Source organism: Streptomyces sp. NPDC053755, from assembly GCF_040677675.1.
Taxonomy (GTDB): Bacteria; Actinomycetota; Actinomycetes; order Streptomycetales; family Streptomycetaceae; genus Streptomyces.
The window spans coordinates 111,025-152,953 of the sequence record NZ_JBFASK010000002.1; the positions used below are offsets into that span (position 1 = coordinate 111,025).

The following is a 41,929-nucleotide window of genomic DNA, read 5'->3' on the forward strand; positions in this document are numbered from 1 at the left end:
GCTCGTCGACCGTCGGCGGCTCGTGTCCGGGATCGTCCCGCGCCCGCTGGGCCACGCTCGCGGGAGCGCCGGGGCACGGGGCGGTTCGGCCCGTCCGCGGGCCGCCCGCCCTGAGCGGGCCGGGTCCGTTCCCCGCGGGCTCTCGGAGCCGCTCGGCCTGCCCGGGTGATCGGCGGCATGGCCGCAGGCCCAGGCCGTACGGCGGCGGGAGGCTGCCTATTCTGGGAGCTTCGTCGCGCGTCGAGCAACAGGAGGGTTTCGCCTTGAGTACGCAGCAGATCCCGGTCGTCGTCCTCTCCGGATTCCTGGGGTCGGGCAAGACCACGCTGCTCAACCATCTGCTGCGCAGCGCCCGGGGCACCCGGATCGGTGTCATGGTCAACGACTTCGGGGACATCGGTATCGACGCCATGACCGTCGCCGGGCAGGTCGGGTCCACCGTCTCCCTCGGCAACGGCTGCCTGTGCTGCGCCGTCGACGTGAGCGAGCTGGACGAGTACCTGGAGGTCCTCACCCGGCCCTCCGCCCGCCTGGACGTGATCGTCATCGAGGCGAGCGGCCTCGCGGAGCCGCAGGAGCTGGTCCGGATGGTGCTCGCCAGCGAGAACGAGCGGACGGTGTACGGCGGGCTCGTGCAGGTCGTCGACGCGGCCGAGTTCTCCGCCACGCGCGAGCGGCACCCCGAGACCGACCGGCATCTCGCCCTCGCCGATCTGGTGGTCGTCAACAAATCCGACCGGGTGGGGAAGCGCGAGCTGGACGCCGTCCACGCCACCGTCACCGGGCTCGCCGGACGAGCCGCGGTGATCCGGACCGCGCACGGGCGGATCGACCCCGAGGTCCTCTTCGACCGGGTCGTGCCCGAGGGCGAGATCGAGGGGCAGATGTCCATCGAGGACCTGCTGTACGCCGACGAGGACGCGGCCGCCCATCCGCACGCCGCCTACGAGACCCTCTCGCTCGCCACCGGGACCGCGCTGCACCCGCGCCGGCTCATGGAGTTCCTCGACTCCCGGCCGCAGGGCCTCTACCGCCTCAAGGGCTTCGTCGACTTCGGTGCGGCCGACCCGGTCAACCGCTACGGCGTCCATGCCGTCGGCCGGTTCCTGCGCTTCTACCCCGAGCCGTGGCCGGAGGGCCAGGAGCGCCTGTCCCAGCTCGTCCTCATCGGCTCCGGCATCGACGCCGAAGCCCTGCGCAAGGAACTCGCCGGCTGTGAGGTGACCGGCCCGCAGGACGCCCCCGACGAGCGCGCCCTCTGGGGAGTCCTGCGCTATGTCCGGCGGAACGAGGCCGAGGAGGACTCGGGCGCGGAGGGTCTCTTCGCCGCGTCCGACCCGGCCTGACGGCATTCCGGCCGGGCCAGGCCAGAGGCGGCCCGGTCAGGCCCGACCCGGTCCGTCCCGTCCCGGCCCGGCCCGGTACCGGCCGATCCGATCGGATCCACCGATGCCGGGCCGCCGGGCTCAGCTCGCCGGGCCCGCCAGCACCGCGACCGGCTTCGCCAGGGGCGTGCCCGAGCCGTCGCGGCGCGGGTCGATCTTGGGGAGGTCGACCGGGGTGCCGTTCTGCTGGGCCGCGCGCGCCGGGGCCCCTCCGGCCCAGCCGAGAAGCAGCACGTCCTCGCCCTTCAGGAACCGCTGGCAGCGCACACCACCGGTCGCGCGGCCCTTGCGCGGATACTGGTCGAACGGCGTCAGCTTCGCCGACGTGGCCGCCGAGCCGTCCAGCGTGCCCGTCGAGCCCGCGATCGTGAACACCACCGCGTCCGCCGCCGGATCCACGGCCGTGAAGGAGATCACCTCGGCGCCGGCCGTGAGCTTGACGCCCGCCATGCCGCCCGCCGGCCGCCCCTGGGGCCGCACCTGCGCGGCCTGGAAGCGCAGCAGCTGGGCGTCGGAGGTGATGAAGACCAGGTCCTCCTCGCCCGTCCGCAGCTCGGTCGCGCCGACGATCCGGTCACCCTCCTTGAGGGTGATGACCTCCAGCTCGTCCTTGTTCGCCGGATAGTCCGGCACCACGCGCTTCACCACGCCCTGCAGCGTGCCGATCGCCAGGCCCGGCGAGGACTCGTCGAGCGTGGTCAGGCAGACCACCGACTCGTCGTTCTCCAAGGTCAGGAACTCCGCCAGCGGTGCCCCGCCGGCCAGGTTCGGCGCGGCGTGGGTGTCCGGCAGCTGGGGCAGGTCGATCACCGCGAGCCGCAGCAGCCGCCCGGTCGAGGTCACCACGCCGACGTCGCCGCGCTGGGTCGCCGGCACGGCCGAGACGATCACGTCGTGCTTCGCGCGCCTGCCGTCCTCGGCGGCCGGCAGCTCCGCCGTCGCCGTACGGGCCAGCAGCCCCGTCGAGGAGAGCAGCACCCGGCACGGGTCGTCCGCGACTTCCAGCGAGGCGGCGGCCACCGGGGCGCCCGCCGACTCCAGCAGGACCGTGCGCCGGTCGGTGCCGAACTTCTTCGCCACGGCGGCCAGTTCGCCCGAGACCAGCTTGCGCAGCTCGGCGTCGGAGTCGAGGATCCCGGTCAGCTCGTCGATCTCGCCGTTGAGCCGGTCCCGCTCGCTCTCCAGCTCGATCCGGTCGAACCTGGTGAGCCGGCGCAGCGGGGTGTCCAGGATGTACTGCGTCTGGATCTCGCTCAGGGAGAAGTGCTCGATCAGGCGCTGCTTGGCCTCCGCCGAGTTCTCGCTGGAGCGGATGAGGCGGATGACCTCGTCGATGTCGAGGAGCGCGACGAGCAGGCCCTCGACCAGGTGCAGCCGGTCCCGCTTCTTGGTCCGGCGGAACTCGGAGCGGCGGCGCACCACGGTGAACCGGTGGTCGAGATAGACCTCCAGCAGCTCCTTCAGGCCCAGCGTCAGCGGCTGGCCGTCGACCAGCGCCACGTTGTTGATGCCGAAGGACTCCTCCATCGGCGTCAGCTTGTAGAGCTGCTCCAGGACCGCCTCCGGCACGAAGCCGTTCTTGACCTCGATGACCAGACGCAGGCCGTGGCTGCGGTCGGTGAGGTCCTTGACGTCGGCGATGCCCTGGAGCTTCTTGGAGCCGACCAGGTCCTTGATCTTGGAGATGACCTTCTCGGGACCCACCGTGAAGGGCAGTTCGGTGACGACGATGCCCTTGCGGCGGGCCGTCACGTTCTCCACGGTCGCGGTGGCGCGGATCTTGAACGTCCCGCGGCCGTTCTCGTACGCGTCCTTGATGCCGGAGAGGCCGACGATCCGGCCGCCGGTCGGCAGGTCGGGGCCGGGCACGAACCGCATGAGCGCCTCGAGATCGGCGTTCGGGTACCGGATGAGGTGCCGGGCGGCCGCGATCACCTCGCCGAGGTTGTGCGGCGGCATGTTGGTCGCCATGCCGACCGCGATGCCCGAGGCGCCGTTGACCAGCAGGTTCGGGTACGCCGCCGGGAGCGTGACCGGCTCCTGCTCCTGGCCGTCGTAGTTCGGGGAGAAGTCGACGGTGTCCTCGTCGATGGACTCCGTCATCAGCAGCGCGGCCGACGCCATCCGGGACTCGGTGTACCGCATGGCGGCAGGCGGGTCGTCGTTGCCCAGTGAACCGAAGTTGCCGTGGCCGTCCACGAGGGGGAGCCGCATGGAGAACGGCTGCGCCATGCGCACCATCGCGTCGTAGATCGACGCGTCGCCGTGGGGGTGCAGCTTGCCCATGACCTCGCCGACGACACGGGCGCACTTCACATAGCCGCGGTCGGGCCGCAGCCCCATCTCGTTCATCTGGTAGACGATGCGGCGCTGCACCGGCTTCATGCCGTCGCGGGCGTCCGGCAGCGCGCGGGAGTAGATCACCGAGTACGCGTACTCGAGGAAGGAGCCCTGCATCTCGTCGACGACGTCGATGTCGAGGATTCGCTCCTCGAACGCGTCGTCCGGCGGCGGTGTCTTCGTGCTGCGGCGGGCCATCGCGGCTGCGGCTCCTTCACCAACAAGGTTGATCTGACGCGGACCATTGTGGACCGTCCCACCGACAACGCCGACCGCGACCCGGGAATGGGCGGTTCCGCCGCGCCTCCGGCCGCCCCTGGGCCGGACGCGACGCGTCCGCGACCCGGAAGAGGGAAGCCTCGAACCTGCGGGAACTTCGCGAGGTGTCGGTGCGCTTGCATACAGTGGCAGGACTTTTCCGTATCGCGATCGAAGGGACGTACATGCCCATGGGTCACACGGCCACGGCCGAGGCCGGCTCCGGCGGCCTGACAGCGACCGAGCACCGGCTGGCCAACGGCCTGCGCGTGGTGCTCTCCGAGGACCACCTGACCCCGGTCGCCGCGGTCTGCCTCTGGTACGACGTCGGCTCGCGTCACGAGGTCGCGGGCCGCACGGGTCTCGCCCACCTCTTCGAGCACCTGATGTTCCAGGGGTCGAAGCAGGTCCACGGAAACGGTCATTTCGAGCTGGTCCAGGGAGCGGGGGGTTCGCTCAACGGCACGACGAGTTTCGAGCGCACCAACTACTTCGAGACGATGCCGACCCATCAGCTGGAGCTGGCCCTCTGGCTGGAGGCGGACCGCATGGGCTCGCTGCTGGCCGCACTGGACGACGAGTCCATGGAGAACCAGCGCGACGTCGTCAAGAACGAGCGCCGCCAGCGGTACGACAACGTGCCCTACGGCACCGCCTTCGAGAAGCTGACCGCCCTCGCCTATCCCGAGGGGCACCCGTACCACCACACGCCGATCGGCTCCATGGCCGACCTGGACGCGGCCACCCTGGAGGACGCGCGGAGCTTCTTCCGTACGTACTACGCGCCGAACAACGCGGTGCTCTCGGTCGTCGGCGACATCGACCCGGAGCAGACCCTCGCCTGGATCGAGAAGTACTTCGGATCCATCCCGTCCCACGACGGCAAGCGGCCGCCGCGCGACGGCACGCTGCCCGACGTCATCGGCGAGCAGCTCCGCGAGGTCGTCGAGGAGGAGGTGCCGGCCCGCGCGCTGATGGCCGCCTACCGCCTCCCGCACGACGGCACCCGCGAGTGCGACGCCGCCGACCTGGCCCTCACCGTCCTCGGCGGCGGCGAGTCCTCCCGGCTCCACAACCGCCTGGTCCGCCGCGACCGCACGGCCGTCGCGGCCGGCTTCGGCCTGCTGCGCCTCGCCGGAGCGCCCTCGCTCGGCTGGCTCGACGTGAAGACCTCCGGTGGAGTGGAGGTGCCCGAGATCGAGACCGCCGTCGACGAGGAGCTGGCCCGCTTCGCCGCCGAGGGCCCCACGCCCGAGGAGATGGAGCGGGCCCAGGCGCAGTTGGAGCGCGAGTGGCTCGACCGGCTCGGCACGGTCGCCGGCCGCGCCGACGAACTGTGCCGGTTCGCCGTGCTGTTCGGCGACCCGCAGCTCGCCCTGACCGCCGTCAACCGTGTCCTGGACGTCACCGCCGACGAGGTGCGGGCGGTCGCCGCCGCCCGGCTGCGTCCCGACAACCGCGCGGTGCTGGTGTACGAACCGGTCACTGCCGAGCACGGCGACAGCGTCAGCGAGAACGACGAGGAAGAGGGAGCGGACCAGTGAGCGACGCTGCCGCGGCTTTGACGAGCATGGAGTTCCACCCGCAGCCCCAGCCGGGCACCGCACGTCCCTGGGCCTTCCCGGCCCCGGAGCGGGGTGCGCTGGACAACGGCCTGACCGTGCTGCGCTGCCACCGTCCGGGCCAGCAGGTGGTGGCCGTCGAGATCTTCTTCGACGCCCCCCTGGAAGCCGAACCCGCGGGCCTCGACGGCGTCGCCACGATCATGGCGAGGGCCCTCTCCGAGGGCACCGACAAGCACACGGCGGAGGAGTTCGCCGCCGAGCTGGAGCGCTGCGGCGCCACACTCGACGCCCACGCCGACCACCCGGGCGTACGCGTCTCCCTCGAGGTCCCCGTCTCCCGGCTGCCCAAGGCGCTGGGCCTGCTCTCCGAGGCCCTGATCGCCCCGGCCTTCGACGACAGCGAGATCGAGCGCCTGGTGCGCAACCGCCTCGACGAGATCCCGCACGAGACGGCCAACCCGGCCCGCAGGGCGGCCAAGCAGCTCTCCAAGGAGCTGTTCCCGGCCGGCTCGCGCATGTCCCGGCCGCGCCAGGGCACCGAGGAGACCGTCGCCGCGATCGACGCCACGGCCGTCCGCGCCTTCTTCACGGCGCACATCCGGCCCGCCACGGCCACCGCCGTGGTCGTGGGCGACCTGACCGACGTCGACCTGGACGAGGTCCTCGCCGAGACGCTCGGCGCGTGGACCGGCGACACCGCCGAGCCGCGCCCCGTCCCGCCGATCACGGCCGACGACACCGGCCGTGTGGTCATCGTGGACCGCCCCGGCGCGGTCCAGACGCAGCTGCTGATCGGCCGCGTCGGCGCCGACCGGCACGACCGCGTCTGGCCCGCCCAGGTCCTCGGCACGTACTGCCTCGGCGGCACCCTCACCTCCCGCCTGGACCGGGTCCTGCGCGAGGAGAAGGGCTACACCTACGGCGTCCGGTCCTTCGGACAGGTGCTCCGTTCCGACGCCGAGGGCAACGGCGCCGCGATGCTCGCCATCAGCGGTTCGGTCGACACCCCCAACACCGGCCCGGCACTTGACGACCTGTGGAAGGTGCTGCGCACGCTCGCCGCGGAGGGACTGACCGACGCGGAGCGGGATGTGGCGGTGCAGAACCTGGTGGGTGTGGCGCCGCTCAAGTACGAGACCGCCGCCTCCGTCGCGGGGACGCTCGCCGACCAGGTCGAGCAGCACCTTCCGGACGACTTCCAGGCGCAGTTGTACGCGCGTCTGGCGGAGACGGGCACGGTGGAGGCGACGGCCGCGGTCGTCAACGCCTTCCCGGTGGACCGTCTGGTCACCGTGCTCGTGGGTGACGCGGCGCAGATCGAGGAGCCCGTGCGGGCGCTCGGCATCGGCGAAGTCACCGTCGTCACCGGCTGATCGAGGCGGAACAGACGCCACGGCGAGGACCCCGACGTCACCATACGTCGGGGTCCTCGCCTTTGTTGATCTTTTGTCCGTATTGAGGCGGAGGGTGGGTGTCTGCCCTGTGGCATGTCTTACAAACAGCCGAGTCCGTTTGCCGATTGAAAGACGGTCCGTTTAGCGTCAATCCGGCTGTTCGCCAGTTGCACCCGCCGCACCCGCGGCATCGGACAGTCATCGCCGAGTCCCCGTCAGGCGCGAGCCTGGGGAGCCGGGGACCCACACGAAGTCCCTGGGGTGAATCGGACGCCTTCGCACCCGTGCGGAGGGGCCCGTAGGAGACCTTCCTGCTCCGAACCCGTCAGCTAACCCGGTAGGCGAGAAGGAAGGAAAGGATCAGCCACTACATGGCGTTCACCCGTGCCACCGGGAAGCATCGTGGTCCGAGCCGTCTGGCGCGCCGCAGCGCGGGCATCGCCGGCGTCGCGACCCTCGCCACCACCGGCGTCATCGGAACCCTCGCTTCCCCGGCGCTCGCCGCTGACACGGACACCCGCTCGCTCGAGGACACCGGCATGAACCAGGCCGTCGTCTCCGAGTCGCTGGCGGACCGGATCGACGTGCAGGCGGCCGCGCAGGAGCGGGAGGCCGTCGAGGCCATCGCGAAGGCGAAGGCCGAGGCCCGTGCCAAGGCGGAGGCGAAGCGCAAGGCCGAGGCCCGCGCCAAGGAGATCCGCGAAGCCAAGGAGCGCGCCGCCCGGGAGGCCGAGCGCAAGCGCCTGAACTCCTTCCAGCTCCCCGTCGCCGGCTCGTACGTCACCACCGGGTACCAGACCGGCGGCTCCCTGTGGTCCTCCGGCAGCCACTCCGGCGTCGACTTCCACGCCTCCTACGGCAGCGAGGTCGTCTCCGTCGGCTCCGGCACCGTGGTCGAGGCCGGCTGGGGCGGCGCGTACGGCAACAACATCGTCATCCGGATGAACGACGGCACGTACACCCAGTACGGGCACCTTTCGGCCATCAGTGTCTCGGTCGGCGAGACCGTCACCCCGGGCGAGCGGATCGGCATCTCCGGCTCGACCGGCAACTCCACCGGCCCGCACCTGCACTTCGAGGCCCGCACGAGCGCCGAGTACGGCTCCGACATCAACCCGGTCGCGTACCTGCGCGCCCGCGGCGTGAACGTCTGACCCGACCGCGTCCGGCGAACGCCACCGGGCCGCCCAAGGCCCGACGAAAAAGCCCCGGCTCGTACCGAGCCGGGGCTTTTTCGTCGGCCAAAAGATATCCATGGATCTCCCGTAGCCATCGGAAATACCGCCCCGCTGCAATAGAGTCACCGAAGAGTCGACGAACAGACGTCCATCGGATGGGTTTCGCGCGGAAAAGGCGGAGGTCGAACATGCGCATCCCGGCGCATTCGGTATGCACGGCGATTCGGGACGACATCGTCTCCGGTCTCTTCGAGCGCGGCAGCCGGCTGACCGAGGAGCAGCTGGCGCGCCGTTACGGAGTCTCCCGCGTGCCGGTCCGCGAGGCGCTGCGCACCCTGGAGTCGGAGGGCTTCGTGGTCACCCGTCGGCACGCGGGCGCCCACGTCGCCGAGCCAACCGAGCAGGAGGCGGCGGACCTGCTGGACGTCCGGGCGCTCCTGGAGCCGCTGGGGGCCGCCCGCGCCGCCCAGCGGCGTACGGACGCGCACCTCAAGGTGTTGCGCGGCCTGGTCAGGCTGGGTCAGGAGCGTGCCCGCCGCGGCCAGGGCGACGACCTGCGCTCCCTGGGCGGCTGGTTCCACGAGACCCTCGCGCAGGCGTCCGGCAGTCCGGCGCTCACGGCGCTGCTCACGCAGCTGCGGCACAAGATCGCCTGGATGTACGCGATCGAGCCGACGGCGCAGCCGGTCGAGGCCTGGGCCGAGCACGGGGCGATCGTCGACGCGGTGGCCCGCGGAGACGCCGAGCGGGCCCGCGCCCTCACCGCCCTGCACGCCGAACGTTCGCTGGTCCTGTACCGGCCGAAGCGGCCCGAGCGCGGCCGTGTGAGGGCTTCGCAACATGTCGTAAACACCGCGAGCATCCGGAATTAACGACCGGGCCGTATACAAAGAGAAGTAATGGGGCGGTGGAATTCTGCTGCCCGGAAATGCGGGGCCCTTAAAGGCCCCTCGATCGATTTCGTCGACAGGGCATCGCGTCGGCGGGCTCGCGAATTCGGGCTGTCCGGAATCCTTTCCCCTGGAGTCCTCGCGGCCCGGGCCCCGGCCTTCCCGTGGCCTCGCCGCAGGACGCGCGAGACGGCCGGACGCGCGAGCCGGCAGGACGCGGGGACCGGCAGGACGCGTGAGGCGTCCCGGCCGTGCGCCCTGCCGTGCCGGTCTGTCCGGTGCCGGCCTGTGGCCCGGCAGACGCGAAGGAGCCGCGTCCGCCGGGGGGCGGGACGCGGCTCCTTCGCGAGGTGACGTCAGACGGTCTCGGGAAGCTCTTCGAGACCCTCGGCAACCAGCTTGGCGAGACGGTCCAGCGCGGCTTCGGCGCCCTCGGCGTCCGAAGCGAGCACGATCTCCTCGCCGCCCTGTGCGCCCAGACCGAGCACCGCGAGCATCGACGCGGCGTTCACCGGGTTGCCATCGGCCTTGGCGATCGTCACGGGGACGCCGGAGGCCGTGGTGGCACGGACGAAGATGGAGGCGGGGCGGGCGTGCAGGCCCTCGGCCCAGCCGACGTTGACGCGGCGCTCAGCCATGGTGTTGCCCTTCAAGTCTTAGCGGGTTGTCTAGACCAGTCTCTCATGTGCGGCGATGTGCTCGTGCCTGCCCGCGGCCCGGCGGAACCGCCCTCCGGCCCTCCCACCTTGCACGGACCGTGCGGGGCACGCACGCCGTGCGCGGCCGGTGCCGCTGTCGTACCCCCGCCGTACGCTTGCCCCATGCAGAGCGCGTCGGAACAGCCGGACCCGGCCCAGCCGGAACACGCCTACCCGGACCACTGGGAAGCGGACGTGGTCCTCCGCGACGGCGGCACCGCACGCATCCGGCCCATCACCGTCGACGACGCCGACAGACTGGTCAGCTTCTACGAACAGGTCTCGGACGAGTCGAAGTACTACCGGTTCTTCGCGCCCTACCCGCGCCTGTCCGCCAAGGACGTCCACCGTTTCACCCATCACGACTACGTGGACCGGGTCGGACTCGCCGCGACCGTCGGCGGCGAGTTCATCGCCACCGTGCGGTACGACCGCATCGACGCCCGCGGCCTGCCCGCCTCGGCCCCCGCCGACGAGGCCGAGGTCGCCTTCCTCGTCCAGGACGCGCACCAGGGCAGGGGCGTCGCCTCCGCCCTGCTCGAACACATCGCCGCGGTGGCGCGGGAGCGGGACATCCGACGGTTCGCCGCCGAGGTGCTCCCCGCCAACAACAAGATGATCAAGGTGTTCACGGACGCCGGGTACACCCAGAAGCGCAGCTTCGAGGACGGCGCCGTGCGCCTCCATCTCGACCTGGAGCCCACCGACCGCTCGCTCGCCGTCCAGCTCGCCCGTGAGCAGCGCGCCGAGGCCCGCTCCGTGCAGCGGCTGCTCAGCCCCGGCTCGGTCGCCGTCGTCGGCGCCGGCCGCACCCCGGGCGGCGTCGGCCGGACCGTGCTGCGCAACCTCCTCGACGCCGGCTACACCGGGCGGACGTACGCCGTGAACCGGGCTCTCGACCAGGAGGCGACCGCGCTCGACGGCGTGCCGGCCTTCCGCTCCGTCGCGGACATCGGGGAGCCGGTCGACCTGGCCGTCCTGGCCGTCCCCGCCGAACGGGTGCCTGAGGCGGTCGCCGACTGCGGTGAGCACGGGGTGCGCGGCCTGGTCGTCCTCAGCGCGGGATACGCCGAGACCGGGACGGAGGCGGGACGGGACCGCCAGCGCGCACTGGTCCGGCAGGCCCGCTCGTACGGCATGCGGATCATCGGGCCCAACGCCTTCGGGATCATCAACACCTCGGACGGCGCCCGGCTGAACGCCTCGCTCGCGCCCCAGATGCCGGCGGCCGGGCGGATCGGGCTGTTCACCCAGTCAGGGGCCATCGGCATCGCCCTCCTCGCCGGCCTCCACCGCCGGGGCGCCGGTCTGTCCTCCTTCATCTCGGCGGGCAACCGGGCCGACGTCTCCGGCAACGACCTCCTCCAGCACTGGTACGACGACCCGGCGACGGACGTCGTCCTGCTGTACCTGGAGTCGATCGGCAACCCCCGCAAGTTCACCCGGCTCGCGCGGCGCACCGCGGCGGTCAAGCCGGTCGTCGTGGTCAAGGGCGCCCGGCACAGCGGCAGCGCGCCGCCCGGCCACCGTGTGCCGGTCACCCGGATCCCGTACGCCACCGTCTCCGCGCTGCTCCGGCAGGCCGGGGTCATCCGCGTCGACACCGTCACCGAACTCGTCGACGCGGGCCTGCTCCTCGCCGGCCAGCCCCTGCCGACCGGACCGCGCGTGGCGATCCTCGGCAACTCCGAGTCCCTCGGGCTGCTGACGTATGACGCCTGTCTCACCGAGGGCCTGCGGCCGCTGCGCCCCCTCGACCTCACGACGGCGGCGAGCCCGGCGGACTTCCGCGAGGCGCTCGCGGCGGCGCTCGTCGACGAGACCAGCGACGCGGTCGTCGTGACGGCGATCCCCTGGGTCGGCGAGACCGGAGCCGTCGAGTCCGGTGACGGGGAGGTCCTCGCGGCCTACCTCCGGGAGGCCGTCGCCTCCGCTCCCGCCCCGGCGAAGCCCGTGGTCGTGGTGCACGTCGAGATGGGCGGCCTGGCGGAGGCCCTCTCGGCGGCGACGAGCACCCGCCCGGCGACGCCGACGCGGAGCGCCGGCCCGTCAGCGACCCCGGCCGGCCCGCCCCCGCCCGCCGGCCCGCCCGCCCCTTCCGGCGGCCCGTCCCCCGCCGCGTCCGCCGGCCGCTCCACGCCCCCGGGCACCACTCCCACGGCTCCGACCGGCCCGCCCGCCACCGCGCCCGTCCCTCCCCTGCCTCCGATGCCCCCGGTGCCTCCCACGGCACCCGGCGCCGCCGCACCCGGCCTTCGCGGGACACCCCGGGGAAGCGGCTCGGGCGGAAACGCCACGCCCGCGGCCCCCGGCCCCTTCGACGCGGCGGCGGGCCGGAACGCCCCGGTGACGCCCGGCGGTGACGCCGGCAGGACGCCGCCTCCGCCCACCCGGCTCGGTGCCACCACGGGCGGTCAGCCCTCGGGCGCCGACCGGGTCGGCGGGGCAGAGGCCGGCGAGCCCGCCGCGCCGCCCCGGGTCAGCGGGCACATCCCCGCCTACCCCGCCGCCGAGCGGGCCGTGCGCGCCCTGGCCGAGGCCGTGCGCTACGGACAGTGGCGACGCCAGTCCGCCGAGCCCGGCCGGGTGCCGGAGTACGAGGATATCGACGAGGCGGGGGCCGCCGCCCGCATCGAGCGGTCGCTCGGGGAGGACGCGGACACCCGAGGCGTCACCCTCGGCAGCGACGAGGCCGGCGAACTGCTCGCGCGGTACGGCATCACCGTGCTGCCGACCCTGCCCGCCCCCACTCCCGACGTCGCCGTCGCGGCCGCCGGCCGCCTCGGCTACCCCGTCGCCCTCAAGACGACCGCGCCCCACCTGCGCCACCGCCCCGATCTCGGCGGCGTACGGCTCGACCTCGCCACCGAGGAACAACTCCGTGCCGCCTACGGCGAGGTGACCGACACCCTCGGCAAGCCGGAGGAGCTTCATCCGGTCGTCCAGGCGATGGTTCCGCGTGGAGTCGACACCGTCGTCCGGGCCGCCATCGACCCGGCCGTCGGCGCCGTCCTCTCCTTCGGACTCGCCGGAGCCGCCTCGGAGCTGCTCGGCGACATGTCCCACCGGCTCGTACCCGCCACCGACCGGGACGCCGCCGAGCTCGTACGGTCCATCCGCACCGCGCCCCTCCTCTTCGGCTGGCGCGGCTCGGACCCCGTCGACACTCCCGCCCTGGAGGAGCTGCTGCTGCGGGTCTCGCGGCTCGTGGACGACCACCCCGAGGTCGTCGCGATCACCCTGGAGCCCGTCGTCGTGGCCTCGCGCGGCCTGTCCGTCCTCGGCGCCACGGTCCGCCTCGCACCGCCCCCGCCCCGCACCGACCTCGGACCGCGGCGCCTGCCGAGCTACTGAACCCGCCCCGCGCCCCGGCCCCGGCGGCCGACGCGTCCCGGAGCGCCCCTTCCGACGGATTAGGATGGAGTCCATGGCGAAGACCGGTACGACGACCCAGGGGCTGCGCGCGGCGATCGAGCGCAGCGGCTATTACCCGGCCCTCGTGGCCGAGGCGGTGGAGGCCGCCGTCGGTGGCGAGGCGATCGCGTCGTACGTGGTGCACCAGGAGACCACGTTCGACACCAGCGAGGTCCGCCGCCATGTCACGGTGCTCGTCCTGACGGCCACGCGTTTCGTCGTCAGCCACACCGACGAGCAGGCCGCCGACACCAGCTCCCCGACGCCGTACGCCACCACCTCCACGGAATCGGTCAAGCTCGACCGGATCTCCTCCGTGGTCGTCAGCCGCGTCGTCGCCAACCCGGAGTCGTACACGCCCGGCACGCTGCCCCGCGAGGTCGTGCTCACCATCGGCTGGGGCGCCGTCTCCCGGATCGACCTGGAGCCCGCCGCCTGCGGCGACCCCAACTGCGACGCCGACCACGGCTACACCGGCAACGCCACCGCCGACGACCTCAGCCTCCGCGTCAGCGACGCCGGCGACGGCCCGGACACGGTTCGCCAGACCCTCGCGTTCGCGCAGTCGCTCTCCGAAGCCACCGCGGCGACCCGCTGATGGTCCAGCCCTCCACGGTCACCTCGGGCTGGCCCGACGAACCGGTGGGACTCGCGCCGGAATCCGCGCCCGTCCCGGAGTACGGCTTCGGCTCGCTCGCCGACCTTCTGCCGACCCTCGTCGCCGGACAGGGAGCCCCCGGCTTCGACGCCCGGATCGCCGAACTCTCCCCGGCCGACCGGAACTGCGTCTTCCTGATCGACGGGCTCGGGTGGGAGCAGATCAGGTCGCACCCCGACGAGGCCCCGTACCTCACCTCGCTGCTCGCCTCCTCGCGCGGCGGCACCGGACGACCGATCACCGCGGGCTTCCCCGCCACCACCGCGACCTCGCTCGCCTCGGTCGGCACCGGGCGGGTTCCCGGCGCGCACGGCCTGCCGGGCTACACCGTCCGCGACCCCGACACCGGCGAGCTGATGAACCAGCTGCGGTGGAAGCCGTGGACGCCGCCCCATGTCTGGCAGCCGTACCCCACGATCTTCCAGCTCGCCCACGAGGCCGGGATCCACACCGCCCAGGTCTCGTCGCCGATCTTCCAGGACACCCCGCTCACCAAGATCGCTCTGAGCGGTGGAGCGTTCCACGGCCGGCTCACCGGCGAGGAACGCGTGGACTTCGCCGCCGAGCAGCTCGCCGCCGGAGACCGCTCGCTGGTCTACACGTACTACAGCGAGCTCGACGGCGCCGGACACCGCTTCGGCGTCGACTCCGACGCCTGGCGCGGCCAGCTGATGTTCGTCGACCGGCTCGTCCAGCGCCTCGCCGAACAGCTGCCGTCCCACTCCGCGCTGTACGTCACGGCGGACCACGGCATGGTCGACATCCCGTTCGACGAGCAGTCCCGGATCGACTTCGACGAGGACTGGGAGCTGAGCGCCGGCGTCGCCCTGCTCGGCGGCGAGGGCCGCGCCCGTCACGTCTACGCCGTGCCGGGCGCCGAGACCGACGTCCTGACCTGCTGGCGCGAGGTGCTCGGCGAGCAGTTCTGGGTGGCGAGCAGGGACGAGGCCATCGCGCTGGGCTGGTTCGGCGACACGGTCGACGAGCGGGTGTACGGCAGGATCGGCGATGTGGTCGCCGCGGCCCATGACGACGTCGTCATCACCGCCTCCGTCAAGGAACCGCACGAGTCGGCGATGGTCGGCGTGCACGGGTCCATGACGCCCGCGGAGCAGTTCGTCCCGCTCCTCGAAGTCCGTTCCTGAACTCCCGGTACCCCCGTTCCTGCCCGAAAGGCCTCAACCTCCCATGCCCGAGCTGGTGTTCTTCTCCGGAACCATGGACTGCGGAAAGAGCACGCTGGCGCTCCAGATCGGGCACAACCGCTCCGCCCGCGGGCTCCAGGGCGTGATCTTCACCCGCGACGACCGCGCGGGCGAGGGCAAGCTCTCCTCACGGCTGGGCCTCGTGACGGAGGCGGTCGAGGCGGGCGAGGGCATGGACCTGTACGCGTACCTCGTGGAGCAGATGTCCAAGGGCGGCAAGGCGGACTACGTGATCGTGGACGAGGCCCAGTTCCTCGCCCCGGACCAGATCGACCAGCTGGCCCGCATCGTCGACGACCTCGGCATGGACGTCTTCGCCTTCGGCATCACGACGGACTTCCGGACGAAGCTGTTCCCGGGCTCGCAGCGGCTGATCGAACTCGCCGACCGGATCGAGCAGCTGCAGGTGGAGGCCCTGTGCTGGTGCGGGGCGCGGGCCACGCACAACGCCCGTACGATCGGCGGGGAGATGGTCGTGGAAGGCGAGCAGGTCGTCGTCGGGGACGTCAACCGTCCGGCCGAGGAGATCGGCTATGAGGTCCTGTGCCGTCGCCACCACCGCCGTCACATGACCAGCGCGTCGGCCAGGGCGGGCGCCCTGTCCCCGGACGTCCTCCCCGTCAACCACTCCTGACGGCATACGCCGGCTCCTCGCCCCGTGCGGGGGAGGAGCCGAGGCCCGGCCGCGAGGCGTTCCTTCCGCGCGGTCCGCTGCCGCCAGGGCCGCGTCCGCCGGGTTCTGCCTCCGCAAGGCCGGATTCCGCTAGGCCTGCTTCTGCTCGGCCTGCTTCTCCTTGAGGCGCACGGTCTCCTTGCGGACCTCGGCCTGGGTGGCGCGCTCCTTCTGCAGCCAGTCGGGGTTCTCCGTCTTCAGCTCCTCGATCTGCTCCGTGGTGAGGGGCTCGGTCACCCCGCCGCGCGCGAGACCCGAGATGGAGACGCCGAGCTTCGCCGCGACCACCGGCCGGGGGTGCGGACCGCTGCGGCGCAGCTCCCGCAGCCACTCGGGCGGATCGGTCTGCAGCGCACTCAGCTCGGCGCGGGAGACGACGCCCTCCTGGAACTCGGCGGGGGTGGCCTCGAGGTACACACCCAGCTTCTTGGCCGCCGTGGCGGGCTTCATCGTCTGGGCGCTCTGGTGCGACTTCATGAGGTCAAGGGTATCGAGCATGTGCGCTACCTCCGACCACGACCGGTAACCTGGCGGGGTGACAGGCTCGGAAGAATCCCCCTCGTTCCGGCTCGCGTACGTTCCCGGGGTGACGCCCGGCAAGTGGGTGCGGATCTGGAACGAGCGCCTGCCCGACGTCCCGCTCGATTTGGTGCCCGTGTCCGCCGCCGAAGCCCCCGCCGTGCTGCGGGAAGCCGGGGCCGACGCCGGTTTCGTCCGGCTGCCGATCGACCGGACCGACCTCAGCGCGATCCCGCTCTACACCGAGACGACCGTGGTCGTGGTGCCCAAGGACCACCTCGTGGCCGCGGCGGAGGAGGTGACGGTCGAGGACCTGGCCGACGACGTCGTGCTGCATCCCCTCGACGACACCCTGGACTGGGATGCCCTGCCGGGGCGCCCGGCGATCGAGCGCCCCGCCACCACGGCCGACGCCGTCGAGCTGGTGGCGGCGGGAATCGGGGTCCTCGTCGTGCCCCAGTCGCTCGCCCGCCTGCACCATCGCAAGGACCTCACCTACCGGACGGTGACGGGCGCCCCCGCATCACGCGTCGCGCTGTCGTGGCGGGAGGAGGCCACCACCGACCTGGTGGAGGACTTCATCGGGATCGTCCGGGGCCGGACCGTCAACAGCACGCGCGGTCGCGCCGGGGCTCCGGCGGACGCCAAGGCGAAGGACAAGCGTCCGGAGAAGGGCGGCGGCGCACGCCAGAAGCCCGCCGGAGCCAAGACGGCCGGCAAGACGTCGGGCAAGACCACCCGAAGCCGTTCCGGCGGCGCCGCCGGAACGGCCAAGCGCGGAAAGCCCCGCCGCCGGTCGTAGCCTCCGCCCGCCCGCCACAGGGCCACGACGGCACCCCGGCACCGGGACCTCGGCCCCGGCATCCCGGCACCACCCCGGCCCCCGTACGCACGCGCGGGAAGTACGCGGCCCGGGGCCGGCCTCGCAGATGCCCCGCGAGCCCTGACGAGGGAAGCGGCGGCACGCGGCACCTGGCATTCACCTCGGGTGTACCCGGGCCTCGTCTGCCGATCGGATGCGGGTCGCCCGGCTCGGCGGTAATGGCTGTCGGCCCGTGACGGGAACTCCGGGCCCGCGCATCCGCGCGCCGCGTGACACACCCGGAGGACGCGTGCCCCCTGCTGCCGAGACCGTGCCCGTCCCGAGCCGGGGCACGCGGACCGTGGGCGACCCGCCCGGCAGGGCGTCCGGCGAGCCGCCCGGTGGCCCACGGTCCCGGACGGCCCGAGCCCGCCGCAGCGTCCGTCTGCGAGCGGCCGCCCTCGCGGCCCTGCTCACCTGCCTCGTCTTCTGCCTCGGCGGGGCCCTGGCCGGCAGCCTTCCCTTCGGGGCCACCACCCGCAACACCGTCGACCTCGGCCAGCAGTACCTCCCGTTCCACGCCTACTGGCGCAGGCTCCTGCTCGGCGAGGCCGAGGGCGATCTGTTCCTGAACTGGAGCTCCGGCTTCGGCTCGAACTTCCTCGGCGACTACGGCACCTATCTCTCCAGCCCGTTCGACCTGATGGTCGTCCTGTTCCCGGCGGCCCGGATCGAACTGGCCCTCTACGTCATCACCGCCGCCAAGATCACCGCCGCGGGTGCGGCGATGGCGGTCCTGCTGCTGCGGCTGCGCCGCGGCCCCTGGCCGGTGGCCGCCGTGCTGGGAACGGCGTACGCCCTCTGCGGCTGGACGCTGAACTTCGCCGCCACCGTGCCGATGTGGCTGGACGGACTTCTGGCCTTCCCCCTGCTGTGCCTGGTGGGCGAATGGGCCCGCGCCGGGCGGCGCCCGGTCCTCGGCCCGCTCGTCGTGGCCCTCGCGTGGTACGCCAACTTCTACACCGCCTACATGGCGACCGTCGGCGCGGCCGTCGTCCTCGCCGTCCGGCTGCTCACCGCCGACGACACCGGGCGCCGGCGCCTCGCCGGACTGCTGCGCGCCGCCCGCGGGGTGCTGGTGGGCATGGGCCTCGCGACCCCGCTCGTCCTGGTGATCTTCATGGCCACCCGGGTCGCCGACCCGACGCCGGAGGTGACCTTCACCCCCGTCACCTGGACGGAGGTGTTCGCCCGGCTGCTGCCGGCGACGGCCAGCGTCGCGTCCCCGGCCCTCTTCATCGGCACCCCGGCCCTCGCGCTGGCCCTGACGCTGCCCTTCAACCGCGTCCTCGCCCCTCGGGTCCGCATCGCCTGGACGGCCGCGATCTGCCTGGTGGCCCTGTCGATGCAGTGGGGCCCCACCCACCTCCTGTGGCACGCCGGCGCCTCCCCCAACGGAATTCCCTACCGTCAGTCCTTCGTCCTCTGCGGCCTTCTGCTGATCGCGGCCTGGCTCTCCACGGCCCGGGGCCTGCCCCGCCCGCCCGCCTTGCTCGGCGCCGGAACCCTGCTCGCCGCGGCGGCCTTCGCGGCCCGGGGGAGCGTGGTCATCGACCGGTGGACCTATCCGGTGTTCGGCGCCGCCCTGGCAGCCGCCGCGCTCGCCGCCGCGGCCGTGCTCGCCGCCCGGCGGTACGGCGTCGGCGCTCGCGTCCTGCCGGCCCTGGCCGTCGGCCTGCTCGTCCTCGCCCAGGCCGGCGAGACCGCGATCACCGGCGGCAGGGTCGAGCGGCAGCAGCTGCGCAAGGTCTCCTGGGCGCCACCCCTCGGCCCCTGGCACACGGACATGGCACGGGCGACGGAGGCGGCGAACGCCTGGCCGCGGTACCGCACGGATCCCGGTGAGGTGCCGGGCGGCAATGACGTCCTCCTCGTCGGAGGGCAGGGCGCCGATTACTACAGCAGCCTGACGGCGGACGTCTCCTCCCGGACGCTCGCCTCCCTCGGCTTCGGCTCCTACGCCAAGGGGCGCCACCCGGTCAGCCTGGACAACCCGGTGACCGACGCGATCTTCTCGATCGGCACCCGGATGCGCTCGGCACCCACCGGGCCCGTCCGGACCGACAGGCCGCCCCGGGCCGCGATCAGCAGCACCGACACGCCCGTACCGCCCCTGGTCACCGTCCACGACGACGAAGGGCCCGCGCCGTCCGGACCGGACCGCGCCTCCTCCTCCCGCACCGACCCCACCGGCGGCGACGCGTCCGCCGACGGCGTCTCGGCCTTCGCCCGCCAGGAGTCGCTGCTGGGCGCCGACGTGTACGACGAGCCGGCCGCTGTCCGGCGGGCGGGCCCGAGCGGTACGGAGGAGGGCCGGCTCACCCTCACGGCCACCTGCCCCGCCGGCTCGCAGCTCTGGTTCTGGGCGCCTCGTCACCGGGGCACGGCGGCCCTCGCCGGGCATCCGCCCGTGGCCTTCGCCGGCAAGCTCCCGTCCGTCCTCGCCCCCGTGCGGCCGCTCGGCACCGTCCCCCCGTCCGGTGCGGTGCGGATCGAGGTGCGGGCCGCTCCCGGGACGCCGGCACTGCCGTCGCGGCCGGTCGGCTGTCTCGTCCCGGACCGGCTGGCCACCGCCGTTCGGCACCTGACCGCGACCGGTGCGACCGCGGTGCGGGCCACCGGCCACTCGCTCACCGCCGAACTGCCTGCCGGAAGCACCGGGACCGCCGTCGTCGCCGTGCCGCGCATCTCCGGCTGGCGGTGCGCGGCGGGCGACGCGGAGCTCGCGCCCGCCCGCAGCCGCGGGGGCCTGATCGCCGTACCGCTCGACGGCACGGCCACCTCGATCCACTGCTCCTTCCGGCCACCGGGGCTGCGTGGCGGCGGCGCGATCGGTGCCGTCGCCCTCGTGTGCCTGCTGGCGATCGGATTCCGGCACCGGTTTCTCGGCAGGACGAGAAGAGTTCATCCGGAATGCACATCGGCCTCGTCCGACCGGAATTGAGCGTCGCTACGCTGCCGCCTGATCGTCCCCTCCCACGAGGCGACGGTGTTCCGCCCGCAGTCACCGTGCGGGACACCGTCCTGCGAACGCCGGGAGGGGACGCCGAATCGTCGCCCTGTGTGAGTGTTGGGATCCCGAGTGCCGAAACTGTCCGTCATCGTGCCGCTCCACAACGTCGGGATCTACGCCCCCGACACCATGCGCAGCCTCGCAGCCAACGCGGACCCGGAATTCGAGTTCCTGCTGATCGACGACTGTTCGACGGACGACACGCCGTATGTTCTCGACCGCTGGAAGAGCCGGATTCCGCATACCACCGTCATTCGCCACGAGACCAATCTCGGCGTGGCGCAGGCACGCAACACCGGCCTGGACGCGGCGACCGGCGACTACGTGACCTTCCTCGACGGCGACGACTGGTACGCCCCCGGACACCTGCGCGCCATGGTCGACGGCATCGAGGCGCTGGGCTGCGACTTCGCCCGTACCGACCACGTCCAGTCGACCGGCACGTCCCGCAGCGTCCGCTACGCGCCGGCCAAGCGGCGGGACACGGTGATGGACCCGCGCGACGGCATCGCCCCGGCGAACATGGTGACGATGGTGGACTATCCCTTCGTCCCGTTCGGTATTTACGCCGGACATCTCTTCGCTGACGGCGCCTCACGTTTCGAGACGACCCTGCGCACCGCCGAGGACCGGTTGTGGATCTGGCGGCTCCACCTGAAAGCGACGTCCTACGCCGCGCTCAGCACGCACGGAGTCTTCTACCGCCGGGGAGTCACCACCTCTCTGACGCAGATCACCGACAACCGGCAGCTCGACTTCATCCCCTCCTACGATCTGCTGCTCGAGGAAGTCTCCCGGGACGCCGAGGCGGACCGCTTTCTCCCGAAAGCGGTCCGCACTTACTGCGCCATGATCGCCTTTCATATGGGAAAGGCCGACCAGTACGAATCCGCGGTCACCAGACGACTCAAGCGGAACGTGACGGACGCTCTGCGCCGCATGCCCCAGCAGGTGCTCGACGAGACCCTGGCGACGATGGACACCGCGCGCAGCACCCTGCTCCGCGGACTGCGCGCCACCGGAAGGACCGCCTGACCATGCAGACGCGCACACCCGGGACGCCCGGCGCCGACCGGCCCGTCCAGATCTTCCAGGTGTCGACGCTGTACGGCGCCGCCACCGTCGCCGCCGCTCTCGACGCCGGGCGCTTCGGCGCCCCCGACGACGCCCGGCGGCTCCTGCTCGTGTCGAACAACGCGGAGATCCCGGAGACCGCCCTTCGGCTGGAGGAGATGACCGGCTACGACCGGATCGCCGCCCGCTTCGACGGCACGATCGACTGGAACGAAGCGATCCGCCCCCACCACCCCGGCACCTGGGCGCCCCGTCCCGAAGAGGTCCCCTTGTGGCAGCGGGTGTTCCGTACCGCCTGGGGGCTCGGCGGCGTCCCGGTCCACCTCGTCGTCGAGTCCATCCAGGTCAATCCGGCCAAGGCGCTCGCCGCCGTCTTCGCCGAGAGCGGTGTGGACGTCTACGCGGACGGTCTGATGAGCTACGGACCCACCCGCGACGAACTCCCGCAGTCGATCGGCTGCCGTGTCCGGCGACTGCTCCACCTCGACCTCGTGCCGGGCCTGCGCCCCCTGCTGCTCGCCGAGACCGGAGTCGAGCCCGAGCTGGTGCCCGACGACGCCTTCCGCGCGGTGCTCGCGGAGATCGCCGCGGCGGCCGACGGCGACCGGCTGGTGGCCGCGGCGGCCGAGGCCGCGCCGACCGCCGTGCTGCTCGGCCAGTACCTCGCAGCCCTCGGCATCCTCACCCCGGACGAGGAGGAGGACCTGCACGTCCGCATGGTCCGGGGCGCCGCGGCCGCCGGGCACCGGTCGATCGTCTTCAAACCGCACCCGACGGCCCCCGCCCGCTACTCCCTGGCCCTGCGCCAGGCCGCCGAGCACGCCGGCGTGCGGCTCACCGTCCTGGACGGTCCGCTGCTCGCCGAGACCTTCTACGAGCGCTGCCGGCCCCGCCTCGTCGTGGGCTGCTTCTCCACGGCGATGCTCACCGCCGCCGTCTACTTCGACGTCCCCCTCGCCCGGGTCGGTACGGGCACGGTCCTGGAGAGGCTCACCCCGTACGAGAACAGCAACCGCGTGCCGCTGACCGTCGTGGACCACGTCGTGCCCGACCTGGAGACCGGCGCCGCCCCCGCCGTGCCCGGCCCGGCGCCGGACACCCTGGGACCGCTCGTCAGGGCCGTCGGATACTGCATGCAGCCGCGGCTGCACCCCGGGCTGCGCGACGAGACAGCGGCGCTGCTCACGGACGGCGGGCTCACCGAGCGGTACGTCCGGCGGGAGCGGCTGACCGAGCTGGGCCTGCCGGGCGGCGACCCGCGGCGGCACGCGTCGCGGCTGCGGCGCTGACCGGTCCGCGGCGGAATCTGAGCCGCGGGCCCACCTCCCGTGGGGTCAGCCACCCGTCGAGTGGACGATCGTGAAGACGGCGCCCTCCGGGTCCGCCACCTCGGCGAGGCGCCCGGCCGCCCCGTCGCCCGGCGGCCGCAGGACACGACCGCCCAGCTCCGAGACCAGCGCGGCGGCGGCGTCGGTGTCGGCCACCTCGAAGTACGTCATCCAGTGCGCGCCCCGGTCCCGGGGCAGTCCGCCGCCGAGCCCGTGCACGGCCGCGACCGGGCGGCCCTGCCGACGGAGGGTCAGGGAGTCGGGTTCGTCGGAGACGGACGGCTCGATGTCGTAGCCGAAGACCGTGCGGTAGAACTTCCCCACCGTGGACGTCTCGTAGGTCAACAGCTCGTTCCAGACCGGGGTGCCGGGCCGGCCGGCGGTCGTCGTGCCGGTGTGCAGTCCGGCCTGCCATACCCCGAAGACCGCGCCGGCCGGGTCCGAGCAGATCACCAGACGACCGGCCTCGCCCGCGTCGAGCGGGCCGACCGCGACCGTCCCGCCGCAGCAGCGGATGGACTCCGCCGTCTCGTCGGCGTCGTCCGACGCCAGATAGGTGGTCCAGGCGACCGGCAGGTGCCGGTCGGGAGGCAGCTGGCCGATACCCGCCACCTCCCTGCCGTCGAGCAGCGCACGCACGTACGGGCCGAGCTGCTGCGGGCCGGGGACGAACTCCCAGCCGAAGAGGGCGTTGTAGAACTCCTGTGTCGCGTCAAGCCCGTGCACCATCAAGCTCACCCAACAGGGTGTACCGGGTGTGTGCCGGGTCGCCTCGGTCATCGTCACTCTCTCCTCGGACCATCGTCGTGGCCGTGCGGGGGGACAAGGTGTCCGGGCGAGCTCGTACGGGGCCGCAGGGCCCCGGGCACGGGGTCCGTAGCGGTTCCGTGCCTGCCGGCCGCCTGCCGTCTTCGCGCCTCGCTCGCGCGCCCCGTGCAGATGCTCGCACCACCGGGCGCGGCCCGCGCCCCGGCCGCGCCGGGTTTGGCGCGATCCCGCAGGAGGATGCCTGGTTCGTCGTTTCCGCTTCGTGTGCCGTCCCTGGGCCATCCGTGTCGCCGTCACGGTTGCGCGAGGATGGCACCCATGAAGCCCATCATCTCCGCAAGCGAACTCGTGAGCGAGTCGGTCGGGGCCCGGCCCCCCGTCCTGTTGGACGTCCGCTGGCAGCTGGGCGGGCCGCCCGGACTGCCCGCGTACGAGGCCGGCCATCTCCCGGGAGCGGTCTACGTCGACCTGGACGCCGACCTGGCGGGACCGCCCGGGACCGGCGGCCGGCATCCGTTGCCGGACCTGGAGGCCTTCGGCGCGGCCATGCGCCGGGCGGGCGTCTCGGCGGACACCCCGGTGGTGGTCTACGACGGCGGCCTCGGGTGGGGCGCGGCCCGTGCGTGGTGGCTGCTGCGCTGGACCGGCCACCCGGACGTGCGGGTGCTGGACGGCGGGCTCGCGGCGTGGACGGGGGAGCTGTCCCGCCGGACACCGGCGCCGGAGCCGGGGGACTTCGTGCCGGTCCCGGGCGCGGATGGTCTGCTCGACGCGGACGGCGCGGCGGCGCTGGCCCGTTCGGGGCTGCTGCTCGACGCGCGGGCGGCGGAGCGCTACCGCGGGGAGGTGGAGCCGATCGACCCCGTCGGCGGGCACATCCCCGGCGCGGTCTCGGCTCCGACGACCGAGAACGTGGCCGAGGACGGGCGCTTCCTGCCGGCGAAGGAGCTGGCCGCCCGCTTCTCGGCCCTCGGCGCGACGGACGGCACCCCCGTCGGCGTCTACTGCGGCTCGGGCGTCTCCGGCGCCCACGAGGTCCTGGCCCTGGAGATCGCGGGCCTCCAGGCGGCCCTCTATGCCGGCTCCTGGTCGGAGTGGTCCGCCGACCCCACCCGCCCGGTCGCCAAGGGCCCGGACCCGCAGTAGGGTCCCGCGGGGCCGGGACGGCGGTGCCGTGGGCGAGGCGGGGCCGGTGGCAGGGTGTCCGGGGCCGCCTTCCGTGGGCCGGCCCGCGGCGGCCTTCGGGCCCGCGGTGCCTCCGCCGGGGCCGGGACGGCGGTGCCGTGGGCGAGGCGGGGGCGGTGTTCTCCCGCGGTACCTCCCGGGAAGCGGGGCCTGCGGTTCCTCCCGCGAGGCCGGGACCGCGGTGCCTTGGGCGGGGCGAGAGCGCGGCGCCCTCCCGCGGTGTCCCGCGAGGCCGGGTCAGCGGTGCGGTGGGCGAGGCTGCCCTTCCGCGAGGCCGGGCCCCGCCGTCGGCGGGACCGCCGAGGGGCGGCATGCGAGCGGCCCCCACCGCTGGTGGGGCCCGCTCGCATGGCCGTCAGTCCTGCTTCTTCCTCCGCGTGCCGAAGACGATCTCGTCCCAGCTCGGCACCGCCGCCCTTCGGCCCGGGCGGACGCCGTCCGCTTCGGCCTGGCGGTCGGTCGTGCCCGTCAGGCGGTCGCGGTGACCCGAGACCGCGCGCGGCATCAGCACGTCGGCGTAGGCCGAGCCCGCGCCGGCGGACGCGGCGGGGGCCGGAGGCTCCTCCGCGTCGGGCTCCTCGGCGATCTCGGTGTCCGCCGGTTCCGGCACGATCATGTCGCCCCGGAAGCTGGGCACCGCCTCCAGCAGGCTCGTCAGGGAGTCCCGCTCCTCTTCCGGCTCCGCAGCGGGAAGCGCGGCGGTGGGGCGTTCCAGCTGACGGTCCAGGGCACGGTCCAGCGGCCTGTCGCGGGGCAGCCGGGCGATCCTCGGTACGAACGGGAAGCTCGGCTCCGGAGCCGCGGCGATCGTGTCGTCCGTCTCACCGATGAGCGCGCGCGCCTCGTCGTCCACGGCCTGCACGAGCCGCCTGGGCGGGTCGTACGTCCAGCTCGCGGTGTGCACCTCGCCCGCCACGCGGTAGACGAGCAGGACCTCCCACGTGCCGTCGTCACGGCGCCAGGAGTCCCACTGCACGGTGTCCTTCTCGGCGCCACGCAGCAGCAGCCGCTCCTGCACCGCCTCGCCGAGCTGCGGGCCGGTGTTCTCACCGGGCCGGCGTACGGGAGTCTTGCGGGCCCGCTCGGCCATGAACGCGCGCTCCGCGAGCACCGGGCCCTCGAAGCGCCGTACGCGGTCGACCGGAATCCCGGCGAGCTGGGCGACTTCCTCCGCCGACGCGCCGGCACGTATGCGCGCCTGGATGTCACGGGGCCGGAGGTGGCTCTCCACCTCGATCTCGATCTGGCCGAGCCGCGCGCGGTCGTTGCGCACGGCGGCGCGCAGCCGCTCGTCGATCGGAAGCGTGTACTCCGTGCTGTCAGCAGCCTTCAGCACCAGTCGTGTGCCGTCGTTGGAGACGGCCACGACACGCAGTTCGGGCATGGGGACCTCCCGGGTGGTGCCTGCCGACGTCACGTGCGTCGCTGCTTCCGCTAGTCGAGTGTGGCCTGCCCGGGTGCAGCCTGCCACAACCTTGCCGAGTTGCCCGGCGTGTCGGGCATGGACCCTGGAACGCCGTTATGGCACGGTTACCCGTTTGCAACGCAGGGTGACCGGTGGTCACTCTGTGCATCGGGCGTCCGTGCGGTGCCACGGCGCCGCCGGTTCGAGTGCCGCCGTCGGCTCCCTCCCGTCGACCCGAGCGCCCACGTGGGAGCCCGGACCCAGGGCTCGCCACAGTACTCCATTCGGGCCACCTGGGTGGACCGGCACGCCGCCCAACTTCTCAGGAGGTACGGGAGTTGAGTCTCCGCGCTCACGGCGTTCACGTGGCGCTCTTCACAGAAAACCCAGAAACGGAACTATTCACTTCGCCCATTTGTCCTTTCTGGGTGCATCGTTGAACAGCCGAGCAGGCAAGGGCGGGTATGGATCAGGAGAAGAAGAGGCTCGACCTGAGCGTGGCTCAGGTCTCGGGCAGCGCGATCGCCGCCGTCGTGGCGGCCAAACTCGCCTCCACCCTCGGTGTGTACGGGACGATCCTGGGCGCCGGTGTGATCAGCGTCATCGCGACCTGCGGCGGTTCCCTCTTCCAGCACCTCTTCAAGCGGACGGGCGAACAGATACGGGTGGCGACCGTCCAGGCCGACCGCGGCCACCTCCCCGCCACCGTCGTCACGCCCGAGCCGCCGGACGAGACCGGTGCGCACCCCCGCGGCGGGTTCCGCGAGGAGTTCGGCGAGGCGACGACCCACGGCACCCGTGTCCGCGGGTGGAAGCGCTCCGCCATCGCTGCGGCCCTGGTCTTCCTCGTCTCCATGGGAGGCATCACCGCCTACGAACTGATCTCCGATCAGGACTTCGGCGGCACCCAGGGAAGAACCACCTTCGGCTCGGTCGTGCGGGGCGGCCAGGACTCGGTCCCGTCGGGTCCGTCCACCGACGCTCCCTCCACCTCCCGGCCCGGGACCGGACAGGAGCGGGACCACCGGCGGAGCCAGGACCCGAGTCCGGACCCCGGCAAGGGCCAGGGCCGAGGGGAGAGCGGCGGAGGCGGCGCGTCCCCGAACGCCGGGGCGAGCACCCCCGGTCCGGATCCGACCCCCTCGCCCTCGACCGGCGGTGACCCGGCGCCCACCCCGGCACCCTCCACGGACACGCCCGCCCCGGACCCGACGGGAAGCCCGTCCCCCGGCTCCCCGCCGGCCGGGTGACCTCAGTCGCCCAGGACCCGCCGCAGGTAGTCGTTGGCGAAGAGCCGGTCCGGGTCCAGCCGGTCGCGCAGCGCCGTGAACTCCGCGAAGCGCGGGTAGGCATCGGCGAGGTAGGCGGCGTCCCGGGTGTGCACCTTGCCCCAGTGCGGCCGCCCGCCGTGCGCCGTCATGATGCGCTCCACCGCGGTGAAGTAACCGCGGTGGGGCGTCCCCTTGTAGAGGTGGGCCGCGATGTAGACCGTCTCCCGGCCCGAGGCTGTGGAGAGCGTGATGTCGTCGGCGGGAGCCGTCCGGACCTCCACCGGGAAGCTCACCTTCAGCGGTGAGCGTTCGACCATCGCCTTCAGCTCGCGCAGCGCGGCGACCCCCGCCTCGCGCGGCAGGGCGTACTCCATCTCCAGGAAGCGCACCCGGCGCGGGGAGGTGAAGACCTTGTACGGGATGTCGGTGTACGTACGGGCCGACAGCGCACGGCTGGAGACCTTGGCCAGCGACGGGATGACCGGGGGCACCGCGCGGCCCAGGGAGCACGCCAGTTGGAAGACGCCGTTGGACAGCAGCTCGTCCTCGACCCAGCCGCCGATCCTCCCGGGCGGGGCGGCGGGGCCGGCACTGCGGTTGTTGCGCTTGGTGTTGCAGTTCTCGGTGTGCGGGAACCAGTAGAACTCGAAGTGCTCGTTCTCGGCGTGCAGCGCGTCGAACTCCGAGGTGACCCGGTCGAAGCTCATCGGCTCCTCGCGCGCGGTGAGCAGGAAGACCGGCTCCACCGCGAAGGTGATCGCCGTGATCACGCCGAGCGCGCCGAGCCCGAGCCGGGCGGCCGCGAAGACCTCGGGGTTCTCCTTCTCGGAGCAGGTCATCAGCCGCCCGTCGGCGGTGACCAGTTCCAGCTCCCGGATCTGCGCGGCGATGGAGGCCGAGTCGCGGCCGGTGCCGTGCGTACCGGTGGAGGTCGCCCCGGCGACCGTCTGCTCCATGATGTCGCCCATGTTCGTGAGCGACAGACCCTCGCGGGCCAGGGCGACGTTGAGCCGCTTGAGCGGAGTGCCCGACTCCACGGTGACGGTCATCGCCTCGCGGTCGATCCGCCGGATGCCGGCCAGGAGATGGGGCCGCACCAGCAGGCCGTCGGTCGCCGCGATCGCGGTGAAGGAGTGCCCGGTGCCGACCGTCTTCACCCGCAGCCCGTCGGCGGCCGCCTTCCGGACGGCGTCGGCGAGCTCCTCGGCCGAGGCGGGGCTCACCTCCCGTACGGGCCGGGAGGTGACGTTCCCCGCCCAGTTACGCCACGGACCGCTCGCCGTCCCGGTGATCGCCGTCCTGGTGCTCGCCCTCATCGTCCCGCTCACGCTGCCCCTCCCCAGTCGGCACCGGCCTGCGCAGCCGGCGGTACCCCAGGAGACCCACCACGACCGCGAGCGCGCCCGAGACCACGGGCACCACGTACGCCGCCTCCGCCCCCGACACGTCGACCACCCAGCCGGCGGCCGAGGAGCCGAGCGCCACACCGATCGCGAGCCCGGTCCCTGTCCAGGTCATGCCCTCGGTCAGTTTGGTGCGCGGTACGTGCGCTTCGACGAGGGCCATGGTGGTCACCATCGTCGGTGCGATGGACAGGCCCGCGACAAAGAGCGCCACGGCCAGCAACGGCAGGTTCCCGGCCAGTAGGAGGGGGATCATACTCACGGCCATCGCGCAGACGCCCAGCAGCCATCTGCGGGACGGCTCGCCCTTGAGGTGGAGCAGTCCGAAGACCGCGCCCGCCAGGCACGAACCGAGGGCGTACACGGCGAGGACGAGGCTGGCGGCGGCCTTGTGGCCCTGCTCCTCGGCGAAGGCCACCGTCACCACGTCGACGGAACCGAAGATCGCGCCGGTGGCGACGAAGGCGAGCGCCAGGATCTGCAGACCGGGGGAGCGCAGGGCGGAGCCGCTGCCGTGCTCCTCGCGAGGGTGCGGCCGGGGCTCGGTGGCGTGCTGCGCGGTCAGCCAGAAGACGCCGACCGCGAGGAAGGCGGCGGCGAACAGCGGACCGGCCTCGGGGAACCAGATGGTCGACAGGCCGATGGAGATGATCGGGCCGAAGATGAAGCACACCTCGTCGACGATCGACTCCCAGGAGTACGCGGTGTGCAGCTCCCGGGCCGAGCCGCGGTAGATCTCCGCCCACCGGGCCCGGGTCATGGCGCCGACGCTGGGCACGCAGCCGACGAGCGCGGTGAAGGCGAAGAGCGTCCAGTCCGGGGCCTGCTGCTGGACGCAGAGCAGGAGGCCGGCGCAGGCTGCCAGCGACAGGAGGGTCGCCGGGCGCAGGACCCGGCGCTGGCCGTGCCGGTCCACCAGCCGCGAGACCTGCGGGCCCATCACCGCGGCGGACATCGCGAGCGTCGCCGAGAGCGCGCCGGCCAGGCCGTACCTCCCGGTGACCTGGGAGATCATGGTGACCACGCCGATACCCATCATGGACAGCGGCATCCGGCCGAGGAAACCGGCGACCGAGAACGCCTTGGTGCCGGGTGCCGCGAAGATCGCGCGATAGGGACTGGGCAAGGGGATCTCCGGCATCGGCTCGGTACGCGTCGTCCAACACGTGTAATTAATAGCTAAAGCCTACGGTGTTGAACTGGTTCGGGCAGCCATCTTTTTCGGCCGGGCCGCGCCGCCTGCTGTCAGCGGCGGATGGGAGGATCGGTGCCATGTCCGATCAGCACGATCCCGCCCCGTACGACGCCCTGCTGCTGCTCTCCTTCGGCGGCCCCGAGGGGCCGGACGACGTGGTCCCCTTCCTGGAGAACGTGACCCGCGGCCGAGGCATCCCGAAGGAACGGCTGAAGGAGGTGGGGCAGCACTACTTCCTCTTCGGCGGCGTCAGCCCGATCAACGACCAGAACCGCGCCCTGCTCGACGCCCTGCGGACCGACTTCGGCCGCGCCGGCCTCGACCTGCCGGTCTACTGGGGCAACCGGAACTGGGCGCCGTACCTCACCGACACCCTGCGGGAGATGATCACCGACGGCCGGCGCCACATCGCCGTCCTCGCCACCAGTGCTTACGCCTCCTACTCCGGCTGCCGGCAGTACCGCGAGAACCTCGCCGACGCGCTCGCCACGCTGGAGGCGGAAGGACTGCCGCTGCCCCGCGTCGACAAGCTCCGGCACTACTTCAACCATCCCGGCTTCATCGGCCCGATGGTCGAGGGCGTGCTCGCCTCCCTGGGCGAGCTCGACGAGTCCGTACGCGCCGGCGCGCACCTCGCCTTCACCACGCACTCCATCCCGGAGTCGGCCGCGGACACCTCCGGTCCGGCCGGCGAGCACGGCGAGGGCGGGGCCTATGTGCGCCAGCACCTCGACGTGGCCCGGGTGATCGTCGAGGCCGTCCGGGAGGAGACCGGCGTCGCGTACCCCTGGCGGCTCGTCTACCAGTCCCGCAGCGGCGCCCCGCACATCCCCTGGCTGGAGCCCGACATCTGCGACCACCTGGAGGAACTGCACGGCTTCGGTGTCCCGGCGGCCGTGATGGTCCCGATCGGCTTCGTCTCGGACCACATGGAAGTCCTGTACGACCTCGACACCGAGGCCACCGCCAAGGCCGCCGAGCTGGGGCTCCCGGTGCGGCGCTCCGCGACCGTCGGGGCGGACCCCCGGTTCGCCGCGGCCGTCCGCGACCTCGTCCTGGAGCGCGCGGCGCGCGAGCGCGGTGTCCGGGCCGAGCGCTGTGCCCTGGGGGCCCTCGGCCCGTCCCACGACCTCTGCCCGATCGGCTGCTGCCCCGCGCGCGCGGAGCGGCCGGCGGCGGCCGGTGCCGACAGCCCGTACGCGTAAGGAGTTCTTGTGACCCAGCCTGTGACCGACCCCCTGCGGACCGAACTGCTCGACCTCGCCCTGGAGGCGGCGCGGCGGGCCGGCGCGCTGCTGCGGGACGGCCGGCCGGACGACCTGGCCGTGGCCAGGACCAAGTCCAGCCCGATCGACGTGGTCACCGAGATGGACATCGCCGCCGAGAAGCTGATCACCGGCTTCCTGGCCGAGCACCGCCCGGGCGACGGCTTCCTCGGCGAGGAGGGCGCCGCGAGCCCGGGCTCCAGCGGCGTCCGCTGGGTGATCGACCCGCTGGACGGCACCGTGAACTATCTCTACGGCCTGCCGACCTGGTCCGTCTCCATCGCCGCCGAGCGGGACGGCGAGACCGTCGTCGGCGTCGTCGCGGCCCCGATGCGCCGCGAGACGTACCGGGCGGTCCTCGGCGGCGGCGCCCACGTCACGGGTCCGGACGTCGGCGAGCGCCGGCTCTCCTGCCGCCCCGCCGCCCCGCTGGACCAGGCCCTGGTGTCCACCGGCTTCGCCTACGTCCAGGCGGTCCGCTCGCACCAGGCCGACGTCGCCCAGCGCCTCATCCCGCGCGTGCGCGACATCCGCCGGGGCGGCTCCGCCGCGATCGACCTCTGCGACGTGGCCGCGGGCCGCCTCGACGCCTACTACGAGCGCGGGCTGAACCCGTGGGACCTCGCGGCGGGGGACCTCATCGCCCGGGAAGCGGGCGCGGTGACCGGTGGACGCCCCGGTGAGGCCGCGTCGGGCGCTCTGGCGATCGCGGCCTCACCCGGTGTCTTCCAGCCCCTCCAGGGGCTTCTGGAGGAGTTCGGGGCCTGGCACGACTGAACCCGGACGGTGCCACACGCGAAGGGGCCCCGGTGTCGGCGACACCGGGGCCCCTTCGCGCCCTGGGGTTCAGGCCACTGCCGGGGTCAGACGCTGGCGGCGCCGACCTCCACGCCGTGTTCGGCGGCCAGACGGTGCAGGTCTTCGAGCTCAGCCTGCTCGACGTCCGCGAGGAAGTCGTCGCCCGTCTCGCGAGCCCGTGTGAGGTCGGTCTGCGCCGTCCTGATGCGCTGCAGCAGTCCTGCGGTGAAAGCGTCCATCGTGCGCCCCCTCGTCATGGGTCGGTGGCACGGGGGTGTGCCGAGGGTGGGTCGATCACACGCTGCCACCTCTGGGGGACAGAGCGGCCTGTGGCGTGCCACATACAGGGCGTGATCGCGGGGTGTGCAGACGTCCTCCCCACGCCGGTCCTCACAGAAACCTCAACTGGCCCGTGATTCAGGTGAATTCTCGGCGCGCCTCGCGCCCGCCCTCTCCGCGCCCCCGCGTGCCCGCCCCCTCCGCGCCTCGCACCCCTCCGCGCCACGCGGGCCGGCCTTCACCCGCCGCCGGGCGCCGCCCGGCCCCCGCCCAGGCGTCGCCGGATCCCGGCCGTACGCCGCCTTACAGCCGGTTTACGCGCGTCCGGGGCAGGATGGACACCCACAGCCCACGCTCATGAACCGCTCTGCCCGCGTCGCGGACCAGGGCCGGCAGGAAGGAATGCGACGTGCGCGTACTCGTCGTCGAGGACGAGCAGCTGCTCGCCGATGCGGTGGCCACCGGACTGCGCCGGGAGGCCATGGCCGTCGACGTCGTGTACGACGGCGCCGCCGCCCTGGAGCGCGTCGGGGTGAACGACTACGACGTGGTCGTCCTCGACCGCGACCTCCCGCTCGTCCACGGGGACGACGTCTGCCGGAAGATCGTCGAGCTCGGCATGCCCACCCGGGTCCTGATGCTCACCGCCTCCGGCGACGTCAGCGACCGTGTCGAGGGCCTGGAGCTGGGGGCCGACGACTACCTCCCCAAGCCCTTCGCCTTCACCGAGCTGACCGCGCGGGTCCGGGCCCTCGGCCGGCGCACGACCGTCCCGCTCCCGCCCGTCCTGGAGCGCGCGGGCATCAAGCTCGACCCGAACCGCCGCGAGGTCTTCCGCGACGGCAAGGAGGTCCAGCTCGCACCCAAGGAGTTCGCCGTCCTGGAGGTCCTCATGCGCAGCGAGGGCGCGGTCGTCTCGGCCGAGCAGCTCCTGGAGAAGGCGTGGGACGAGAACACCGACCCGTTCACCAACGTCGTACGGGTGACGGTGATGACCCTGCGCCGCAAGCTCGGCGAACCGCCGGTCATCGTCACGGTCCCCGGCTCCGGATACCGGATCTGACCCCGTGGCCGCGACCCCGGCGCCGCCTCAGGCGCCCCCGAAGCCGACCTGGGACCCCCGGGACCCCGTCAGGCCCCTGCTGCGTCCGACCATCCGGATAAGGCTCACGCTGCTGTACGGCGGGATGTTCCTGATCGCCGGCATCCTGCTGCTGTCGATCATCTACCTCCTTGCCGCGCAGGCGCTGCACATCGGCAGCGAGCTGCCGTTCAAGATCGTGCAGGGCAAGGTCACCAGCGAGGTCTGCAACTTCCCGAACGACGCCCCGGCCACCGAGTTCAACGCGGCGATGAACTCCTGCGTCAACGAACAGCGCCAGCACGCCCTGGACGACCTCCTGCGCCGCTCTCTCTTCGCCCTCCTCGGCCTGAGCATCATCGCCTTCGCCTTCGGCTACGCCATGGCGGGCCGCGTCCTGTCGCCGCTCGGCCGGATCACCCGGACGGCCCGCCAGGTCGCCGGATCGGACCTGGCCCGGCGGATCGAGCTGGACGGTCCCGACGACGAGCTGAAGGAGCTGGCCGACACCTTCGACGAGATGCTGGAACGCCTGGAGCGGGCCTTCACCGCCCAGCAGCGGTTCGTGGCGAACGCCTCGCACGAGCTGCGCACGCCGCTGGCGATCAACCGCACCCTCCTGGAGGTCCACCTCTCAGACCCCGGTGCCCCTGTGGAGCTCCAGCAGCTCGGCAAGACCCTGCTCGCCACCAACGAGCGCAGCGAGCAGCTGGTCGAGGGCCTGCTGCTGCTCGCCCGCAGCGACAACCAGATCATCGAGCGCAAGCCCGTCGACCTGGCCGAGGTCGCGTCGCGCGCCGTCGACCAGGTGCACGCGGAGGCCGAGGCCAAGGGCGTGGAGTTCCGCGGCGAGCGTGCGGCGGCCGTCGTGCAGGGCAACGGCGTCCTGCTGGAGCGGATCGCGCTGAACCTCGTCCAGAACGCCGTCCGGTACAACGTGCCACAGGACGGCTGGGTGGAGGTCACCACCGAGACCCAGCACGGTCAGGCGGTCCTGGTGGTCTCGAACACGGGGCCGGTCGTTCCCGCGTACGAGATCGACAATCTTTTCGAGCCCTTCCGGCGCCTCCGGCAGGAGCGGACGGGAAGCGACAAGGGAGTCGGCCTCGGCCTGTCGATCGCCCGGTCGGTCGCGCGGGCCCACGGCGGCCGTATCATCGCGGAGCCTCGTGAAGGCGGTGGTCTCGTGATGCGCGTCACTCTCCCGATCTGACACACTTCGTGTACCCGCCGCTTCGTTCGCTGTGCGCGGAATTCTCGGAGCCCGGCCGTGAGACGCCCCTGTGTGATCGATCACAGGAACGTACAGCCGTCCCTCCACTCTCCGTGATCGGGAATTCCCTCGGAAAACCGGGAAAAGTCCGGGTTTCCGGGGTCATCGATGACGGGAAGTACACGGGGTGGCGCCCGTGAAGGACGGCAGGTGGACCGTGTACGGTCCCGTTCGCCACCCAAACCCGATCACTCGTGAGAGAGCGGATTGGGTGTCGATTGAGTAACAGACCTTGATGTGAGGCAAAATCTCCGCCTCGGGTCGGGCACAAGTCCGGCCTCTCACGCGTTACGTGCGCTGGAGACACCGCAACCACCCAGAGGGGGAGAGCGACATGGCAACGGATTACGACACCCCACGCAAGACCGACGACGACGTCGATTCGGACAGCCTTGAGGAACTGAAGGCCCGCCGGAACGACAAGTCGACCTCGACGGTCGACGTCGACGAGTTCGAGGCCGCCGAAGGCCTGGAACTGCCCGGCGCGGACCTCTCGAACGAGGAGCTCGCCGTCCGGGTCCTGCCCAAGCAGGCCGACGAGTTCACCTGCATGAGCTGCTTCCTCGTGCACCACCGCAGCCAGCTGGCTCGAGAGAAGAACGGCCAGCCGATCTGCCGCGACTGCGACTGAGATCGGCCGGCCGTGGCAGGCGACACACCGTCCCGGAAGCGACGCTTCCGGCTTCATGGGAAGCCGGAGGCGGATCAGGGCGGCTCACGCCGGGCGGAGGGTGCCCAGCACGCACCCGACGCCGAGAACACCGCCCTCCTGCCCTCCCTCGGCGCACGTGACGACGAGCGAGGCCCCCAGGCCTCGCTCGAAGCTGCCCCGGTGCCGGTGGAGCGGGAGGAGCCGCGCCGAAGGCGTCTCGACGCCGTCAAACGCGTGGCCAATCCGGCGCGCGTCCAGCTGGACCGCATCAAACTCGACCGCGCGCGGATCGACGCCGTCAAACGCGGCGTGAAGCGCGGCGGCGAGAGCGCCAGGACCGGGATCGGCTACCTCGCCGACCGGGTCATCGACATCGCTCCACGCGTACCCGTACGGGACCTGGCGACCCTGCGCCGCCACTTCCCGGGGCTCGGCCCCGAACAGATCGCCGACAAGCTCGTCGCGGGCGCGGCCAACGCCAGCTCGACCGTCGGCGCGGGCATCGGCGCCGCCGCCATGCTTCCCGTACCCCCCGCGATGCCGGCGGAGCTGGCCGCGGAGATCACCGGAGTCGCGGCGATCGAGCTGAAGCTCATCGCGGAGCTTCACGAGGTGTACGGGCTGCGACCGCCCGGCACCCTCACGCAGCGGTCGACCGCCTATCTGACCTCCTGGGCGGAGGAACGCGGCATCGACCCCACCAAGCCCACCACCGTCAACGCCGCGCTCGGCGGTCAGCTCAAGCGCGAACTCCGCCAGCAGATCACCAAGCGCATGGTGCGCAATCTGCCCAACCTGGCTCCGTTCATGGTGGGCGCGGCCGTCGGCGCGGTGATGAACCGGCGCGACACCAAGAAGCTCGCCGCACACGTCCGCAAGGACCTCCAGCGCCGCCAGGTCCCCTGGGACGCCCTGGGCGCGCTGCCCCCGCTGGAGCAGCCCGAGAATCCCGAGGAGATCGGCTTCTAGGCCTCCGTGCCCCGCGCCGCCCCGGCCGGCGCGTCCTCGCCGCCCGCCGCCTCCGCGCCCTGCTGCCGGCCGATCCGCTCGCGTACCGCCTCCAGGGCGGCGACCAGGCCCTGCGGGTCACGGGTGGAGACGTAGACGTACGGCGTCGGGTCCGCCGGGTCGGTGACCTCGACGCGGACCGCGCCCGGGACGTAGCTGCGCAGCAGCATGAAGGCCCGGGGGTCGGCCTTGAACGTCCGCCACGCGCGCGCCTCCTCGGCGTCCAGCGCCTCGGGCGTGCCCAGCGCCGACACCGGGATGCGGGCGTCGCCCGCGACCAGCGAATCGGCCACGACCCGGATGCGGGCGGAGCCGTACGAGGAGACCGTCACGGCGGCCAGCGCCGCCGCCGCGATCAGCCCGACGAGCGTCGCGACCGTGCCGAGGGGGAAGGTCACCAGACCGCCGGAGAGACCCAGCAGGGCCACGATCACCCACCAGGAGCGGGGAGCGGTCAGACGTTCGTCGAAACCCGGCGCGGAGGACGGTGCGGAAGGCTGCATACGTCCTAGCTTGGCACGGCGCGACCCGCCCCCATCCGCGCGGGTAAGGTCTGCGGCTGTGACTGCAACATCTGCCGCCCTCACCCCGCCGGCCGACGCCATACCGCCGGTACGCCACCCCGACGCGCCCGCCCCCGGCGAGCTGCTCGGCGCGCACTACGAGCACTGCTTCGGGTGCGGCGGCGGGCAGCCCCACGGCCTCCACCTCGCGGCCAGGGCCGGCGACGGCGTGACCGTCACCGCGGAGTTCACCGTGACCCCCGACCACCAGGGCGCCCCCGGCCTGGCGCACGGCGGCGTCCTCGCCACCGCGCTCGACGAGACCCTGGGCTCCCTGAACTGGCTGCTCCGGGTCATCGCCGTCACCGGCCGGCTGGAGACCGACTTCGCGCGGCCCGTCCCGGTCGGCACGGTGCTGCACCTGGAGGCCGAGGTCACCGCCGTGCACGGGCGCAAGATCTACTCGACCGCCACCGGCCGGATCGGCGGGCCCGACGGCCCCGTCGCGGTCCGCGCCGACGCCCTCTTCATAGAGGTCAAGGTCGACCACTTCATCGACAACGGACGCCCGGAGGAGATCCGGGCGGCCATGTCCGACCCCGACCAGGTCCGGCGCGCCCGCGCCTTCGAGGTGAACCCCTGATGCGTAACCCTGTCGACGTACTCATCCGGCGCGTGGACCCGGACGTGCCGATCCCGGCCTACGGCCACCCCGGCGACGCCGGAGTGGATCTCGTGACCACCGAGGCGGCCGTCCTGCCCCCCGGGGAGCGGGTCGTGCTCCCCACCGGGATCTCCATCGCGCTGCCCGACGGCTACGCCGCCTTCGTGCACCCGCGCTCCGGTCTGGCCGCACGGCTGGGTATCGCCCTGGTGAATGCCCCGGGGACGGTGGATGCCGGGTACCGTGGAGAGATCAAGGTGATCGTGGTCAATCTGGACCCGCGTGAGAGCGTGCGGTTCGAGCGGCTCGACCGGATTGCCCAACTTGTCGTCCAGCAGGTCGAGAAGGTGCGCTTCCACGAGGTCGCGGAGCTTCCCGGCTCTGCGCGGGCCGAGGGGGGCTTCGGGTCCACCGGCGGTCATGCCGCCGTGGACGGCACAACGGGTGGGAATCGATACGCTTCGGTCGTATCCGACCGGGAAGGACAGTGACGTGTTCGGACGTCGCAAGAAGAGCGGTTCCGCTGAGGACGCAGCGGGCGAGGCCGAGCAGGTCGTCGACGAGGTCGAAACCCGTGACGGCACGGACGCGGCCGGGCGGCCGCGTCGCATGAATCTTCCGCCGGCTCCCCGGCCCGACGGGCCGTGGGACATCTCCGAGGTCTCCAAGCCGGAGGACGGCCGGGTGGACCTCGGGGGCATCTTCGTGCCCGGAGTCGAGGGCATGGAGCTGCGTGTGGAGGTGGCGGGCGACGCGATCGTCGCGGCCACCGTCGTCCTGCGTGACAGCGCCGTGCAGCTGCAGGCGTTCGCCGCGCCGAAGAAGGAAGGCATCTGGGGCGAGGTCCGCGAGGAGATCGCCTCCGGCATCACCCAGCAGGGCGGTGTCATCGACGAGGTCGAGGGCCCCCTCGGCTGGGAGCTGCGAGCCCAGGTCCCGGTGCAGCTGCCGGACGGCACCGGCGGCGTGCAGCTGGTGCGCTTCGTGGGCGTCGACGGCCCCCGCTGGTTCCTGCGCGGAGTGATCTCCGGGCAGGGCGCCGTGCAGCCCGAGGCGGCCGGCCTCCTGGAGCAGATCGTCCGGGACACCGTCGTCGTCCGCGGCGACGGGCCGATGGCTCCGCGCGACCCGATCGTGCTGAAGCTGCCGAACGACGCGCAGATGGTGCCCGAGGGCGTCCAGACGGACGACCAGGAGGGCTCGCGCTTCTCCGGTGGCATGGGCCAGCTCCAGCGCGGACCGGAGATCACCGAGGTCCGCTGACGACAGCCGTCGGCTCTCGTGGCCGACGACACCCCGCGAGCCCCGTCCGCAGGACGGTGCTCGCGGTGCTGGCCGGTGGGCCGTGCCCCGTACACGACGTACGGGGCACGGCCCACCGGCCGTTCGCGTAGCGGGGGGTGCCGGCGGTGGTGTGGCGTTTCCTTCGCAGGGGGCCGGGCGCGCGCGGATGTCGCGTACGCCGCCGGTCCTCGTGCCCGCCCCTCGACAGCCGCCCGGGCGAGCGGTGCCCCGCCCGGCCGCACGGAGATCCGCCGTACCCGGTCAACCCTGGTCCGGCGGCCCCGGGGCGGCCCATACTGACGGGCGCACACGTTCGACGACGCGGGGGAGCCCAGGCATGAGTGAGAGCAGCGCGCGGTCCGGCACGGCGGTGGCCGAGGACCCGGCCGACGGCCCGATGGTCAGCGTCCGGGACCTGCGCCGCTCGTACGGTACCGGCGCGGCGGCCGTCCACGCCCTGCGCGGGGTCTCCTTCGACATCCCGCGCGGCGAGCTCGTCGCCCTCAAGGGGCGCTCGGGCTCGGGCAAGACCACCCTGCTCAATCTGGTCGGCGGTCTGGACACCCCGGACGGCGGGCGGATCACGGTCGGCGGCACCGATCTCGCCGACCTCGGCGAGAGCGGGCTCCTGGAGCTGCGCCGGGACCGCATCGGCTTCATCTTCCAGTCCTTCGGGCTCATCCCGATCCTCACCGCCGCCGAGAACGTCGGCGTGCCCATGCGGCTGCGCAAGGCCGACCCCGTGGAGCGCGAGGAGCGGGTCGCCCTCCTCCTCGCCCTGGTCGGCCTCGCCGACCACGCCGCCCAGCGCCCCGGGGAGCTCTCCGGCGGTCAGCAGCAGCGCGTCGCCATCGCCCGCGCCCTCGCCAACCGGCCCGCCCTGCTGATCGCCGACGAGCCGACCGGCCAGCTCGACGCGGAGACGGGCCTCGCGGTGATGGAGCTGCTGCGGGCGGTGGTGCGGAGCGAGGGCGTCACGGCGCTGGTGGCGACCCACGACACCCAGCTGCTCGGACTCGCCGACCACGTCCTCGAACTGAGCGACGGCGAGATCACCGAGCACTGAGCCCGTCTGCCGGGCACGGCCGACGAGGGCATCAGAATCCCGTCAATACGGCACGGGGGCCCTGACACCCGTACGGAATGTCCGTTTGGCTGGACGTATGGTCGTGCCATGGCGGGACGCGGCAAGCTACGGATCTATCTCGGTGCGGCACCGGGCGTCGGCAAGACGTACGCCATGCTGTCCGAGGCGCACCGGCGCGTCGAGCGCGGCACGGACTGTGTCGTCGCCTTCGTCGAGCACCACGGACGGCCGCGTACGGAGGCGTTGCTGCACGGCCTGGAACACGTACCGCGCCGGTCCCTCGCCCACCGGGACACGACCTTCACCGAGATGGACGTCGACGCGGTCCTGGCCAGGCGACCCGTCGTCGCTCTGGTCGACGAGCTCGCCCACACCAACGTCCCCGGCTCCCGCAACGGCAAGCGGTGGCAGGACGTCGAGGAGCTGCTCGCCGCGGGCATCGACGTCGTCTCGACGGTCAACATCCAGCACCTGGAGTCGCTGGGGGACGTCGTGGAGTCGATCACCGGCGTCCGGCAACGGGAGACCGTCCCCGACGAGGTGGTCCGGCGCGCCGACCAGATCGAACTGGTCGACATGTCGCCCGAGGCGCTGCGCCGGCGCATGGCGCACGGCAACATCTACCAACCCGACAAGATCGACGCCTCGCTGTCCCACTACTTCCGCCCCGGCAATCTGACCGCGCTGCGGGAGCTGGCCCTGCTGTGGACCGCCGACCGGGTCGACGAGTACCTCCGGCGGTACCGCGGCGAGCACAACATCCGCTCCACCTGGCAGGCCCGCGAACGGATCGTCGTCGGCCTCACCGGCGGCCCCGAGGGCCGCACGCTCATCCGGCGCGCCACCCGGCTCGCCGAGAAGGGCGCCGGCGGCCAGGTCCTCGCCGTCTACATCGCCCGCAGCGACGGACTCACCGCCGCCTCGCCGAAGGAGCTGGCGCTCCAGCGGACCCTGGTCGAGGACCTCGGCGGAACGTTCCATCACGTCATAGGCGACGACATACCCTCCGCGCTCCTCGAGTTCGCGCGGGGTGTCAACGCCACCCAGATCGTCCTCGGCTCCAGCCGGCGCAAGACCTGGCAGTACGTCTTCGGGCCCGGCGTCGGCCAGACCGTCGCGCGCGAGTCGGGGCCGGACCTCGACGTCCACATCGTCACCCACGAAGAGGTCGCCAAGGGCCGCGGCCTGCCCGACGCCCGCAGCGCCCGCCTCGGCCGCTCCCGGATCATCTGGGGCTGGATCGTCGGCGTCGCCGGGCCCGTCCTGCTCGCCCTGCTGCTGACCCATGTCGACGCCGATCTCGGTCTCGCCAACGACATGCTGCTCTTCCTCGCCCTCACCGTCGCCTCCGCCCTGCTCGGCGGTCTGGTGCCCTCGCTGGTGTCGGCCGCGGCCGGCTCCTTCCTGCTGAACTGGTTCTTCACCCCGCCCCTGCACCGGGTGACCATCGCCGACCCCAAGAACATCGTCGCCATCGCGGTGTTCTTCGGCGTGGCCATGGCGGTCGCGTCGGTGGTCGACCTCGCCGCGCGGCGCACCCACCAGGCCGCCCGGCTGCGCGCGGAGTCCGAGGTGCTGTCCTATCTCGCGGGAAGCGTGCTGCGCGGGGAGTCCAGCCTGGACGCCCTCCTGGAACGGGTCAGGGAGACCTTCTCCATGGAGTCCGTGGCCCTCCTGGAACGCGACAGCGACGTGGAGCCGTGGCGGCCCGCGGGCAGCGTGGGCACGCGTCCGGCGGCCCGGCCGGAAGAGGCCGACGTGGACATGCCCGTCGGGGAGCACCTCGCGCTCGCCCTCAACGGCCGCGCGCTGCCCGCCGAGGACCGGCGCGTGCTCGGCGCCTTCGCCGCGCAGGCCGCGGTGGTACGGGACCGGCAGCGGCTCGTCGGAGAGGCCGAGGAGGCCCGCAAACTCGCCGAGGGCAACAAGATCCGGACGTCTCTGCTCGCCGCGGTCAGCCACGACCTGCGTACCCCGCTCGCCGGCATCAAGGCGGCGGTCTCCTCCCTGCGCTCCGACGACGTCGAGTGGTCCGAGGCGGACCGGGCGGAACTGCTCGCCGGCATCGAGGAGGGGTCGGACCGCCTGGACCACCTGGTGGGCAACCTCCTCGACATGTCACGCCTGCAGACCGGGACCGTCACCCCACTCATCCGCGCCATCGACCTGGACGAGGTGGTGCCGATGGCCCTCGGCGGTGTCCCGGACGGCAGCGCCGAGCTGGACATCCCGGAGAGCCTGCCGATGGTCGAGGTCGACAAAGGGCTCCTGGAGCGGGCCGTGGCCAACATCGTCGAGAACGCGGTGAAGTACAGCCCGCCCGACGTGCCGGTGACCGTCGCCGCCAGCGCGCT

35 protein-coding genes and 1 riboswitch are annotated in these 41,929 nt (G+C 72.7%); of the genes, 26 read left to right on the forward strand and 9 right to left on the reverse strand.

The annotated features are described in order from the left end of the window. Positions 1 to 263: 263 nt before the first annotated feature. Positions 264 to 1,346 (forward strand): CobW family GTP-binding protein, encoded by a 1,083-nt coding sequence (locus tag AB0K65_RS03325; RefSeq protein ID WP_365713828.1) that lies wholly within the window; start codon positions 264 to 266, stop codon positions 1,344 to 1,346. 120 nt (positions 1,347 to 1,466) lie between these two features. Here the strand turns inward: AB0K65_RS03325 and AB0K65_RS03330 are convergent, their stop codons facing one another. Continuing rightward, the gene (locus tag AB0K65_RS03330; protein WP_365713830.1) at positions 1,467 to 3,923 is read right to left on the reverse strand and encodes a DNA topoisomerase IV subunit A; all 2,457 of its coding nucleotides are present in this window, start codon (positions 3,921 to 3,923) and stop codon (positions 1,467 to 1,469) included. 245 nt (positions 3,924 to 4,168) lie between these two features. Between AB0K65_RS03330 and AB0K65_RS03335 the strand changes: the two genes are divergently transcribed. The 4 genes from AB0K65_RS03335 to AB0K65_RS03350 all read left to right on the forward strand — a co-directional run bounded on the left by AB0K65_RS03335 (position 4,169) and on the right by AB0K65_RS03350 (position 8,992). After that, positions 4,169 to 5,527: a pitrilysin family protein gene (locus AB0K65_RS03335; RefSeq protein ID WP_365713832.1), complete on the forward strand. Its 1,359-nt coding sequence runs from the start codon at positions 4,169 to 4,171 to the stop codon at positions 5,525 to 5,527. Further along, positions 5,524 to 6,921: a pitrilysin family protein gene (locus tag AB0K65_RS03340; protein ID WP_365713834.1), complete on the forward strand. Its 1,398-nt coding sequence runs from the start codon at positions 5,524 to 5,526 to the stop codon at positions 6,919 to 6,921. Before AB0K65_RS03335 ends, AB0K65_RS03340 begins: the two co-directional genes overlap by 4 nt. Positions 6,922 to 7,134: 213 nt before the next feature. Then, a riboswitch (cyclic di-AMP (ydaO/yuaA leader) is annotated at positions 7,135 to 7,301 on the forward strand. A 12-nt stretch (positions 7,302 to 7,313) separates the two neighbouring features. Then, complete coding sequence (locus AB0K65_RS03345) at positions 7,314 to 8,096, forward strand: M23 family metallopeptidase (protein WP_365713836.1); 783 nt, start codon at positions 7,314 to 7,316, stop codon at positions 8,094 to 8,096. 212 nt (positions 8,097 to 8,308) lie between these two features. Beyond that, entirely contained in the window at positions 8,309 to 8,992 is a 684-nt protein-coding gene (locus AB0K65_RS03350) for a GntR family transcriptional regulator (protein WP_365713838.1), read from the forward strand. Positions 8,993 to 9,366: 374 nt separating this feature from the next. Here AB0K65_RS03350 and AB0K65_RS03355 read toward each other — a convergent pair whose 3' ends face one another. Beyond that, positions 9,367 to 9,648: an HPr family phosphocarrier protein gene (locus AB0K65_RS03355; protein ID WP_048477591.1), complete on the reverse strand. Its 282-nt coding sequence runs from the start codon at positions 9,646 to 9,648 to the stop codon at positions 9,367 to 9,369. Positions 9,649 to 9,831: 183 nt separating this feature from the next. Between AB0K65_RS03355 and AB0K65_RS03360 the strand changes: the two genes are divergently transcribed. The 4 genes from AB0K65_RS03360 to AB0K65_RS03375 all read left to right on the forward strand — a co-directional run bounded on the left by AB0K65_RS03360 (position 9,832) and on the right by AB0K65_RS03375 (position 15,619). Next, positions 9,832 to 13,062, forward strand: coding sequence for a GNAT family N-acetyltransferase (locus tag AB0K65_RS03360; protein WP_365713840.1), 3,231 nt, complete (start codon positions 9,832 to 9,834; stop codon positions 13,060 to 13,062). A gap of 73 nt (positions 13,063 to 13,135) precedes the next feature. After that, the gene (locus AB0K65_RS03365) at positions 13,136 to 13,720 is read left to right on the forward strand and encodes a DUF5998 family protein (protein ID WP_365713842.1); all 585 of its coding nucleotides are present in this window, start codon (positions 13,136 to 13,138) and stop codon (positions 13,718 to 13,720) included. Beyond that, the gene (locus AB0K65_RS03370; protein WP_365713845.1) at positions 13,720 to 14,925 is read left to right on the forward strand and encodes a nucleotide pyrophosphatase/phosphodiesterase family protein; all 1,206 of its coding nucleotides are present in this window, start codon (positions 13,720 to 13,722) and stop codon (positions 14,923 to 14,925) included. The genes AB0K65_RS03365 and AB0K65_RS03370 overlap by 1 nt, the downstream gene beginning before the upstream one ends. A gap of 43 nt (positions 14,926 to 14,968) precedes the next feature. After that, entirely contained in the window at positions 14,969 to 15,619 is a 651-nt protein-coding gene (locus AB0K65_RS03375) for a thymidine kinase (protein WP_365713847.1), read from the forward strand. A gap of 129 nt (positions 15,620 to 15,748) precedes the next feature. On the opposite strand, the gene AB0K65_RS03380 is transcribed toward AB0K65_RS03375, so the two are convergent. After that, on the reverse strand, positions 15,749 to 16,135 hold the full coding sequence (locus AB0K65_RS03380; protein WP_365713849.1) for a DUF5997 family protein: 387 nt from the start codon (positions 16,133 to 16,135) through the stop codon (positions 15,749 to 15,751). A 58-nt stretch (positions 16,136 to 16,193) separates the two neighbouring features. Here AB0K65_RS03380 and AB0K65_RS03385 point away from each other — a divergent pair, with 58 nt between their 5' ends. From AB0K65_RS03385 to AB0K65_RS03400, 4 genes are all read left to right on the forward strand, one after another. Beyond that, positions 16,194 to 16,979 (forward strand): LysR family substrate-binding domain-containing protein, encoded by a 786-nt coding sequence (locus AB0K65_RS03385; RefSeq protein ID WP_365713851.1) that lies wholly within the window; start codon positions 16,194 to 16,196, stop codon positions 16,977 to 16,979. Between the two features lie 310 nt (positions 16,980 to 17,289). Further along, positions 17,290 to 19,983, forward strand: a complete 2,694-nt coding sequence (locus AB0K65_RS03390; RefSeq protein ID WP_365713853.1) for a YfhO family protein — start codon at positions 17,290 to 17,292, stop codon at positions 19,981 to 19,983. A gap of 138 nt (positions 19,984 to 20,121) precedes the next feature. After that, entirely contained in the window at positions 20,122 to 21,087 is a 966-nt protein-coding gene (locus AB0K65_RS03395) for a glycosyltransferase family 2 protein (protein ID WP_365713855.1), read from the forward strand. A 2-nt stretch (positions 21,088 to 21,089) separates the two neighbouring features. Next, positions 21,090 to 22,415, forward strand: a complete 1,326-nt coding sequence (locus AB0K65_RS03400) for a polysialyltransferase family glycosyltransferase (protein ID WP_365713857.1) — start codon at positions 21,090 to 21,092, stop codon at positions 22,413 to 22,415. 45 nt (positions 22,416 to 22,460) lie between these two features. Here AB0K65_RS03400 and AB0K65_RS03405 read toward each other — a convergent pair whose 3' ends face one another. Next, positions 22,461 to 23,234 carry a VOC family protein gene (locus AB0K65_RS03405; RefSeq protein ID WP_365713859.1) on the reverse strand — a complete coding sequence of 258 codons (774 nt, stop codon included), beginning with the start codon at positions 23,232 to 23,234 and terminating at the stop codon, positions 22,461 to 22,463. A 306-nt stretch (positions 23,235 to 23,540) separates the two neighbouring features. Here AB0K65_RS03405 and AB0K65_RS03410 point away from each other — a divergent pair, with 306 nt between their 5' ends. Next, a complete protein-coding gene (locus tag AB0K65_RS03410) occupies positions 23,541 to 24,368 on the forward strand; it encodes a sulfurtransferase (protein WP_365713861.1) in 828 nt (275 codons plus the stop codon). A 394-nt stretch (positions 24,369 to 24,762) separates the two neighbouring features. On the opposite strand, the gene sepH is transcribed toward AB0K65_RS03410, so the two are convergent. After that, positions 24,763 to 25,824 carry a septation protein SepH gene (gene sepH, locus AB0K65_RS03415; protein WP_365713863.1) on the reverse strand — a complete coding sequence of 354 codons (1,062 nt, stop codon included), beginning with the start codon at positions 25,822 to 25,824 and terminating at the stop codon, positions 24,763 to 24,765. Between the two features lie 452 nt (positions 25,825 to 26,276). Here sepH and AB0K65_RS03420 point away from each other — a divergent pair, with 452 nt between their 5' ends. Then, complete coding sequence (locus tag AB0K65_RS03420) at positions 26,277 to 27,062, forward strand: hypothetical protein (protein WP_365713865.1); 786 nt, start codon at positions 26,277 to 26,279, stop codon at positions 27,060 to 27,062. A gap of 2 nt (positions 27,063 to 27,064) precedes the next feature. Here the strand turns inward: AB0K65_RS03420 and AB0K65_RS03425 are convergent, their stop codons facing one another. Together AB0K65_RS03425 and AB0K65_RS03430 are read right to left on the reverse strand one after the other, a co-directional pair. Then, entirely contained in the window at positions 27,065 to 28,399 is a 1,335-nt protein-coding gene (locus AB0K65_RS03425) for a D-arabinono-1,4-lactone oxidase (protein WP_365714230.1), read from the reverse strand. Next, the gene (locus tag AB0K65_RS03430; RefSeq protein ID WP_365713867.1) at positions 28,344 to 29,612 is read right to left on the reverse strand and encodes an MFS transporter; all 1,269 of its coding nucleotides are present in this window, start codon (positions 29,610 to 29,612) and stop codon (positions 28,344 to 28,346) included. The genes AB0K65_RS03425 and AB0K65_RS03430 overlap by 56 nt, the downstream gene beginning before the upstream one ends. 146 nt (positions 29,613 to 29,758) lie before the next feature. Here AB0K65_RS03430 and AB0K65_RS03435 point away from each other — a divergent pair, with 146 nt between their 5' ends. After that, complete coding sequence (locus AB0K65_RS03435) at positions 29,759 to 30,886, forward strand: ferrochelatase (RefSeq protein ID WP_365713869.1); 1,128 nt, start codon at positions 29,759 to 29,761, stop codon at positions 30,884 to 30,886. A 21-nt stretch (positions 30,887 to 30,907) separates the two neighbouring features. Beyond that, on the forward strand, positions 30,908 to 31,723 hold the full coding sequence (locus AB0K65_RS03440) for an inositol monophosphatase family protein (protein WP_365714231.1): 816 nt from the start codon (positions 30,908 to 30,910) through the stop codon (positions 31,721 to 31,723). Positions 31,724 to 31,809: 86 nt separating this feature from the next. Here the strand turns inward: AB0K65_RS03440 and AB0K65_RS03445 are convergent, their stop codons facing one another. Next, positions 31,810 to 31,983 carry a hypothetical protein gene (locus AB0K65_RS03445; RefSeq protein WP_365713871.1) on the reverse strand — a complete coding sequence of 58 codons (174 nt, stop codon included), beginning with the start codon at positions 31,981 to 31,983 and terminating at the stop codon, positions 31,810 to 31,812. A gap of 449 nt (positions 31,984 to 32,432) precedes the next feature. On the opposite strand from AB0K65_RS03445, the gene AB0K65_RS03450 reads away from it, so the two are divergent. The 4 genes from AB0K65_RS03450 to AB0K65_RS03465 all read left to right on the forward strand — a co-directional run bounded on the left by AB0K65_RS03450 (position 32,433) and on the right by AB0K65_RS03465 (position 35,998). Beyond that, positions 32,433 to 33,086 (forward strand): response regulator transcription factor, encoded by a 654-nt coding sequence (locus tag AB0K65_RS03450; protein WP_158991339.1) that lies wholly within the window; start codon positions 32,433 to 32,435, stop codon positions 33,084 to 33,086. 4 nt (positions 33,087 to 33,090) lie between these two features. Then, entirely contained in the window at positions 33,091 to 34,317 is a 1,227-nt protein-coding gene (locus tag AB0K65_RS03455) for an ATP-binding protein (RefSeq protein ID WP_365713873.1), read from the forward strand. 394 nt (positions 34,318 to 34,711) lie between these two features. Next, the gene (locus AB0K65_RS03460) at positions 34,712 to 35,008 is read left to right on the forward strand and encodes a DUF4193 domain-containing protein (RefSeq protein WP_003955561.1); all 297 of its coding nucleotides are present in this window, start codon (positions 34,712 to 34,714) and stop codon (positions 35,006 to 35,008) included. A gap of 12 nt (positions 35,009 to 35,020) precedes the next feature. After that, positions 35,021 to 35,998, forward strand: coding sequence for a hypothetical protein (locus AB0K65_RS03465; RefSeq protein WP_365713876.1), 978 nt, complete (start codon positions 35,021 to 35,023; stop codon positions 35,996 to 35,998). Here the strand turns inward: AB0K65_RS03465 and AB0K65_RS03470 are convergent. Further along, positions 35,995 to 36,540: a DUF3093 domain-containing protein gene (locus AB0K65_RS03470; protein ID WP_365713877.1), complete on the reverse strand. Its 546-nt coding sequence runs from the start codon at positions 36,538 to 36,540 to the stop codon at positions 35,995 to 35,997. The genes AB0K65_RS03465 and AB0K65_RS03470 overlap by 4 nt on opposite strands. A gap of 58 nt (positions 36,541 to 36,598) precedes the next feature. Here AB0K65_RS03470 and AB0K65_RS03475 point away from each other — a divergent pair, with 58 nt between their 5' ends. The 5 genes from AB0K65_RS03475 to AB0K65_RS03495 all read left to right on the forward strand — a co-directional run. Then, positions 36,599 to 37,183: a PaaI family thioesterase gene (locus AB0K65_RS03475; RefSeq protein WP_365713879.1), complete on the forward strand. Its 585-nt coding sequence runs from the start codon at positions 36,599 to 36,601 to the stop codon at positions 37,181 to 37,183. After that, positions 37,183 to 37,695, forward strand: coding sequence for a dUTP diphosphatase (dut, locus tag AB0K65_RS03480; RefSeq protein WP_365713881.1), 513 nt, complete (start codon positions 37,183 to 37,185; stop codon positions 37,693 to 37,695). The genes AB0K65_RS03475 and dut overlap by 1 nt, the downstream gene beginning before the upstream one ends. A 1-nt stretch (position 37,696) precedes the next feature. Then, complete coding sequence (locus AB0K65_RS03485; protein WP_365713883.1) at positions 37,697 to 38,467, forward strand: DUF3710 domain-containing protein; 771 nt, start codon at positions 37,697 to 37,699, stop codon at positions 38,465 to 38,467. A 358-nt stretch (positions 38,468 to 38,825) separates the two neighbouring features. Beyond that, positions 38,826 to 39,554, forward strand: a complete 729-nt coding sequence (locus AB0K65_RS03490) for an ABC transporter ATP-binding protein (RefSeq protein WP_365713885.1) — start codon at positions 38,826 to 38,828, stop codon at positions 39,552 to 39,554. Positions 39,555 to 39,662: 108 nt separating this feature from the next. Further along, positions 39,663 to 41,929 (forward strand): DUF4118 domain-containing protein (locus AB0K65_RS03495; protein WP_365713887.1); only part of this gene is annotated, 2,267 nt, incomplete at its 3' end.

What these genes read in the sequence shown, in the direction of transcription:
- AB0K65_RS03330 (WP_365713830.1), bottom strand. Translation starts at nt 3,923, where the DNA reads ATGGCCCGCCGCAGCACGAAGACACCGCCGCCGGACGACGCGTTCGAG.
- AB0K65_RS03335 (WP_365713832.1), top strand. Translation starts at nt 4,169, where the DNA reads ATGCCCATGGGTCACACGGCCACGGCCGAGGCCGGCTCCGGCGGCCTG.
- AB0K65_RS03345 (WP_365713836.1), top strand. Translation starts at nt 7,314, where the DNA reads ATGGCGTTCACCCGTGCCACCGGGAAGCATCGTGGTCCGAGCCGTCTG.
- AB0K65_RS03350 (WP_365713838.1), top strand. Translation starts at nt 8,309, where the DNA reads ATGCGCATCCCGGCGCATTCGGTATGCACGGCGATTCGGGACGACATC.
- AB0K65_RS03355 (WP_048477591.1), bottom strand. Translation starts at nt 9,648, where the DNA reads ATGGCTGAGCGCCGCGTCAACGTCGGCTGGGCCGAGGGCCTGCACGCC.
- AB0K65_RS03360 (WP_365713840.1), top strand. Translation starts at nt 9,832, where the DNA reads ATGCAGAGCGCGTCGGAACAGCCGGACCCGGCCCAGCCGGAACACGCC.
- AB0K65_RS03365 (WP_365713842.1), top strand. Translation starts at nt 13,136, where the DNA reads ATGGCGAAGACCGGTACGACGACCCAGGGGCTGCGCGCGGCGATCGAG.
- AB0K65_RS03370 (WP_365713845.1), top strand. Translation starts at nt 13,720, where the DNA reads ATGGTCCAGCCCTCCACGGTCACCTCGGGCTGGCCCGACGAACCGGTG.
- AB0K65_RS03375 (WP_365713847.1), top strand. Translation starts at nt 14,969, where the DNA reads ATGCCCGAGCTGGTGTTCTTCTCCGGAACCATGGACTGCGGAAAGAGC.
- AB0K65_RS03380 (WP_365713849.1), bottom strand. Translation starts at nt 16,135, where the DNA reads ATGAAGTCGCACCAGAGCGCCCAGACGATGAAGCCCGCCACGGCGGCC.
- AB0K65_RS03400 (WP_365713857.1), top strand. Translation starts at nt 21,090, where the DNA reads ATGCAGACGCGCACACCCGGGACGCCCGGCGCCGACCGGCCCGTCCAG.
- AB0K65_RS03405 (WP_365713859.1), bottom strand. Translation starts at nt 23,234, where the DNA reads ATGACCGAGGCGACCCGGCACACACCCGGTACACCCTGTTGGGTGAGC.
- AB0K65_RS03410 (WP_365713861.1), top strand. Translation starts at nt 23,541, where the DNA reads ATGAAGCCCATCATCTCCGCAAGCGAACTCGTGAGCGAGTCGGTCGGG.
- AB0K65_RS03420 (WP_365713865.1), top strand. Translation starts at nt 26,277, where the DNA reads ATGGATCAGGAGAAGAAGAGGCTCGACCTGAGCGTGGCTCAGGTCTCG.
- AB0K65_RS03425 (WP_365714230.1), bottom strand. Translation starts at nt 28,399, where the DNA reads ATGAGGGCGAGCACCAGGACGGCGATCACCGGGACGGCGAGCGGTCCG.
- AB0K65_RS03435 (WP_365713869.1), top strand. Translation starts at nt 29,759, where the DNA reads ATGTCCGATCAGCACGATCCCGCCCCGTACGACGCCCTGCTGCTGCTC.
- AB0K65_RS03445 (WP_365713871.1), bottom strand. Translation starts at nt 31,983, where the DNA reads ATGGACGCTTTCACCGCAGGACTGCTGCAGCGCATCAGGACGGCGCAG.
- AB0K65_RS03460 (WP_003955561.1), top strand. Translation starts at nt 34,712, where the DNA reads ATGGCAACGGATTACGACACCCCACGCAAGACCGACGACGACGTCGAT.
- AB0K65_RS03470 (WP_365713877.1), bottom strand. Translation starts at nt 36,540, where the DNA reads ATGCAGCCTTCCGCACCGTCCTCCGCGCCGGGTTTCGACGAACGTCTG.
- dut (WP_365713881.1), top strand. Translation starts at nt 37,183, where the DNA reads ATGCGTAACCCTGTCGACGTACTCATCCGGCGCGTGGACCCGGACGTG.
- AB0K65_RS03490 (WP_365713885.1), top strand. Translation starts at nt 38,826, where the DNA reads ATGAGTGAGAGCAGCGCGCGGTCCGGCACGGCGGTGGCCGAGGACCCG.